Origin of the sequence: Massilia sp. DJPM01 (genome assembly GCF_030348125.1) — a bacterium.
Lineage (GTDB): Bacteria > Pseudomonadota > Gammaproteobacteria > Burkholderiales > Burkholderiaceae_D > Telluria_A > Telluria_A frigida.
This window is the reverse complement of record NZ_JAQOZV010000025.1, coordinates 55,773-96,729: the sequence shown is the minus strand read 5'-3', so window position 1 is coordinate 96,729 and position 40,957 is coordinate 55,773. Positions and strand designations below refer to the sequence as shown.

Here is a 40,957-nt window from a genome sequence, read left to right as displayed (position 1 = left end):
ATGAATTGATCACCACCAGATTGAACGTGCGCCCAGGTTCCAGCAGCAAACTGATGCGCAGCAGCACGGCACCGCCGGCGACAATCGCCGGGTCCTTGCTGAAAAAGCCCAGCAGCCACGGCGCCAGCAGCACCACTACGCAGGTCGTCACGACCGTCACCCCCAAACCCACGCGCAGGCTGCGCAGCAACTGGCGGTAGGCTTCATCGAATTCGCCCGCGCCAACCATGTGCCCGATCATGATCTCGGTGCTGATGCCGATCGAAATGCCCAGCATCATCATGATCATCGATAGCTGGATCGCATACGAGAACGTGGCCAGCTGGACCACGCCCATCTGCCCGACAAAATACGTAATCACCATGAAGCTCGCTTGCCAGCACAAGTTCTCGCCGGCTGCCGGCAAGCCGATCTTGAGGATGCGCGCCAGCGTCTCGCGCGACAGGTTCAGCAGCCACGACAGGCGCACGCCCAGCTTGAGCTGGCGCCGCACCAGCCACGCCAGGGCCACGCAGGCCACCGCGCGGCTGATGACGGTCGACAGCGCCGCGCCGATCACGCCCATCCTGGGCGCGCCCAGCAGGCCGAAAATCAGCACCACATTCAGGATCAGATTGAGCACGTTCATGCCGATCGCGACGAACATGGCTTCGCGCGTGTGCCCATGCGCGCGCAGCACCGAGCCGAACGCGATATTGATCGATTCGAGGAACAGCGTGCCGCCCATCAGCGCGAGGAAGGGCTGGGCATAGGGCATCAGTTGCGGCGGCAAGTGCAGCAGGCGCAGCATGTCGGCCGAGAACGCCCAGATCGCCAGGCTGACCACCATCCCGAGCCAGAAGTTGATCCCCACCGCGGTGGCCGCCACGCGCTGCGCACCCGCATGGTCGCCCGCGCCAAGGTAGTGGGTGAGCACGACCGCGCTGCCGATGCCGACAAACGAAAACAGGATCACGCAAAAGCCGACGATCTGGTTGGCCACCGCCAGCCCCGCCACGGCCGAGTCGCCCAGGTGGCTGACCATGAAGGTATCGACGATCCCCGGCAGGATATGCGAGAGTTGCTCGACGAAGATAGGCCACGTCATGGCGAATAAACTCGCCTGGCGGACTTTGTTAATGTGATTGGAAGACATGCGGAGGTATTTCTCTAAAGGACTGAAAACGTTTCCAAATTATACGCCGCCTGAATCCGTTTCAAAAAACGCCCTATGTGGTCAGAAAATCCAGTAAAATACCGGGTTGAAGTTGTAGCCCCTAACAAAGGCAGTGCAGGGCGGCCGGTTTCACTGTCGGGCGCCCTTTGTTTTTTCAGATGGAAAGGTGCATTCTCTCGCCGATGATGGCGGTCAATGCGATCCCGCGAGGATGGCGAAATTGGTAGACGCACCAGGTTTAGGTCCTGACGCCAGCAATGGTGTGGGGGTTCGAGTCCCCCTCCTCGCACCACGAGTTTAATACTATTTTTTGGACGATTTTTACAATGGCAACTGCAGTCGAAACCCTGGGTAAACTCGAACGTCGCTTGACGATCTCTTTTCCGCTGACTGACGTCCGTACGGAAGTGGAAAAGCGCCTGAAACAGCAGGCCAAAACGGCCAAGGCACCTGGCTTCCGTCCAGGCAAAGTTCCACTGAAAATGGTCGCGCAGCAATATGGCTACCAGATCGAATCGGACGTGCTGAACGATAAAGTCGGCCGCGCCTTCAATGACGCCGCCAACGAGAACCAGCTGCGCGTTGCCGGTTTCCCAAAAATCGAACCAAAGGAAGAGTCCGCTGAAGGCGTGCTGTCGTTCGACGCCACCTTCGAGGTCTATCCTGAAGTCGTCGTCGGCGACCTGTCGGGCGTCGAGATCGACACCGTGAAAGCCGACGTGTCGGACGCGGAAATCGAAAAAACCATCGACATCCTGCGCAAGCAGCGCGTGCATTACCACACCAAGGGTGAAGCCGGCGAACACGGCGACGGCGGCGAGCCGATCGCAGCCAATGGCGACCGCGTGACGGTCGACTTCGTCGGCGTGATCGATGGCGTTGAATTCCCAGGCGGCAAAGCTGAAGACTATGCATTCGTGCTCGGCGAAGGCCGCATGCTGCCGGAATTCGAAGCCGCCACCGTTGGCCTCAAGGTCGGCGAAGCAAAAACCTTCCCCTTGGCTTTCCCGGCCGACTACCACGGTGCTGACGTGGCCGGCAAAACCGCCGACTTCACCATCACCCTGAAAAAGCTGGAATGGGCGCACCTGCCGGCAGTCGATGCCGAGTTCGCCAAATCGCTGGGCATGGAAGATGGCGACCTGGAAAAAATGCGCGCTGACATCAAGGTCAACCTGGAACGCGAAGTCGCGGGCCGCGTCAAGGCACGCAACAAGGAAGCCGTGATGGATGCCCTGGTCAAGGTCACCGAGATGGAAGTCCCTAAAGTCATGATCGCCCAGGACGCCGAGCGCCTGGCCGAGATGACCCGCCAGGACATGGCGCAGCGTGGCATGGATGTCAAGGATATGCCATTCCCGCAAGAACTGTTCGCCACCAAGGCCGAGCGCCGCGTGCGCCTGGGTCTGATCCTGTCGCAACTGGTTGGCGACAACAAGCTGCAGGCCACGCCTGAGCAGGTCAAGGCGCAGATCGAAGATTTCGCCCAAAGCTACGAAGATCCGCGTGAAGTACTCAAGTACTACTACAGCGATCGTCGCCGTCTGTCGGAAGTCGAAGCTCTTGTATTGGAAGAAAACGTCGTTAACTATGTACTCGGTATCGCGAAAGTCACGGCCAAGGCTGTTGCATTCGACGAGTTGATGGGAAGCAACGCACAAGCTTAAAGCTTGCTTTAGGCTGCTTACAAAGGAAGAGACAGGTATGAATCATAATCCGGCATTGGATACACAAGCACTCGGCCTCATTCCGATGGTCGTGGAGCAAAGCGGCCGCGGCGAGCGCTCGTACGATATTTACTCGCGCCTGCTCAAGGAACGCGTAATTTTCATGGTCGGGCCGGTGCATGACCAGATGGCCAACCTGATCGTGGCCCAGCTGCTGTTCCTCGAGAGCGAGAATCCGGACAAGGATATTTCGCTCTACATCAACTCGCCTGGCGGATCGGTCTCGGCCGGCCTGGCGATCTTCGATACGATGAACTTCATCAAGCCGGACGTGTCGACCCTGTGCACCGGGATGGCCGCCTCGATGGGCGCTTTCCTGCTGGCCGCTGGCGCCAAGGGCAAGCGTTTCTCGCTGCCGAACTCGCGCATCATGATTCACCAGCCGTCGGGTGGCTCGCAAGGGCAGGCCTCGGACATCGAAATCCAGGCCAAGGAAATCCTCTACCTGCGTGAGCGTCTGAACCACATCCTGGCCGAACGTACGGGCAAGACGATGGAACAGATCCACAAGGATACCGACCGCGATCGTTTCATGTCCGGCGACGAAGCTGCGGAATATGGTCTGATCGACAAAGTCCTTGCGAAGCGCGAATAAAGTCATGGCGCGGGCCGCGCGACCAGCTGCACTGACGGCGCCAGGCGGGCCTTGAGAAAGCGTAGCGAGCGGTGCAAGTGTTGTTCGAGAAGCGCAGCCGTACACGTACGGCGAGCATCGCAGGACGACAATTGCGCCGCGTAGTAGCTTTATCAAGGTTCGCCTCAGGTGTTGCTCAAAAAACGCCCGTGCGCTACAACGTTCGGGCGTTTCGTTTTTATTTCGGGTAGCATGCTGTTAGCGCGCCTCCTTGTTGCGCGTCGGTTCGCGTTACATTTATAGCAATTCAATAGAAACCTGCCCCATGTCAGACAAAAAATCCTCCAGCGGCGAAAAACTCCTCTACTGCTCGTTCTGCGGCAAGAGCCAGCACGAGGTGAAGAAACTCATCGCAGGTCCATCCGTCTTCATTTGCGACGAGTGCATCGACCTGTGTAACGACATCATCCGCGACGAGACCTCGAACGTGGAAACGGTGGCCGGCGCCAAGTCCGACCTGCCGACTCCGAACGAGATCAAGGAATTGCTGGACCAGTACGTGATCGGCCAGCAAACCGCCAAGCGCATCCTGTCCGTTGCGGTGTACAACCACTACAAGCGCCTCAAGCACCTGGGCAAGAAGGATGAAGTCGAACTGGCAAAGAGCAACATCTTGCTGGTCGGTCCTACCGGTTCGGGCAAGACCCTGCTGGCCCAGACCCTGGCGCGCATGCTCAACGTGCCATTCGTGATCGCCGACGCCACCACCCTGACCGAAGCCGGTTATGTGGGCGAAGACGTCGAGAACATCATCCAGAAGCTGCTGCAGAGCTGCAACTACGAAGTCGACAAGGCCCAGCGCGGCATCGTCTACATCGATGAAATCGACAAGATTTCGCGCAAATCGGACAATCCGTCGATTACCCGCGATGTTTCCGGCGAGGGCGTGCAGCAAGCCTTGCTGAAACTGATCGAAGGCACCATGGCGTCGGTACCGCCACAAGGCGGGCGCAAGCATCCGAACCAGGATTTCGTCCAGATCGACACGACCAACATCATGTTCATCTGCGGCGGCGCCTTCGACGGCCTGGTCAAGATCATCCAGAACCGTTCCGAAAAGAGCGGGATCGGCTTCTCGGCCAGCGTCAAGAGCGAATCGCAGCGCGCCAGCGCCGACGTGCTGCTCGAAGCCGAACCGGAAGACTTGATCAAGTTCGGCCTGATTCCCGAGCTGGTGGGCCGCCTGCCGGTGGTTGCCGCCTTGTCGGAACTGACCGAGGAAGCGCTGATCCAGATCCTGATCGAGCCGAAGAATGCCTTGATCAAACAGTATTCCAAGCTGCTGGAAATGGAAGGCGCGGAACTGGAAATCCGTCCGGCCGCCTTGCATGCGATTGCCCGCAAGGCACTGGCACGCAAGACCGGTGCGCGCGGTTTGCGTTCCATTCTTGAACATGCACTGCTTGATGTGATGTACGAATTGCCAAATCAGCAGAATGTCATCAAGGTCGTGATCGATGAAAATTCGATCACGAACGGTGCCAAACCTTTACTGATTTACAGCGAAAGCGCGAAAGCGTCGGGCGAAAACTGAAATTCTGCGCTACGAACGCAACAAAAGCATTGATTCCTGAATTCTTGGCGGTACAATTTACCTCAATAAAAGAATCAGGCTTCACTCGAAAAGCCACTCGCAGCGCAAGCGCTGCGCGGTGGCTTTTTTATTTGACGCTGCGATAAAATTTTTTTAGATTATTCCGGTTGTATTTGAATCAAGTTGATGAATTGTTCAAATAACTTGTAGAAATATTTTATCCGCCGGTCTTGTGTTTTGGCAGTCAGTGCCAACATCGTAAACACGCTTTCTATAAGGTATGCCATGACAACTTCCAAATTAACCGAGCAAACGACGCTGCCCTTACTGCCGTTGCGCGACGTGGTCGTCTTCCCGCATATGGTGATCCCACTGTTCGTCGGCCGTCCGAAATCCATCAAGGCGCTGGAAGCAGCCATGGAGCAGGGCAAGAGCATCATGCTGGCGGCCCAGAAGGCTGCCGCCAAGGATGAGCCGTCCGCGTCCGACATCTACGAGATCGGTTGCGTGGCTAACATCCTGCAAATGCTCAAGCTGCCCGACGGCACCGTCAAGGTGCTGGTCGAAGGCGCCCAGCGTGCACGCATCAACCACATCAGCGATGCGCCGACCCATTTCATCGCCGACCTGACTCCGCTCAATTCGGAAATCGGCGACGATTCCGAAGTCGAGGCGATGCGCCGCGCGATCGTCCAGCAGTTCGACCAGTACGTCAAACTCAACAAAAAAATTCCACCTGAAATCCTCGCTTCGCTGGCAGGGATCGACGACGCCGGCCGCCTGGCCGATACGGTCGCCGCCCACCTGCCGCTCAAGCTTGAGCAAAAGCAGGTGATCCTGGAAATCTTCAACGTCGCCAAGCGTCTTGAGCACCTGCTCGGCCAGCTCGAAGGCGAGCTCGACATCCTGCAAGTGGAAAAGCGCATCCGCGGCCGCGTCAAGCGCCAGATGGAAAAATCGCAGCGCGAGTACTATCTGAACGAACAGGTCAAGGCGATCCAGAAGGAATTGGGCGAAGGCGAAGATGGCGCCGATATCGACGAACTCGAGAAAAAAGTCATCGCCGCCAAGATGCCGAAGGAAGCGCTGGACAAGGCGACCAACGAACTCAAAAAGCTCAAGCTGATGTCGCCGATGTCGGCCGAAGCGACCGTGGTGCGCAACTACATCGATACCCTGGTCAACCTGCCGTGGAAGAAAAAGTCCAAGGTCAATAACGATCTGTCGAACGCCGAAAAAGTCCTCGAAGGCGATCACTATGGCCTGGACAAGGTCAAAGAACGCATTCTGGAATACCTCGCGGTCCAGCAGCGCGTCGACAAGCTGAAAGCGCCGATCCTGTGCTTCGTCGGTCCTCCTGGCGTGGGCAAGACCTCGCTTGGCCAATCGATCGCCAAGGCCACCAACCGCAAGTTCGTGCGCATGGCGCTCGGCGGCGTGCGCGACGAAGCCGAGATCCGCGGCCACCGCCGCACGTATATCGGTTCGATGCCGGGCAAGGTGCTGCAATCGCTGGCCAAAGTCGGCGTGCGCAACCCGCTGTTCCTGCTCGATGAAATCGACAAGATGGGCGCCGACTTCCGTGGCGATCCATCCTCGGCCCTGCTCGAAGTGCTGGACCCGGAACAGAATCACACGTTCTCGGACCACTACATCGAAGTCGACTTCGATCTGTCGGACGTGATGTTCGTGGCGACCTCGAATTCCTTCAATATTCCGCCGGCGCTGCTCGACCGCATGGAAGTGATTCGCCTGTCCGGTTACACGGAAGATGAAAAGACCAGCATCGCCCAGCGTTACCTGCTGCCGAAGCAGGTCAAGGCGAATGGCTTGAAGGAAGAAGAAATCGCCGTGGCCGAAAGCGCGATCCGCGACATCATCCGTTACTACACGCGGGAAGCCGGCGTGCGTTCGCTCGAGCGCGAAATCTCGAAGATCTGCCGCAAGGTCGTCAAGATGCTGCTGTTGAAAAAGGCCGATAAAAAGGTCACGGTCAACGGCAAGAACATCGACAAGTTCCTGGGCGTGCGCCGTTACGATTTCGGCGTGGCCGAGAAAGAGAACCAGATCGGCCAGGTGGTCGGCCTTGCATGGACCGAAGTGGGCGGCGATCTGCTGACCATCGAGGCGGTGCAAATGCCGGGCAAGGGCGGCGTGATACGCACCGGTACTCTGGGCGACGTGATGAAGGAATCGATCGAAGCGGCGCGCACCGTGGTGCGTTCGCGTGCCAACCGCCTGGGCATCAAGAATGACGTGTTTGAAAAAGCCGACATTCACATTCACGTGCCGGAAGGCGCGACCCCGAAAGACGGGCCATCGGCCGGTATCGCGATGACCACCGCGCTGGTGTCGGTATTTACCGGCATTCCGGTACGGGCCGACGTGGCGATGACGGGCGAGATCACCCTGCGCGGCGAAGTGCTGCCGATCGGCGGCCTGAAAGAAAAGCTGCTGGCGGCGCATCGCGGCGGCATCAAGACGGTGCTCATTCCCGAGCAGAACGTCAAGGACCTGGCCGACATTCCGGACAACGTGAAGAACAAGCTCGAAATCGTTCCGGTACGCTGGATCGACAAGGTGCTTGAAATCGCGCTGGAACGCATGCCGACGCCGATCGTGGAAGTGCCGGCCGTGGCTGCCGTGGCGGCCACGCCTCCGGTCGATGGCGCGGCCCCGCAAACGGACGTCGTCAAGCACTAAACCGCTCGTATCGCGGTACCCAAGCAAGCGTCTTCGGACGCTTGTTTCTTTTTCGCCTGGCAGGCGGCTTGGTATTTGGCTTGACAGGCAGAGGGACGGCTTGTTTAATACGCGCTGCGGATTTCTTTTCGCCGCACATCTTATGTAACGGGGCACAAGTGAACAAAACAGAATTGATCGAAGAAATCGCGAAGTCGGCGGACATCACCAAGGCCTCGGCCACGCGCGCGCTCGACGCGATGATCGATGCGGTCACGGCCAGCCTGCAGAAGAACGATAGCGTGACCCTGGTCGGCTTCGGTACCTTCTCGGTGGGCGAGCGCGCCGCGCGTACCGGCCGCAATCCGCGCACCAAGGAAGCGATCAAGATCGCGGCGGCGAAGGTTCCTAAATTTAAAGCTGGTAAAGCGCTGAAAGATGCAGTAAACTAATGTCCTTCGGTGAGGTGACAATCACCGGAAAATGTCCAGAGGCACTTGGTGACACAAGTGTGCTGACGGGGGTTTAGCTCAGTTGGTAGAGCAGCGCCCTTACAAGGCGCGGGTCGGGAGTTCGAGCCTCTCAGCCCCCACCACAGCCTGGCATGCAGTACCAGTATTTTTTACGGAGTGGTAGTTCAGTTGGTTAGAATGCCGGCCTGTCACGTCGGAGGTCGCGGGTTCGAGTCCCGTCCGCTCCGCCAATAAAAAATACGCAATTGATTTGAGGAGTGGTAGTTCAGTTGGTTAGAATGCCGGCCTGTCACGTCGGAGGTCGCGGGTTCGAGTCCCGTCCGCTCCGCCAATGAAAAATGATGTATCGAGTTTAGGAGTGGTAGTTCAGTTGGTTAGAATACCGGCCTGTCACGTCGGGGGTCGCGGGTTCGAGTCCCGTCCGCTCCGCCAATGAAAAAGAAGCACCGAGTTTAGGAGTGGTAGTTCAGTTGGTTAGAATACCGGCCTGTCACGTCGGGGGTCGCGGGTTCGAGTCCCGTCCGCTCCGCCAGCATATAGCAGTACGATGGTGTGTTCCCTGAACGGGGAGCGCGCCGGGAATCAGGAGTCGCCCGCACGGGATTCCACGGCTGGTTCAACGCAGCCGGGTCCTGGCAGTCCTGTCAATAGAGAAGAGGCGAACGAGAGTTCGCCTTTTTTTTTGTGTGTGCGTCTCGATCGCATTAATCGCAGTTTTATTCATCCCGAATTGGCAAACCATGTTTGAATTTATTCGTAATCACAGGCGCTGGATCCAGATTGTGCTGGGCGTGCTGGTCGCCGCGTTCGTGGTCGGCAGTATCGTGAGCAGTACTTCTGGCGGCGGCGACACCTCGGTTGAAGTGGCCACGGTCGACGGCAAGAAAATCACGCAGCCCGAATGGGAAGACGCCCAGCGCAAGCAGGTTGAGCGCTATCGCGCCGCAATGGGTGCGCAGTTCGACCAGAAGCGCTTCGAGACGCCTGAATTCAAGCGCGAAATCCTCAACAACCTGGTCGCGCAGCGCGCCGTGGAAGCTGAAATCGCACGCAACCACCTGACCGTGGGCGACGATGTGCTGATCAACACGATCCAGCAGGACGAGACGTTCAAGACGAACGGTAAATTCGACGTGGAAGTGTACCGGGCCGCACTGGCCAACGCGCGCATGACCGCCGACCAGTACGAAGCCAGCCTGCGCAGCAATTTCGCGCTGCAGCAGCTGACCGGCACCGTGCAGGAAACTTCGTTCGTGCCGCGCGCTGTTGCCGCGCGCCTGTCCGATACCTTCGACCAGGAACGTGAAGTCCAGGAACTGCTGTTCTCGACCAAGGAGCAGCAAGCCCAGGTCAAGGTCACCGACGAGATGGTCAAGGCTTTCTACGACAAGAACGCGGCCCTGTTCCAGATCCCGGAAAAGGTCAAGATCGAATACGTCGTGTTCGACGCGGCCGCGGTCGAGGGCCTGGTCAGCGTGACCGACGCCGAAGTGGCAGATTTCTACAAGGGTAACCTGAAGCGCTACACCACGCCGGAAGAGCGTCGTTACAGCCACATCATGTTCACCGCCGCCAAAGCCGCGAGCGCCGCCGACAAGGCCGCCGCCAAAGCCAAGGCCGAGGCCGTGCTGGCCGAGCTGCGCAAGGCGCCGGACACCTTTGCGGCAGTCGCCAAAGCCAAGTCGCAGGACGTGGCAACGGCCGAGCAGGGCGGCGAGCTGGGCGAAGCGAAGAAGGGCGAGTTCCTCAGCGCCGCGCTGGAGCCGGCCGTGTACAAGCTCAAGCAGGGCGAAATCAGCGACGTGGTGGAATCGGAATTCGGTTACCACATCCTGACCGTGACCAAGCTGGTCCCTGAAACCGTCAAACCGTTCGACGAAGTCAAGGATGCGATCACTGCCGAAGTCAAGAAGCCGAAGATGTCGAAGAAGTATTCGGAACTGGCGCAAACCTTCAGCGAGACCGTGTACGACCAGTCCGATAGCCTGAAACCGGCTGCGGACAAGCTCAAGCTGAAGATTGAAACGCTCGACAACGTCACGCGCACGCCGAATCCGGCGCTGGGCAAGTCGCCTTTGAATAGCGTCAAGCTCCTGAACGCGGTGTTCTCGGACAGCGTTCTCAAGAACAAGCACAATACCGATGCCATCGAAGTCCTGCCAAGCACGCTGGTCGCTGCCCGGGTAGTGGACTTCAAGCCGGCGACCTTGCGCCCACTGGCCGAAGTCAGCGACGTCATCCGTGTGCGCGTGGCCGAGCAGGAAGCTGCCAGCCTGGCCAAGAAAGCCGGCGAAGCCAAGATTGCGGCCGCCAAGGCCAATGGCGACGCTACCGGTTTTGGCGACACCAAGGTGGTCAGCCGCGCCGCGCCGACGGGCATCAACCCGACCGCGCTGCCAGCCGTGCTCAAGGCCGATACGAGCAAGCTGCCAGCCTATGTGGGCGTGGACCTGCCGGGTATCGGCTATGGCGTCTATCGCATCGGCAAAGTCGCGCAAGCAGCCAAGCCGGACCTGGCACGCCGCGCGTCGGAACAGCAGGACATCGCCCAGCGCGTTGGACAGGCTGAGATGCACGGTTACATCGATGCACTCAAGGAAAAAGCCAAGGCCAAGGTGACGGCGAAAATCGACGTTGCCACAGCCGATACGAAAACTGCGCCTGCGGTGAAGTAATCGTAGTTCAGGCAGCTAAAAACCCGGTCGCTCGCGCTACCGGGTTTTTTTTCGCCGGTCGATAATTAGCCGCAGCCGCAGCCGCAGCCGCAGTGCCAGCGGACAGCGCGGATGCGCCCCGCGCGAAAAAAATCGCCCGTCCTGTGGAACCCGCTGGTATCGGACGGATCAAACCATCGGTAGCAAGACAACACCGTGGTTTTCCGTTTGACTGGAGGTGAGCATGGACAATATTCAGCAAGCGCCGATCTGCATCACCGCGCCGGCGGCGATTGTCGTCGTTCGTCCGGGACATTTTTTCGCGTACGGTACCGAGATTGCCAGCATCGGCGAGTTATTCAAGATGCTCAAGGCGCATCAGGCCCAGCACCTCGAAATGCAGGTCGCTCCTGATGTGGACGGAAACTACGAACGCGCCGGCATGCTGATCTTTGCCCTGTACGCTTATGGCTGGCGTCCGTGGTCGGCCGGCAGCATGCTGTGGACCTTCAATCCGGCCGCTCCGCCCCTGCCGCAGGAAGAGTGAGCCAGCAAGCAGCGTTACCGCATCGGCGCTTCAGCGCGTGTTTCCAGCGGTCGAATCGCGCGGCTTACCGTAGAGCCGGACGAGTGCGCATTCTGCTATGCCCAGCGGCAACAAAAGCGCGGCAAGTGAGAGGAACAGGCCGGCTTGCTGATAAAGTGGACCGGGAGCCTGGTCGAACTTGAGGTAGAGCATGGCGTTGCCGGTAAGCAGTGCGCATATCGACCAGAGGGTGCCGACGGCAATGCCGAGCGAAACGACGCGCCGTTTCGATGCGCGCGCACATGCCAGCGCAAACGCGTAACCGCTTGCGGCCGTCACGATAACCATCGGGAACATCAAAAAGATCGGCTCGAATATATTCACCGACTTCGCGAACCACACCTTGTTCGTATAAAGATGCTGGCCCTGCATGATGATCATGCCGAGTAAGGGCAGGGCAGCGAAAATGGCAACGCCGCACATGCGGATAGCGGACGGCGTCCGGCGTTCATCAAGAAAGAGCGTGGCAGGGGGGGTATAGGGAGAATTCAAGGCGTTTCCGGGAGCATGTATAAGCGATAATGTTCAGCATAACCGATTAAAGCGAAACTTGTGGAATTCCCAAGCAGGCGGGATTATTTATCTGGAGTGCCGTACATGTTATTTGAATGTGAAAAATTTGAAACATCCTTGCGAAAACCGGCCGGGTGGAGCGGTCATGTCTACCAGTATTGCGAATTTATCGGGATGGATACCGAAGGCGGCAGCATTGATTCCGTGTTTATCGGCTGCACCATCGAGCAATGCAGCTGGTACTGGGGACTGTTTAATTGCGCCCTGTTCGTCAACGTCAAATTCAGGAACTGTACATTTCGCGGCACCAGCTTTAGAGGATGCAAGTTCATCGAGTGCGAGTTCGTGGATTGCCATTTTGTGAAAGATAATCTGGACGGCTTGTGCTTCTTCAACGACATCGCCTGGTATGAATGCACGCAAACCCGTTGCCCGGGTCTTGAAGAAGAGTTTCACAGCAGGCCGCCGAGATCGGGGCGTCCTGTGGCAAAATACCCGAAAGGACGAGCCTAAGCAGCAGGCTGATGCGGTCCGATTCAAGGAAACAGATGCAGAAATTGATGTTGGAATTGACAAGGCTATACCTGCCCGAAGCTAGCTTGTCCCCAGAAACGCTGGCGCAGCGCCGGCTGGGACTATCCTCCCTGGCGGTCGATCTGGTGGACGGCAACGGCCAGACGCGCGCCATCGTCATCGCTTTCCGTAAAACCTCCGGTGCCGAACAAGCGCAGCATTGGACCCGCCTGTGCACGGTGGCCAATGCCTTGCAGGCCGAGCTTGGCTTTCCCGCGCCGGCAGTCAGTATTTCCGGTGCAAATGGTTACTACCTGTGGATGTCGCTGGACACGCCCACGCCAGTCGCGCGGGTGCAAAGGTTTCTGGAATTGATCCGCAAGGCTTACACACCGGACATGGAGGTGTTTCCGGACGCAGCCAGCGCCCCGGTGGAATTACCGCCTTGCCTCGACCCGCACAGCGGCAAGTGGGCCGCATTCATCGACCCGGGCCTGGGCGCCTCCTTCGCCGACGAGTCCGGGCTGGAAATGCCGCCGCCGCTGGCAGGCCAGGGCGCGCTGCTTGAACGTCTGGAGCGCATCAGCGCCAAACAGTTCCAGCACGCCTTCGACGTGCTCGAACAAGCCCATGGCGCGCCCGCCACGGCCAGCGTGCCCGCACGCGCTGCTGCTGCGAGTACCGATGGCTTGCTGTTGCGGGACGCCACCTTGGAAGATATCGTGCGTTTCCTGCATTCAAAAAACATCGAACCGACATTCCGGCATCTCATTTCTTGAATAAAAGAACAAGGCAAGCGTCGAGCCTTGGCTGATTCGGCACGAATGCTTCCATGGCGAACCTGCCCATGCCTGGGTCAGGCGACAGCTTGTCGACATCGTTGCATCGTTCAATACAGTCGGGTAAGTGCCGCCGACTTCATCCAAGGGCGTTTTGCGAGAACGCTTACGGGCGTCGCCAGGATGAGCAATCCCAGCGTTCAGCTCCAGCCAGCGTCGTCCAGGACCTCAAGCGACAATTGCTCGCACAGCAGTGCAAATTCATCCTTCGCATCGGCCCGCACCAGCAGCGCGTTCCAGTTGTCGTCCTCGTCATCGTTCAGGACGAACAACTGCTGTCCTTGCCCGACCGACCATGACTGCAACGCCGACAGGATCTTGCTGATGCGGGCCGGCCCTTCCGGCGGAGGCGGTGGCGGCGTGAACGCGGGCAGGCCGCGCGCGGCGCACATGGCCACCACATGGCCGGCCAAGGTCGCATCGTCCTTGAGGTCGGCCTGGGCGCCGTAAGCTAACCCCGCCAGCACTTCCATTGCGCTGCACAGGGACGGCATGCTCTTGCGCTTTTTCAGCCCTTTGTGCGCTTTGGCGACGATCTCCGGCTGTTCGTTGCATGCCAGTTCCAGCCAGCGCACGTACGCCTCGGCAGGCTTGAGCGCATAGATTTTTTTCGGCTGCCGATGCGGCGCCGGCGGAATCTCCGGCCCGGCGCCCACACCCGTGCCGCGCCACGCATCGCGCTTGCCGCGCACGTGTTCGCGGTAGTAGTCCACCAGTTCACGCGGATAGTAGGGCAGGTCGCGAAAGGCGCTGTCGTCGGCATCATAAGCGCACACGGCCAGCGCGATCTCGAACGGAAAATGTTCGAAGATATGCTTGCCCTCGACCGGCACCTCGCGGTAGCCGTACGGCTTCATCAGTTTCGGCCACTGGCGCATGCACGCTTCCAGTGCGCGCGTGCGTCCAGGTTCATCCAGCAGCAGCGCGTCAATGACCGCTTCTTCTTTCGCCTCCGACAACTTTGGATTGTATTTCTTGGCGTAGGCCGTCGATGGAACAAACGCCTTGAGCAGCATGTCAAATAATACCGGGCCATCCTCGCGCGTAAACCAGGTCTCGGCGCGTGCCAGTTCGGTGCCGTCATCGTCGAAGCAGACGAAGGCAAACAGCCACAGCAAGGCCCACGGTTCGCCGGAATCGAGCAGCACGTCGTGTTCCGGGAACAGGATCTTGCTGTCTTCCTGCGTTTTACGCAGGGTGGGCAGCATCTCGTCCAGGAACCAGGCACGGACGCTGCCCAGCGTGTCGCCCCGGGCAAAGCGGAACAGCAGGCATTTTTGCTGATGGCGCGGAATGGTCAGCAGCTTGTACTGGTTGTACGGGTCTTCCGGCTTTTCCACATAGCGGCGCAATGGTGACGCGACACGACTGTCGGCATTGTTGACGTGGTAATCCATCTCGGCAGGCGTGCCGCTCAGGTTGCGTGGTGTCGTCATTCGGTCAACATGTCAGGGTTTGCTCAGGCGGCATGCAGGCGGTGCGCCGCCGCCAGGAAATCGGTCTCGCCGATATCGTCCAGCTGCACCACCTCGGCCTTGCCGACCTGGATAAAATTGCGGTCGATCGAGCGCAGGTAAGCCGGATCGTAATGCGCGGCCAGCAATTCGTCCACCAGCACTGGCATCTGCCCGCCGCTGGCCAGCGCGTGCCAGCTGTCGATCTTGTCGCGCCCGTGCAGTTGCGTCAGGCAGTCGAGCTGGGTATTGAGCGTGTCCGGGCTCTCGGTGAAATGCTGGTAGTCTTCCATCAGCAGGCGCACCCGGTTTGGCCGCGACAACACCAGGGACACGCATGGCGACTGGCGCATCTTGTTCATTAGCGCATCCGGCACGCGTAACTGGCCGACCTTCTTGCTTTCCGATTCCACGAAGACGGGCCGCGCCGGATCGAAGCGCCGTAGCTTTTCCCAGATCAGGGTCTCGAACATTTTTTGCGACGGCTGCGCCTGGCTCGGCAGGTTGCCGAGCACCGAACCGCGGTGCGCGGCCAGCTGTTCCAGGTCCAGCACCTGCGCGCCGATCGAATCGAGCACCTGCAGCAGGCGGCTCTTGCCGCTGCCCGTGGTGCCGCAAATGACCTTCAATTCGGGCAGGGGCGTTTCCAGCAGCGCCGCGCTGATGTGCGCGCGGTACGCCTTGTAGCCGCCGTCGAGCTGCACCGCCGGCCAGCCGATTTTCGCCAGGATCAGCGCCATCGAGCCGCTGCGGTTGCCGCCGCGCCAGCAATACACCAGCGGACGCCATTCCTTCGGTTTGTCCAGCCACAGCGTTTCGATATGGCGCGCGATGTTCTTGGCCACCAGCGCCGCGCCGACCTTCTTGGCCTCGAAGGCGTTGATCTGCTTGTACATGGTGCCGACCCGCACGCGCTCCGGGTCGCTCAGCACCGGGCAGTTGATGGCGCCGGGAAGATGATCGAGCGCGAATTCGGACTCGCTGCGCGCGTCGATGATGCAGTCGAACTGGTCGAGCTGCGGCAGCAGGGAGGCGAAATTCTCAAGGGCGGGATATTTCATCGTGATTTCACCAGTGCGTGGAACTGCGGCCAGATATTCGCCAGGATGGCGGGATGGGCTTGCGCGTTCGGATGCAAGCGGTCGGCCTGGAACAGCGCCGGCTTGTCGGCCACGCCATCGAGCATGAACGGTACCAGCGGCGCCTTGTACTGCGTCGACAGGGATTTGTACATACCGAAGAAGCGTTCGGTGTAATCGCGCCCGTAGTTGGGCGGAATGCGCATGCCGACCAGCAGCACGCGCGCCTTGTTCTTTTGCGCCAGCTCGATCATGGTGCGCATATTCGCTTCGGCGGCCGGCACCGGCAGGCCGCGCAAGCCATCGTTGGCGCCCAGTTCGATGACCACGATGTCGGGCTTGTGCTGGGTGAGCAGGGCCGGCAGGCGCGCCCGCCCGCCGCTGGTGGTTTCGCCGCTGATGCTGGCGTTGACGATGGCGGCATCGATTTTTTCAGCCTTGAGTTTCTGTTCCATCAGCGCCACCCAGCCGGCGCCGCGGTTCAATCCATATTCGGCGGACAGGCTGTCGCCCAGCACAAGCACGGTTTTTGGTGCAGAATAGGCGCTCGCCGAGGCGGCCATCATCAGCAGCCCGCAAACAGACCATTTTTTGAGATAAACAAGCATGCGTGACATTCCTGACTCTTCCAATCGTTACGTAAGTGACCATGCAAAGACGGCGGCGGCGATCGACGTGATCGGCCTGTCGAAACGGGTGGCCGACGCCAGCGGCGAGCTCACCATTCTGCACAGTGTGGATTTTACAGTGCAACCGGCCGAGACGCTCGCGATCGTGGGCGCGTCCGGTTCGGGCAAGTCGACCTTGCTCGGGCTGCTCGCCGGTCTCGACACCCCATCGTCCGGCAAGGTGATCCTGGCCGGCGACGATATCTTCGCGCTCGATGAAGATGGCCGCGCCAGCCTGCGCAAGGCCAAGCTGGGCTTCGTGTTCCAGTCGTTCCAGCTGCTGGCGCACTTGAATGCGCTGGAAAACGTGATGCTGCCCATGGAATTGCGCGGTGAAAGCGATGCCAAGGAAAAGGCGGCGGCGATGCTGGGGCGGGTAGGGTTGTCGAGCCGCTTGAAGCATTATCCGAAATTCTTGTCGGGCGGCGAGCAGCAGCGCGTGGCACTGGCGCGCGCGTTCGTCACCGAGCCGCCGCTGCTGTTCGCCGACGAGCCGACCGGCAGCCTGGATGCGGCCACCGGCGAGGCGGTGATTCAACTGATGTTCGAATTGAACCGCGAGCGGGGTTCGACCCTGGTGCTGGTCACGCACGATCCGTCGATTGCGGCGCGCTGCGGACGCACGATTACGATTGCGGGTGGGCGCCTGGTTTGAGTGTGGTGCTCATTTCCTCGCCGCTGTCGCGCGCCGGCCTGCGTCGTTAGCTGTCGACGGCATTGACCTTGCCATTGAGGTACGAAAAAATGCCGCACCAGTCTGAACCCGTATGCGGCAGCTTGGACCATGCGACAAGGCCGGAACCCAGCGCATAGATGGTGGAACTTCGTTTTTCCACAATGAAGCCGATCATGCCGATCCAGCCCTCCGGAATGAACCACCAGGAATCGCCTTCGATCGCATTGCCAAGATCGCATTCGAGCGGTCGCTTCAGGTAGGCAGCCAACGCCGCAACGGCACGATCAAGCGAGGCCTGCGACTGCGGCCCTACAGCGCCGCGCACTTGATGAACAGCATACTGCTGCAGCTGACGCGTGTCGTTTTCATGAAACTGACGCTCCGCTTGAAGCGCGTGGGCCGCGCACGCCGCGTGATAGCCTCGTTTGCCGCAGATTTCGCAAATGCCCCCGCATTCGTCAACCTGGTTTTTGTATCGCGTGTCCATGTATAAGCCGCCTCGACGAATTGTAGAACAGGGGGCGAATGCTAACACCAGCTACTGCCATCGAACACTTCAAGCGACACCAGTTTGATTGGCGGCGCAAACTCCGCCCCTGCATCCACACGCCCCGTCGCTGCCTTGCAGCTGTCGTCCTGATCGTTGTTCGGCACGCGTAATTGCTGGCCCTGCCAATCACTCACGCCTACGGAGCGGACCGAATCTTGCGGATACGTGCCGGACCCACGCTGGAAAGACGGGACAGTGCGAGAGCAAGGGGCGGGGAGGTCATGCTACGGCTCCTGGCGCGCCAGCGCGTTGAGCACCGCGCGCGCCGCCACCGGCAACTCGCCCGCCGTCAATCCAATCGGCCCGCTCCCTTGCGCCACGAGCCGGTCGGCCGCTGCGCCATGCACCCAGACCGCGCCCAGCGCCGCCTCCCACGCCTGCCACCCCTGCGCCAGCAAGCTGCCGCAGATCCCCGCCAGCACATCGCCGCTGCCCGCCGTGGCCAGTCCCGCGTTCCCGGTCGGATTGATCACCACCGCCCCAATGGCATTCGCAATCACGCTGCCCGACCCTTTCAGCACCACCACCGCGTTCAGGCGCGACGCCAGCTCGCGCGCCGCTGCCAGCCGGTCGCCCTGGACCACGGCGCTGGTCACGCCCAGCAAGCGCGCCGCCTCCAGCGGATGCGGCGTCAGGATCGTCTCAGCCCCGCGCTGCGCCAGCCGTCCCTGCAAGTCCGGGCTGGCCGCGATCAGGTTGAGCGCATCGGCATCGAGCACCAGCGGTGCCGTGCCGTCGAGGGCCTTGGACAGCACCCGCATGGCGCTCGCCGAATCGCCCATGCCTGGGCCGATCACCAGCGTGGCGTCGCCGCCGTCGAAGTCCTGCGCATTGCGCATCATGATTTCCGGCTGCGCGAAATCGACCAGCGCCACCGGGTCGATGGCCGCCACGAACACGCGCCCGGCGCCGCAAAACAGCGCACCGCGCGCCGTCAGCAGGGGCGCGCCTGCCATGCCCTTTGCCCCGCCGATCACGGCCACGTCGCCAAAACTGCCTTTGTGGCTGTTATGCCGGCGTGGCGCGAGATGGCGCGCAAACAGCGCCGCCTCGTTCAGTTGCGCCCCGGCGTGCGGGCGCTGGCCGGGATCGATGCCGAGCGGCGCTACCTGTACCTGGCCCGCGTAGTCGCGTCCTTCACAGGTATGCAAGCCTGGCTTGTCGCCGATGAAGGTGATCGTGCGCGTGGCGTGGATGGCGACGCCGTCCGGGCCGATCACGGCGCCGGTATCGGCATCGAGCCCGCTCGGCACGTCGAGCGCCAGCACCGGCCGCCCGAGCGCGTTGATGGTCTCGACCAGCAAGCGCATCTCGCCCGCGAGCGCACGTTCGAGGCCGATGCCGAACAAGCCATCGACGATCAGGCCCCAGTCGCGCCCGAGCGGCAAGGTGTCGACAAAGTGCGCCTTGCTGGCGCGCGCGCGTGCCAGTGCCTGCGCCGTCTCCGCCGAGGGCGCCGTTGCGCCGGGCAGATACAGCACCGTGACATCGGCATCCAGGTCGGTGTCGGCACCCGCCAGGTTGGCGGCGACTTCGAGCGCGTCGCCGCCATTATTGCCCGGACCGGCCAGCAGCAGCACCTTGCGCCCGGCCAGCATGTCGCGCGCGGCGCTAGTGGCCGCTTCGCCGGCGCGCCGCATCAGCGTGCCGGCCGGCAGGGCCGCCGCCATGGTGTGTTCGATACTGCGGATTTCGGCCACGCTGTATAGTGATTTCATCATAACTCCGTTGCAAAGACACTAATATTGTGCCGATTTCAATACGCTCCGCCTAAAATTCCGGTAAGGGCACTACAATATGTCCCATCCCAAACACATTTAAGGACGGCACATGGATTGGCAATTCTGGATCGATCGCGGCGGCACATTTACAGACATCGTGGCGCGTCAGCCCGACGGCAGCCTGGTGACCCATAAATTGTTGTCCGAGAATCCGGAGCAGTACAGCGACGCGGCCGTCGCCGGCATCCGTCACTTGCTTGGCCTGCAGGCCGGCGCGCCGATCCCGGTCGAGGCCATCGAGGCGGTCAAGATGGGCACCACCGTCGCCACCAACGCGCTGCTCGAACGCAAAGGCGAGCGCACGGCGCTGGCCATCACGCGCGGCTTTCGCGACGCGCTGCGCATAGCGTATCAGAATCGCCCGAAATTGTTCGATCGTCATATCGTGCTGCCGGAACTGCTATACAGCCATGTGGTAGAAATCGATGAACGCATGGGCGCCCACGGCGACGTGCTCACGCCACTCGACGACGATGCCACCCGCGCCGCCCTGCAAACAGCCTATGACGATGGCGTGCGTTCGCTGGCGATTGTCTTCATGCACGGCTACCGCTACACCGCGCACGAAGCGGCGGCGGCGCGCATCGCCCGCGCCATCGGCTACACCCAGGTGTCGGTCTCGCACGAAGTGAGCCCGATGATGAAACTGGTCGCGCGCGGCGACACCACCGTCGTCGACGCCTACCTTTCGCCGATCCTGCGCCGCTACGTCGACCAGGTGGCCGCCGACATGCCCACCGTGAACCTGCAGTTCATGCAGTCGAACGGCGGCCTGACCGACGCGCGCGCCTTCCAGGGCAAGGACAGCATCCTGTCGGGTCCCGCCGGCGGCATCGTCGGCATGGCGCGCGCCAGCCAGTTGGCCGGCTTCGACAAGGTGATCGGCTTCGACATGGGCGGCACCTCGACCGACGTGTCGCACTTTTCGGGCGAATTCGAGCGCGTGTTCGAGACCCAGGTCGCCGGGGTGCGCATGCGCGCGCCGATGATGAGCATTCACACCGTGGCCGCTGGCGGCGGCTCGCTCCTGCATTTCGACGGCAGCCGCTATCGCGTCGGCCCGGACAGCGCCGGCGCCAACCCGGGGCCGGCCAGCTACCGGCGCGGCGGACCGCTCGCGGTCACCGACTGCAACGTCATGCTGGGCAAAATCCAGCCCGCCCATTTCCCGCGCCTGTTCGGCCCCGAGGCCAACCAGCCGCTCGACCCCGAACGCGTGCGCGCGCAGTTCCTCGCGCTGGCGCAGCAGATTGGCGCCGCCACCGGCGTGACGCCGGCGCCGGAGCAGGTGGCCGAAGGCTTCATCCAGATCGCGGTCGGGAACATGGCCAACGCGATCAAGCAGATCTCGGTGCAGCGCGGCCACGACGTGACCGAATACGCGCTCACCAGTTTCGGCGGCGCCGGCGGCCAGCACGCCTGCCTGGTGGCCGACGCCCTCGGCATGAAGACGGTGTTCGTGCACTCGCTGGCCGGCGTGCTGTCGGCCTACGGCATGGGCCTGGCCGACCAGCGCGCCATGCGCGAACGCGCGGTCGAACTGCGCCTGGCGGACACCACGCCCGATCTGCTGGCCGGTTATCTGCACGCCCTTGGCGACGGCCTGGCCAGCGAACTGACGCAGCAGGGCGTGGCCGCTTCTCGCATCCGCCTGGTGCGCCGCGTTCACCTGCGCTACGAAGGCACCGATTCGGCCATCATCGTCCCGTTCGATAATCCCGAGCGCATGAAGAACCAGTTCGAGGCCGCCTACAAGAAGCGCTTCTCGTTCCTGATGCCGTCCAAGGCGATGGTGGTCGAAGCGGTGTCGGTCGAAGCCATCGGCGCCTCCGACGCGCCGGCCGAGAACCTGGCGCTGCTGCCCACGCGCGAGGGGCCGCTCAAGGCGCGCGAAACGGTGCGCATGTTCGGCGCCGATTCGTGGCACAACACGGGCCTGTACAAGCGCGCCGACATGCGTCCGGGCGACGTGATCAAGGGGCCGGCCATCGTCGCCGAGGACAATGCCACCACCGTGGTGGAACTGGGCTGGCAGGCCAAGGTCACGCCGCACAACCACCTGGTGCTGACCCGGATCGAAGCGCTGCCCGCGCGGCGCGCCATCGGCACCACGGCCGATCCGGTGATGCTGGAGATCTTCAACAACCTGTTCATGTCGATCGCCGAGCAAATGGGGCTGCGCCTGCAGAACACCGCCTATTCGGTCAACATCAAGGAGCGGCTGGACTTCAGCTGCGCGATTTTCGATGCCGCCGGCAACCTGATCGCCAATGCGCCGCACATGCCGGTGCATCTGGGCTCGATGGGCGAATCGATCAAGACCGTCATGACCGAGAACGCCGGCAAAATGCGCCCGGGCGACGTTTTCATGCTCAACGACCCGTATCACGGCGGCACCCACCTGCCCGACGTGACGGTGATCACGCCGGTATTCGACGAGGCGGGCGCCGCGATCCTGTTTTACGTCGGCTCGCGCGGCCACCACGCCGACATCGGCGGGACCACGCCAGGGTCGATGCCGCCGGACTCGGTGTTCATCGAACAGGAAGGCGTGTTGATCGATAACTTCAAGCTGGTTGACGGCGTCGATGGCTTGCTGCGCGACGCGGAAGCCCGCGCTCTCTTGTGCGGCGCGCGCTACCCGGCGCGCAATCCCGACCAGAACATGGCCGACCTGCGGGCCCAGGTGGCGGCCAACCAGAAGGGCGTGGACGAACTGCGCAAGATGGTCGCGCACTTCGGGCTGGCCGTCGTGCAGGCTTACATGGGCCACGTGCAGGACAACGCCGAGGAAGCGGTGCGGCGCGTGATCACGGCGCTCAAGGACGGCGACTTCATCACCGACCTCGATAACGGCGCCCGCATCCAGGTCGCCATCCGCGTCGACCAGGCCACGCGCAGCGCGACGATCGACTTCACCGGCACCTCGCCGCAACTGGCGAACAACTTCAACGCGCCGTCGGCGGTGTGCATGGCGGCGGTGCTGTACGTGTTCCGCACCCTGGTGGACGATGAAATTCCGCTCAACGCGGGCTGCCTGAAACCGCTGAAGGTGATCATTCCGCCCGGCTCGATGCTCAATCCGCACTATCCGGCGTCGGTGGTGTCGGGGAACGTGGAAACATCGACCTGCATCACCAACACGCTGTATGGCGCGCTCGGAGTCATGGCCGCCTCGCAGGGCACGATGAACAACTTCACCTTCGGGAACGCCAAGTACCAGTATTACGAAACCATTTCGGGCGGTTCCGGTGCCGGCGAGGGCTACAACGGAACGGACGTGGTCCAGACCAATATGACCAATTCGCGCCTGACCGACCCGGAAATCCTGGAATTCCGCTTCCCGGTGCGGCTGGAAAGCTATGAAATCCGGCCTGGCTCGGGCGGGGAAGGGCGCTGGCACGGTGGTAACGGCGGGGTGCGCAAGGTGCGCTTCCTGGAGCCGATGACGGCGGCGATCCTGTCGAATAACCGCATCCATGCGCCATTCGGCATGGCTGGCGGCAGCCCTGGCGCGTGCGGCATCAACAGCGTGGTGCGGGCCGACGGCAGCGTCGAGCTGCTCGCGCATATCGGCAAAACCGAGATGGCGGCAGGCGACATGTTCGTGATCGAAACCCCGGGCGGAGGGGGATTTGGCGATTTGTGCTCCAAAAGTTTGTGATATTGGCTACACTTATGGATTAGTACACAATTTAGTGTCAGATCAATAAGGGTTGGATTTTGGAATCACATGAGCAAAGCGGACCTCGGCGGGTAGAACCGAGTCTGTCGCCGGAAAACGAGCCGGCACCGGGCGCGCCGCCGGTATTTCCCGAGACGGCGCAGCCTTCACCGCCACCGGTGGCGCCTGACGGCACGCCCGTGGAATTTCCCTCATCGGCGTCGCTGGAACCTGACGGTCCGCCGGTGTTGTCGGGTATCGCGCCGCAGGAAAAAGCTGGCGCGGGCGACTGGATCGGCACGGCGGTGGCCTGGGGCGGCAGTGTCGCTGCCCTGGCGGCGCTGATTGGGGCCGGGTTCTGGTTTTATTCGGAGCGCAAGGTCGACGATGCCATGCATGCCGTGGCGATGAGCGCAAAGACTGACGCGGCGGCGCCGGCCAAGCCGGTGGTCAAGCCGACGCCGGCCGCTGCGCTTCCTCCGGCAGTTTCCGAACCGGTGCCGGACAACACGTCGCCGCCGCCGGGGCGCATCACGCCTGCGCCGGAACCGGTGCCACCGCTGGTGGTCTTGCCGCCCGAGCCGGAAAAGCCGGTCGTTAAAAAGCCGGCCGAGATCGCGCCTGCGCCGAAACCGGTGCATCCGCTTGCCGCGACCGTGGCGAAAAAAACGCCTGCGGCCAAGCCTGTGCTCAAGCCTGTGGCGAAGGCCAAGGCGCCTGTGCTGGCGTTGAAAAAGCCCCTGCCCAAGGCAAAAGCGCCGGTCGCGCCGGTCAAGCCCGGGGCGAAGAAGGCCGTGCCACCGGTGGCGGCGAAAGCGGACCCGAAGAAAAAGCCGCCCGCCGCGCCGGTCAAACCTGGCGTCAAACCCAAAGTGGCGCCCAAACCGGCCGCGAAAGGCAAGCCGGCCCCTGCCAAACCGGTAGCCCGGCATGAACCGGCGTTCAAGCTGCACACACCCGCCAACGCCAAGCCGTGCAAGAGCGGGGCGCTGGCACGCGAGTGCTGAAGCGCGATTGTATGAATCGCGTTTCGACGCTGGCGTCGCAGCTTGCGGCGTCACTACTTGCCATTGCCGCCGCAGCGATCCTGTTATCGTCATCCTGGTAAGTTGCTGCGGGTAGAATGGCCGTTCGATGATCAACGCACATACCAGATGACCATGCCGGCCCAGCCCATCCTGATCCGCAATTACCTGCAAGCCGATAGCGAGGCGGAAGAACTGCTGCTGATCCACGCGGGCAGGGTACACACCATGTCGCCCCCGCTCGCCAATGTACGCGGGCCGTTCAGCGACGATGGCGGGGGCGGTCTGATTGCCGCTGCCGAAGCTGTCAACGGCCGCTTTGGCTATATCAACGCCGATGGTGCGTGGCTGGTGGCGCCCGGCCTCGACGATGCCCGTCCATTCAGCCGGGACGGGCTGGCACGCTATCAGGTTGACGGGTTATGGGGATATATGAACCTTGGCGCGCAGGTGGCCATCGCGCCGGCCTACGCGGACGCGCAAGGGTTCTTCCAGGGGCTGGCCGCAGTGAAGAGTGCCGATGGCTTGTGGCGCTACATCGATCCGGCTGGCCAGCTCGCGTTCGACGGCGCCTTCGTTGTGGCTGGCCCGTTCTCGGCAAACGGCCTCGCGGCATGCCGCCCCGGCGAAAAAGACAGGATGGGCTACATCGACCGTCGCGGCCAGTGGGCCATCGCGCCGCAATTCATCCATGCACGCCAGTTTGGCGAGCAGGGTGTGGCGCCGGCGGCCAGCAATCCGAAACAGTACGGGCTGATCGACGCCAGCGGCAATTGGGTCGTCAAACCCCGCTATGAGGACATCCACGAATTCAACGCCGACGGCCTGGCCTACTGCGTCCAGAGCAGCGGCAATCACTATGCCAACCGGGGCTACATCACGCCGTCCGGGCGGCAGGTCATTGAGGACCGGTCCTGGAAGTTGTCCGACTCGATGGTGTGCGGTGTCGTCCAGGAAGGGGAGAACGATTTTGTCAGCGCGACCGGCGCCGATCTGGATACGCCCAACGTTTGGTGGAGTACGGGCTTCAACCAGCATGGCTTTGCGATCGCGCGTGGCAAGCGCGGCACGGTTCCCTCAGTGCCAGGCGTCGCCCCGCCTTTAACTTGGGGCATGATGCTGGCCGATGGGACTTTTCTACCCGCGCCAGCCAGCGTCATCGAGCCGCTGACAAGGCAGGACGGATCGTTTCGCTGGCCGGAGCCGAATACGCCGCTGGCGCCCTTTTTTGGCGGGGACGGCGCCATCGCCTTGCTCGACCGCGATGCGCGGGTGGCATTCCACCTGCGCCGCGAACGGTCCGATGCGGGCGACCATGCGGCGCTGTACGATCATGAGCAGCGCTTGCTGTGGCAGGGGCCGGCCAGCGATACGCTGCCGGTTCACGCGGCCTTTTTTGCCGTCCCGGCCGACGCCTTTCTCGACCAGCTCGCGTCGCGCGACAAACTGATCGACCTGGCCAGCGACATGCTGGCGGAGACCGCACTCAAGCTGCGGCAACTCGCCAGCGGCGCTGAAATCGCCTCCATGGACGTGCAAGAAGACGGCGATGACGACGATGATGATGATGATGATGATGATGATGATGATGATGATTCCGTTGATCCCGTCTGCACCGTGCGGCGTGTGTTCCGTGCCTACCTCGACGAATACACCTTCGGCAAGCACACGTTCCTCGAAACTTTACGCGGCGACGCGCAGAGTGCGATGCACGCCGACCTGCTGGCGCAACTGGTCAATCAGTTCGGTCCCAGCGATCCATCGCCCGACCACATCGGCCTGCGCAGCGATCACGGTGAAGATGGCTGGGCATTTGCCTTGCCGGGCAGCGAAGGCGGCGCGTCCGACGCGAACCGTTTATGGCTGGTCCTGCGCACCTTTTCCGACTGCGGCGACGGCGATGCGTGGTATGAAATATGGCTGACCTGCGCACCGTCGCCGGCCACCCTGGCCGCCGCGCTCACCGCGCGCGCGCAGCTGGCGCGGTAGCGAGGGCGCGGGTACGGCAACGCTGCGAGGGGGCAGGCTGCGATCAGCTGGAAATACCGTACTTGCGCTGGGCGCCGTGGTAATCCTCGGTTAGCCCAGGCAGCAGCGGATTGGCCGGGTCGAGCTTGCGGATGGCGTCGAGCTGGGTGTTGCAAATCTCGGCCAGCGGATGGTCCCAGCCCAGGTCTTCGAGCTGGCGCAGGATCGCCTTGGCCAGCGCCAGCATGACCTGCACATTCTTCGGCGCCATGTGCTGGGCTTCGAGCAGGGTCTGCACCGCGCCCTTCACGTCGCCCATATTGCCTTTCTCGGCGGCCAGGTCGAGCAGTTCCCGCACCTGGGTCATCAGGCGCGAATTCATGCCTTCCGCCAGATCGGGCCGTCCAGCCTTGACGAACACGCTCATCGCGTCCTGCATCGACACATTGCTGTCGACGTCGTTCATGACCGTCAGCATGACTTCCGCCGCCGCATTGTCGAGCCGGTTCGACAGGCAGGTGCGCGCCAAACCGATTTTCAACTCGCTCGACAAGCCCTTGGACAGCCGCACGGCCGCCACCGCCGCATTGAGTTCCGTCACCGCGCCCGTGGTATTGCCGGCCGATTCATGCAGCAGCGCCACCGAAATGGCCTTGCAGGCATCGATGGCGGCAGTGCCGCGCAGGGATTTTTCCATGTCGCGGATCACGCTGCCGGCCTGGCTGGTGTCGCCCTTCTTGAGCAGGGTCTTGACCAGCTTCACATGGTCTTCCGGATTGCGGAATTCGGAGTATTTGGAGCGTGACACCACCTGCTTGAACGATTTTTCCGCCACCACCACGTCGCCCGCTTCGAGCGCGACTTCGCCCAGGCGGCGCAGGCGGCGCACCGTGTGCGGCGAGATCGCCACCGCTTCTTCCAGGATCTTCTGGGCGCGGTAGGCGGCGCCGTTCATTTCGTGGCACTTGGCCAGCAGATCGTAGGCGGCCATGAACTTGGGATTGTCTTCGATGAGTTTTGTGACAACGTTCTCGGCTTCTTCCACCTTGTCCTGCGCAAACAGCACGCGCGCCAGGCCCAGGCTGGCCCAGCCGATCGACTTGCTGGCCAGGATGCCGGTGTAGATATCCTCGGCCTGCGCCAGTTCGTCGAGCGCCACGTGCATGTCGGCACGCAGCCTTGCAAAATCGGCCACTTGGCGCGGATGATTCGCTTCGCCGCTCGCGGCCGACCTGATCGCCTCGCGCAGATTGCCCTGGCTGATCAGGTTATAGGTCGGAAGGAACACGGCGCGGCGCTCGATGGCGCGGTTGATGCGGACGCTGAGCATGTCCACCGTGAATGGCTTGAGGATATAGTCGGTCGGGGTCAGTTCGGCGGCGCTGACCACCTTGCTGTAGACGCCTTCCGAGGTGATCATGATGAAGATGGTCGACAGGCCGATCAGCTTGTGATGGCGCATGTCTTCCAGCAGTTGCTGGCCATCCTGGCCGCTGTCGGTGCCGTTGCCGCCGTCGAGATCGTATTCGCACAGGATCAGGTCGTAGCTGCGCTTGCCGACCTGCTTGATGGCCGTGCTGGCGTTGACGGCAAATTCGATTTTCGTGATGCTGGACTGCACCAGCATGTTTTGCAGGCTGCCGCGCATGCCCGGGTTCGGGTCGATCACCAATACGGACAAGTTGCTGTTATCTTGCATCTTTTCACTCTCGTGCCCCCATGAACGGGGTTTCAGCACTGTTAACGGTTCGTACGGGAAACTCTTGAAACCCTACGATACGCTAATGTTTGCGCTGGCGGCAACAGGTACACGAGGCGGTGAGGCGAATACGCCGCGCTGACGGGGTGGCAACACGGTATAATGTCGGCCTAAAGGATTCCAGCCTTACCCAGATTCGTGCCTTCATTACCTTTAACCCCGCAGCCTCGCTGCATCAACCACCTTCCAACCATGTTGATACTACCGGGTTCCAATGCCCTGTCCGTATTTCGCAGCCAACGCCTCCTGAGCCAATTGCAAGCTGTCGCCCCGGCGATTACGGCGGTCCAGGCGCGTTTTTATCACTTTATCGATACCAGCGCGGCGCTGTCGGCGGACGACACGTCGCGCCTGTCCGCGATGCTGACCTACGGCGAACCCGCCGCGGCAAGCCCGCGCGAGGGCGTGACCGAAGAATTCTTCGTCATCCCGCGCCTGGGCACCATCTCGCCCTGGGCATCGAAAGCGACTGACATCGCACACAACTGCGGCATGGCGCATGTGCACCGGATCGAGCGGGGAATCGCATTTTCGGTCAGCCTGAAAACGGGTCTGCTGGGCAGCAGCATTGGCGCGGCCAAGAAGCTCTCCGACGCGGAAACCGAAGCGGTAGCTGGCCTGCTGCACGACCGCATGACCGAAAGCGTGCTGCGCAACGCCGACCAGGCATCAAGCCTGTTCCGCGAACTCGAAGCGCGTCCGCTGGAATCGGTCGATGTGGTCAACGCCGGCAAGCACGCTCTGGAAAAAGCCAACACCGAACTTGGCCTGGCCCTGTCGGACGATGAAATCGACTACCTGTTCGACGCATTCACGAAGGCCGGGCGCAACCCGACCGACGTTGAACTGATGATGTTCGCGCAGGCGAACAGTGAGCATTGCCGCCACAAGATCTTCAACGCCGACTGGATCGTCGACGGCGTGGCGCAGGACAAGTCGCTGTTCCAGATGATCAAGAACACGCACCAGTTGCAGCCGAAAGGCACGATCGTCGCCTACAGCGACAACTCGTCGATCATGGAAGGCGCGACCGTGATGCGCTTCTACCCGCGCGGCGCCGGGCATGAGTACGCCCCGTCGACGGAACTGACGCACACCCTGATGAAGGTCGAGACGCACAATCACCCGACCGCGATTTCGCCATTTCCCGGCGCCTCCACCGGCGCCGGCGGCGAGATCCGCGACGAAGGCGCAACCGGGCGTGGCGCCAAGCCGAAGGCTGGCCTGACTGGTTTTACGGTCTCCAACCTGATGATCCCGGACGCCGTGCGTCCATGGGAAAACGCGGCCAATGTCAACCAGCCGGCCGGCCAGCGCGCTGTCGCCGCGGTCTACGGCAAGCCTGACCGCATCGCCTCGCCGCTGCAGATCATGATCGAAGGCCCGCTCGGCGGCGCCGCGTTCAGCAACGAGTTTGGTCGTCCGGTCCTGGGCGGCTACTTCCGCACCTACGAACAGAATGTCGGCGCCCTGAGCGCGGGCATGCCCGACGCGGTGTTCGGCTATCACAAGCCGATCATGATCGCCGGCGGGATCGGCAATATCTCGGGCCAGCACACGCACAAGAACGACATCCCGGTTGGCAGCCTGCTGATCCAGCTGGGTGGTCCGGGCATGCGCATCGGGATGGGCGGCAGCGCCGCGTCATCGATGGCGACCGGCACCAACACGGCCGACCTGGACTTCGATTCGGTCCAGCGCGGCAATCCGGAAATGGAACGGCGCGCGCAGGAAGTCATCAACGCGTGCTGGCAGATGGGCGCGGACAATCCGATCATCTCGATCCACGACGTGGGAGCAGGCGGCCTGTCGAACGCTTTCCCCGAGATCACCAACGATGCCAAGCGCGGCGCGATTTTCGATTTGCGCAAGGTGCCGCTTGAAGAAAGCGGCATGGCGCCGAAAGAGATCTGGTCCAACGAATCGCAGGAACGCTACGTGCTGGCGATTGCTCCTGAGAGCCTGGCGCTGTTCGCCGCCATGTGCGAGCGTGAGCGCTGCCTGTTCGCCGCCGTCGGCGTGGCCACCGAAGAACGCCAGCTCAAGCTGATCGATCCGGAACTGGGCAACTCGCCGGTCGACATGCCGATGGATGTCTTGCTCGGTAAACCCCCGAAGATGCTGCGCGATGTCGCGCACGTGCACAATGAATTCCCCGCAATCGACCTGACGGGCCTCGACCTGCTTGACGTGGCCAAGCGCGTGCTGCTGCTGCCCGCGGTGGCCGACAAATCGTTCCTGATCACGATTGGCGACCGCACGGTTGGCGGCACCACGGTGCGTGACCAGATGGTCGGCCCGTGGCAGGTGCCGGTGGCCGATTGCGCCGTTACCGCAATGAGCTTCGAAGGCTATCTGGGCGAAGCGATGGCGATGGGCGAGCGTACCCCGCTGGCGGTGATTAACGCCGCCGCGTCGGGCCGCATGGCGGTCGGCGAGGCGGTGACCAACATCGCTTGCGCGCCGATCCGCGATATCTCCGACATCAAGCTGTCGGCCAACTGGATGGCGGCTTGCGGCCAGCCGGGGCAGGATGCCGCGCTGTTCGATACCGTCAAGGCGGTCGGCATGGAACTGTGCCCGGCGCTGGGAATCAGTATCCCGGTCGGCAAGGATTCGCTGTCGATGCGTACCACCTGGCGCGATGAAGATGCGGCCAAATCGGTCACGTCCCCGGTATCGCTGATCGTGTCCTCGTTTGCGCCGGTGTACGACGTGCGCCGCTCGCTGACGCCGCAGATCAAGCTGGACGCCGGCGAGACCGCGCTGATCCTGATCGATCTGGGACGCGGCAAGAACCGCCTTGGCGCTTCGGCGCTGTCGCTGGTGACCCAGCAGCTCGGCAACGAGACGCCGGACGTCGACAGCGCGGACGACCTGAAAGCCTTCTTCGCGGCGATCCAGCAGTTGAACGCCGACGACAAGCTGCTCGCTTACCACGACCGTTCCGATGGCGGCCTGTTTGCCACCTTGTGCGAGATGGCGTTCGCGGGCCGTAGCGGCCTGTCGGTCAATCTCGACATCCTCACGCTCGAAGCCGGCCATGGCGCCGACTGGGGCGATGCCAAGAACTGGGCGGGCCAGGTGGGCGAGCGCCGCAACGACCAGACGCTGCGTGCCTTGTTCAACGAAGAACTGGGCGCCGTGATCCAGGTGCGTGCGGACGAAAAATCGCTCGTGATGAACGTGCTGCGCGAGCATAGCCTGGGTGCGTGCAGCCATATCATCGGCAAGCCGAACGAGCGTGGCGTGATCGAATTCACGCGCGACGCCAAGGTGATCTACACCGAAGCGCGCAGCGCGCTGCACCGCGTGTGGAGCGACACGAGCTGGCGCATCGCGCGCCTGCGCGACAATCCCGCGTGCGCCGATGCCGAATACGAGCGTCTGCTGGACGAGACCGATCCGGGCATCACGCCGAAGCTGACCTTCGACCCGAGCGAGAACATCGCCGCGCCGTTCGTGGCGACGGGCGTGCGTCCGCGCGTGGCGATCCTGCGCGAGCAGGGCGTGAACTCGCACATCGAGACCGCGTGGGTGATGCACCAGGCCGGATTTGCGGCAGTGGACGTGCACATGAGCGACCTGATTGCCGGCCGCGCCAAGCTGGACGACTTCCAGGGCATCATCGCCGTCGGCGGCTTCTCGTACGGCGACGTGCTGGGCGCGGGCGAAGGCTGGGCCAAGACGATTCTGTTCAACGCCCAGTTGGCGGACCAGTTCGCGCGCTTCTTCAGCCGTGGCGACACGTTCGGACTGGGCGTGTGCAATGGTTGCCAGATGATGAGCAACCTGAAATCGATCATTCCGGGCGCGCATGCGTGGCCTAAGTTCACGCGCAATAAATCGGAGCAGTTCGAGGCGCGTTTTGCGATGGTCGAGGTGCTCGATTCGCCGTCGATCTTCTTCAGCGGCATGGCGGGCACGCAGGCGGCGATTGCGATCGCGCACGGCGAAGGCTTTGCCGACTTCTCGCAGACGGGCGATATCGAGGCGGTGGTCAAGGCCATGCGCTTTGTCGACAATCGCGGCGCGGCGACCGAGGCGTATCCGTTCAATCCGAACGGCTCGCCCGAGGGGCTGACGTCGGTGACGACGGCGGACGGGCGTTTTAGCGTGCTGATGCCGCATGCCGAGCGCGTGTTCCGTTCGGTGCAGCAGTCGTGGCACCCGGAATCGTGGGGCGAGGATTCGCCTTGGATGCGCATGTTCCGCAATGCGCGCAAGTGGGTCGGTTAAGGTAAGCTGAGCTAAACCGCAAAACGCAAGTCACAACCCTCGAAACCGTCGTTTCTGGCACTGCCAGAAACGACGGTTTTCTGGTTTTGGGGTTTGCGGAGTGCAAGGAACAATGACTGACGGTTTTGCGGTTAACCCATCACGAAGGCAAATAATCCGCCGATCAGGTACAGGCTGACGGCGACCAGATACACCCACGCCGCCGATTTGCGCGTACTGGCACATCTGGCCGCGAGTGCCGGATCAGTCGGACATGGCAGCGAGCGCGCCCGCCATTGCATCGCACCGGACAGCAACAGCATCACGGTGGCAAATCCGAACACCACGTCCTTGTGCTCCGAGAACCACACCAGTTGCGGCACCGCCGCGATCACCGACGACAGCGCCGCTCCGGCGCCCAGCGCCACCAGCAAAGCCGGTAGCGCGCAGCAGATCAGCGTGCTTGCGCTGGTAAGCAGCGACAGCACCGATGCCGTCCGCGTCTGCTTCAAGCCTTCGCCAGCATCCACATCGCTCATTTGGCCGCCGCGGCTTTGAGCTGGCTGGCCGTCTGGCTCACCGTTTCGATCCCGATCACGTCATATCCGGCATCCTTGACCACGGTTTTGACCGTCTCGGGCGCCAGCGTTTCGCCATCCTTGATTTCCACGGCGACAATGCGATCCTTGAGATTCACGTATACGTCCTTGGTCTGCGGAAGCTGGCGCAAGTGCTTTTCGATGCCTTGGGCGCAGAACGCGCACACCATGCCGTTGACCTCGGCCTTGAGCGTCGGCGCAGCGTGGGAGGACGATGCTGCCACCAGCAGCGCCGTTGCAATGAGTTTTCTCATGATGATTCCTTAAAAAATGTACATAAAATTGAAGCGGGCCTGATGCATATTGTTCATCCCCGCTTCGATAAAGTAGCGTTTATTGATCAGTCGTAGCATGGGCGTCAGTTCGGTCCGGCCGCTCAAGTCGTGCATGCGGCGCGCTTCGAGCACCAGCCAGGGCTGGGTCTGGTCGTAGTCGGTTTCGTAGAACGAGAACCCCGCGCGCGCGGAGCTGACATCGTGGTTGATGCCGCTGGCACGGTACAGCCGATGCGTCGCGCCGAGGTAGACCCGTGTTGTTTCATAGTCGAGCTGCACGCCCGGCGTGGCCATCAGCCGGGTCGGGCCGTCGCCGCGCAAGGCGCCGATGCCGCCCACGAACCAGACGTTCGCTTGCGCGTGCTTCATGTTCCAGCGCTTTACCAGCCGCGTGTAGGTCACTTCGTCGATTTCGCGGGTGATGCCGTGGTCGTCCGCCCGCATCCAGGTGGCGCTGGCGCCGATGGCGTCGCGCGCAGTGTAGGCGTAATTGACGTACAGCTCGCGCCAGTTGGGACCGGCATCGCCCATGGCCATCCATGAGTCCTTGAACCCCATCGGGGCCGCCTGGACGGGCAGGGCGGCCGCCAGCAGCGCGCCGAGGGCGCAGGTGCGGAGTGTTGATGTGTGCATTGCGTATCCTGTTGATGAAAGGGCTGGCGTGGCCAGGCTTCGTCGGGATCAGGAGAGCGGGCGGGGAGGGCGGTGCGGCCCGTCGGGTATGAAGGAGTCGTGAAAATGCACCGGCACGACGGCGACCGCGCCAGCCTGCGACTGCACAAGCGGCGCGGGCACACCGGGTAGCAGGGCGTGCGCCGCGGCGGACAGGCAGCCGAAGGCGCTGCCGCAGTGAAGGTCGGACGAGGACTGGTCGCCGTGATCGCAGCAATCCATCATGCGCATCATCTGTTCGGAACATGCGCGGCCGGCGGCGTCGCACGCGGCGACGCCGGCGGCCATTGCCTGGAACGGCAACAGCACGAGTAACAGACAAGCGAGCAGGCGACGGAAAGCGGAGGGCATGAGCGCGATCATACCAGTATCCGGAAACGACGGTTCGCTCCGCGCCGAACCTTCCGCCGGACCGGCGCCGGTATAGTCACGTTTCCACCTGAGAAAGGACCACCATGGCCATCGCCTGTTTTATCCGTTACGAAATCGATCCCTTCCAGCGCGACGCGTTTCGCGAGTATGCCGACAACTGGGGCCGCATCATCCCGCGCTGCGGCGGCAAGCTGATCGGCTACTTCCTGCCGCTCGAAGGCACCAATTACGAAGCCTGGGGCCTGGTCGGCTTCGACAGCCTGGCCGCCTACGAGGCCTACCGCGCGCGCCTGCGCCTTGACCCCGAAAGCCGCGCCAACTTCGCCATGGCGCAGGAAAAGCGCTTCATCCTGCGCGAGGAGCGCACCTTCACCGAGGTGGTCGATAGCGCATTCCAGCGGGCCGCCCAATGATCGCCGTGATCTTCGAGGTAATCCCGCATGAAACCCAGCGCCAGGCCTACCTGGATGCGGCCGCGAGCCTGCGGCCTGAGCTGGAACAGATGGATGGCTTCCTGTCGATCGAGCGCTTCCAGAGCCTGTCGGACGCCGGCAAGATCCTGTCGCTATCGTTCTGGCGCGATGAAGAGGCCGTGCGCGCCTGGCGCAACCACGGCTTGCACCGCGAGACGCAGGAGCAGGGACGCGCATTCATCTTCGCCGACTACCGCTTGCGCGTGGCAGCCGTGATGCGCGACTATGGCATGCATGAGCGGGCGGAAGCGCCGGCCGATTCGCGCATCCGGCACGACCAGCCGCCGCCGGCCTGAAGCGCCTGTGGCGCATTGCGCGCACGGGATGAGTTCGCCTCCCCCCGCCAGCAGCGCTGTCAGCTGACCTTGATGACCACCTTGCCCTTGGCCCTGCCGGCCTCAACGTAATCGAGGGCCGCATTCGTTTCGTCGAACGGAAAAATGCGGTCGATCACGGCGCCGATCTGGCCGCTGTCGATCAGGCTGGCGATCTCGCCCAGCTGCTTGCCTTCGGCCCGCATGAAGAGGAAAGCGTAGCTGGCACCGCGTTGTCTGGCTTTCCTGCGCACGCCCGCACTGAGCAAGGTCACCACCAGCCTCACAAACCACGGCAGCCCCAGTTGCGTGGCAAGATCCGGGTCCGGCGATCCGGAGATGGAAATGAGCTTTCCGCCCGGTTTGAGCACGCGCAGCGACTTTTCCAGCGTGGCCGCATCCTGGCTGTTGAGCACAACGTCATAGTCGCGCAAGATGTCCTCGAAATCGTCCTTCTTGTCGTCGATGACGATGTCGGCCCCGAGCCGCTTGACCATCTCGATATGCGCGCCGCTGGCGGTGGTGGCCACCGTGGCCCCAGATGCTTGGCCAGCTGGATCGCAAACGAGCCGACGCCGCCGGAACCGGCCTGGATGAACACTTTCTGCCCTTTTTTCAGGTCGGCCTTCTCGACCAGCGCCTGTCAGGCCGTCAGCCCGACCAGCGGGATCGAGGCCGCTTCTTCCATCGACAGCGTGGCGGGCTTGAGCGCGACGTCGCTTTCGTTCATCGCAATATACTCGGCGAAGCTGCCGATGCGGTCCTTGTCGGGCCGCGCGTAGACTTCGTCGCCCACCTTGAAGCGGCCCACCCGCGCACCGGCCTTGACCACCACCCCGGCGACATCGTTGCCCATGATCAGCGGCAGGCGATAGGGCAGGACCAGCTTGAATTCACCGGTCTTGATCTTGGCGTCCAGCACGTTGACGGCAGTTGCGTGGATCTGCACCAGCACATCGTGGTCGTGCACGACCGGCTCGGCCACCTCGGCCTTGCGCAGCGCGCCCTTCTTTGCATAAGCTTCCAGGATGAATGCTTGCGTGTCGCGTCCTATTGGTCTTGTTATCAGGCGGCTGCGAGGCGCAGGTCTTTGCGGATGCCGGCGTCGACCATGCTGGCGGGAGCGAATCTGCGCAGCAAGCGCAAGCGGCCGGCAAGGGTGCCTGCAGCGTAGCGCAGTGTCGGATGCGCCGCGGTGGCCGCCTGCAAGACGGTCTCCGCAACAACCTCCGGCCCCTGTGCCGTGAGCAGCACTTCTTTCACCCGGGCATTCACGGCGGCGCGCAGCGTGTCGTACATGGCAAGCGGCAGATCGGGCTCAAGCGAGTTGGTGTCGAACGAGGTCTTGATATAGCCCGGCTCGATGACCGACACGCGGATGCCCAGCGTGCGCAGCTCATGGTCGAGCGATTCCGAATAGCCGGCGACCGCGTGCTTGGTGGCGGCATACAGGGCCATGTAGGGCATCGGCAGGAAACCGAGCACCGAGCCGATATTCAGGATGCGGCCGTTGCCTTGCTTGCGCATGTGGGGCAGCACGGCGCGCGTCATGCGCACCAGGCCGAAGAAGTTGGTGTCGAAGATGGCGCCCGCCTGCGCCATCGCGCTTTCCTCGGCGGCGGCCGGGGCTACGCCGAAGCCGGCGTTGTTGACCAGCAGGTCGATGCGGCCATGGCGGCGCAGTACCTCGGCAATCGCGGCCTCGACCGAGTCGTCGCTGGTCACGTCCAGGGTCAGCATCTCGACCGACTCCTTGCGCCGTGGCGCGGCGCCGCGGGTGGTGCCGTAGACGGTGTAGCCGGCTTGCGCCAGGCGCGCGGCGCTGGCTTCGCCGATGCCGGAGGAAGCCCCCGTTACCAATGCAATTTTGCTGTTCATACTGTTATTCCGATCTTCATGGCATTACTCAGTTGTGGGGGTACGGCATTCAGCTTTAATATGATAACCATCATATTAAAGGTGCAAAAAAAAGGCGCGAGAACACGCGGTGCTCACTCGCCGTCGGGTGCCAGTGTTTGTTTGCCGATCTGCAAGAAACTCGCGGCCAGCAGGGGATCGTCGACCGCGCGCGCCAGGGTCAGGCTGCCGATCATGGTGGCAAGCGCCATCAGGGCTTGCTCGTGCCCGCCAGGCTGGCCCCAGGCGGGCGACTGGCGCGCGATGACATCGATCATCTCCTTGATATGCCGGGTGGCGGCGCGGCGCACTTCCGGTGCCTGGCGCGGCATTTCCGAGCACAGGGCGGCGACCGGGCAACCTTGCTCGATGGCCGCCAGGTGTTGTGGCGACAGATAGGCCTCGACCAGCGCCCGGATGCCCTGGCCGGGGGGCGCGGCGGCGGCGATGCGGGCCGACAGGGCGACCGCGTCCGCGCCGGCACGGTCCGCCGCTTCGGCCAGCAGCGCATCGCGCGAGCCGAAGTGGGCATAGAAGCCGCCATGGGTCAGGCCGGCCTCTTTCATGATGTCGGCCACGCCGGTGCCAGCATAACCGCTGCGTCGGATTGCCCGGGAGGCAACTTCGACGATGCGTTCATGGGTCGCTTCCTTGCGGCTGGAAGCGCGGCGTGGTGGTGTTGGTGTTTGCATGACGATCATCATATACCAATTTCTGGCGGGGTGCTTGCCTATCGCGCAGATCGGGAAATGGAGCGCGGCAGGGCGCGCGTGGGGCGGCAGGGCGCGCGTGGGGCGGCAATCATTGCACGCGCTTCATCCCGCGCTGCCCGCAGGCGTAAAAAAAGCGCATCGGACGATGCGCTTTTTCAGGAGGACGGACCAGGCTTACTTGATCGTCGCTTTTTTCATCAGGTCTTCACGGAATTGCTGCAGCTTGCGCTGTTGCAGCGATTCGGCGACTTGCTGCTTGATTTCTTCCAGTGGCAGGACTTTGGTCGCACGGGAATCTTCCAGCTTGATGACGTGGTAGCCGTACTGCGACTTGACCGGGGTATCGGTGATCGCGCCTTTTTGCAGGGCGACCATGGCCTTCGAGAACTCAGGCACATAGTTGTTCGGGCTCGCCCAGTCCAGATCGCCGCCGTTGGCTGCCGAGCCGTCTTTCGACGAAGCCTTGGCCAGCTCTTCGAATTTGCTGCCGGTTTTCAGCTTGGCGATGAGGGCCTTGGCTTCTTCCTCGGTAGGCACCAGGATGTGCTTGGCGTGGTATTCCTTGTCGCCGACCGTCGATTTGTACTTGTCGTACTCGGCCTTGATCTCGGCATCCTTGACCGGGTTCTTCTTGACGTAGTCGGCCAGCATTGCATTGATGATGATGCTCTGGCGCGCGTTTTCCAGCGCGGACTTGACTTCAGGGCGCATGCCGAAGCCTTGCTTGTCAGCTTCCTGGATCATGACTTCACGGCCGATCAGGTCTTTCTTGATCGCTTCGCGCAGTTGCGGGGAATCGGTTTGCTTGCCTTGAGCAACGACTTGCTTGACGATCTGATCCACTCTGGCGGCAGGAATGGCCTTGCCGTTGACGGTCGCAATGGGAGCACTACTCGGAGCACTATTTTTCTGCGCGAACGCAGGCGCGGCGGCCAGCGCAAGGATGGCTAACAACAGGCGGGCAGGCTTCAACATCATTATTTTAGATCCTATAAATTACAAAAGTATGCGGCTGGAGCGGATCATACCGCCAATCGGCCCAGCAAGCGCCGGCGCACGCGTGCGCCGGCCATGCGATCTTACTTGATCGCCGCTTTCTTGATCATTTCTTCCTGATAGGCTTGCAGTTTCTTTTGCTGCAGCGAATCGGCAATCTGTGGCTTCACTTCGTCGAAGGTCGGCAGCTTGGCTGCGCGCGTGTCGTCGAGCTTGACGACGTGGAAGCCGGCCGGTGTTTGCACCGGATTTTCGCCGACCTGGCCTTTTTGCAGGCTGACGAAAGCGTCGCTGAACGGTTTCGGGAACGACGAAGGCAGTGCCCACTCAAGGTCGCCGCCGCTGTTGGCGGTGCCGGTATCCTTGGAAGTCTTGGCCAGCTCTTCGAACTTGGCGCCGCCCTTCAGCTTGGCGATAATGGCCTTGGCGTCGGCTTCGTTCTCGGCCAGGATATGGCGCACATGGTATTCCTTGTCGCCGGCCTGCGCCTTGTAGCGCTCGTATTCGGCCTTGATGTCGGCATCGCTGACGGCGTTCTTGGCGACATAGTCACGCACCAGCGCGTTGATGACGATGGTCTGGCGCGCGCTGTCGAGCTGCTGCTTGACGGTGGCATCTTTCTCGAAACCCTTTTTCAGGGCTTCCTGCATCATGACTTCGCGGGCGATCAAGTCTTTCTTGACCATTTCGCGCAGTTCCGGGGAATCAGGCTGCTGGCCTTGGGCAACAACTTGCTTGACGACTGCATCGACACGGGCCAGGGGAATCGGTTTGCCGTTAACAACAGCGGCATTCTGCGCAAAGGCAGGCATGGCGGCAACGGCAATCAGTGCTAACAGCAAGCGGGCTGGCTTAAAGGTCATTATTCAATCCTGTTTGAAAAAGTTACGGACAAAGGTTAGATTAGTTTTTTTACTTTACGTTCAATTGTCGGACAGATTTCTTAAGGCGCTCTGAAACCGCGCTATTCACAGCTCGGACGGCGCCAGGGCGGTGATGGCGAGCGCGTGGATTTCATTGTGCATCATATCGTGCACGGAATCATACACGAGTCGATGTCGCATGACGAGTCTGAGCCCCTCGAAACGCGCCGAGACGATCTTGAGGCGGAAGTGGCTGCCTCCGGAAGCGGCCCCGGCGTGGCCTGCATGCAGGGCCGATTCGTCGCTCAGTTCGAGCACGCTCGGATCGAGCGCGGCGGCGAGGAGGGCGCGGATGCGCTCGGGACGGGTAGCCTGGCTCATGCCTGTTCCTCCGCTTCGATATGCTTGGACAGCATCAGGGTTTGCACGATCACGAAGGCGAACAGAATGCCGTTGATGCCGAAGGCCTTGAAGCTGACCCAGGCGCTGGTATTGTCCTTGAAAATGACGAACGCGGCCAGCAGGTTGACGATGCCGAGCACGAAGAAAAACACCATCCACGCCAGGCCCACGTTTTTCCAGACCGGCTCGGGCAGCTTGATTTGGGTTTCCATCGCCTGGCGCATCAGGTTCTTGCCGAAGCCAAACTGCGCCACGCACATGGCGACCGCGAACACCCAGTAAATGATGGTCGGTTTCCACTTGATGAAGGTGTCGTCGTGGAAGTAGATGGTCAGGCTGCCGAACACGGTGATGATGAGAAACGATACCCACAGCATGGCGTCGATCTTGCGGCCGCGCAGCTTGAGGTAGACCAGCTGCAAGGTGGTGGCGACGATCGCGACCACCGTGGCGATCATGATCGGGGCCTGGTCCGGCTTGAGGCTCCCGCCGGCAACGAGTCCGCCCAGGTAGGTGGTGGCGATGCCGAACGATGCCTGCTGGTACACCTCGGCGAGCTTGAAGACGCCGAAGAACAGCAGGATGGGGAAAAAGTCGAACAGAAGTTTCATGTTGTTATTGGTGGTTCAAGTTGGGTCGAAACGCAGCGAAGCGGAATTAATGCAATAGCGCAATCCGGTTGGCGGCGGGCCGTCCGGAAACACGTGGCCGAGATGCGCGTCGCAGACCGCGCAAATGATCTCGGTGCGCAGCATACCATGGGCGCGATCGGTTTTTTCGATCACATTGGCCGGGTCGAGCGCCTTGAAGTAGCTCGGCCAGCCGCAGCCGGAATCGAATTTGGCGTCGGACGCGAACAGCGGCGTGTTGCAGCACACGCAGGTGTAGATGCCGTGCTCGTGGTGGTCCCAGAACTTGCCGGTGAAGGCGCGTTCGGTGGCGGCGTGGCGCGTGACCTCGTATTCCATCGGGTCGAGCATGGTGCGCCATTCGGCGTCGGTTTTCGTGACTTTATCGGACATGGCAGCTTCTTTCAGGAGGAACAGCTGACTTCGAGGTGGCTCGCCCAGTCGGGCGGCAACGCTGCGTAGTGCTCGTTGTGGGGTTGTTCGTCGAATGGATGCTCCAGCACGGCCAGCAGCCGCGCCACTTCGGAGAAATCCTTGTGTTGCGCTTTTTCGATGGCGACCTGGGCCAGGTAATTGCGCAATACATACTTTGGGTTGACA

Annotated in this window: 36 protein-coding genes, 6 tRNA genes and 1 pseudogene (1 of these 43 running past the window's edge); 22 read left to right on the top strand and 21 right to left on the bottom strand. The window is 62.0% G+C overall.

Annotated features, from left to right (window positions below):
* A partial coding sequence (locus tag PO883_RS17430; RefSeq protein ID WP_289310893.1) for an MATE family efflux transporter occupies positions 1-1,087 on the bottom strand: 1,087 nt, incomplete at its 3' end.
* Positions 1,088-1,361: 274 nt separating this feature from the next.
* Between PO883_RS17430 and PO883_RS17425 the strand changes: the two genes are divergently transcribed.
* From PO883_RS17425 to PO883_RS17365, 13 genes are all read left to right on the top strand, one after another.
* A tRNA-Leu gene (locus PO883_RS17425) sits at positions 1,362-1,448 on the top strand.
* 34 nt (positions 1,449-1,482) lie between these two features.
* On the top strand, positions 1,483-2,823 hold the full coding sequence (gene tig, locus PO883_RS17420) for a trigger factor (RefSeq protein ID WP_289310892.1): 1,341 nt from the start codon (positions 1,483-1,485) through the stop codon (positions 2,821-2,823).
* Positions 2,824-2,860: 37 nt separating this feature from the next.
* Complete coding sequence (gene clpP / locus PO883_RS17415) at positions 2,861-3,478, top strand: ATP-dependent Clp endopeptidase proteolytic subunit ClpP (protein WP_054262583.1); 618 nt, start codon at positions 2,861-2,863, stop codon at positions 3,476-3,478.
* Between the two features lie 304 nt (positions 3,479-3,782).
* On the top strand, positions 3,783-5,051 hold the full coding sequence (clpX, locus tag PO883_RS17410; protein WP_099879298.1) for an ATP-dependent Clp protease ATP-binding subunit ClpX: 1,269 nt from the start codon (positions 3,783-3,785) through the stop codon (positions 5,049-5,051).
* A 285-nt stretch (positions 5,052-5,336) separates the two neighbouring features.
* A complete protein-coding gene (lon, locus tag PO883_RS17405; RefSeq protein WP_289310891.1) occupies positions 5,337-7,754 on the top strand; it encodes an endopeptidase La in 2,418 nt (805 codons plus the stop codon).
* Positions 7,755-7,912: 158 nt separating this feature from the next.
* Positions 7,913-8,185 (top strand): HU family DNA-binding protein, encoded by a 273-nt coding sequence (locus PO883_RS17400; protein ID WP_054262580.1) that lies wholly within the window; start codon positions 7,913-7,915, stop codon positions 8,183-8,185.
* Between the two features lie 67 nt (positions 8,186-8,252).
* Positions 8,253-8,328: transfer RNA gene (locus PO883_RS17395), tRNA-Val, on the top strand.
* Positions 8,329-8,359: 31 nt separating this feature from the next.
* A tRNA-Asp gene (locus PO883_RS17390) sits at positions 8,360-8,436 on the top strand.
* Between the two features lie 24 nt (positions 8,437-8,460).
* Positions 8,461-8,537: transfer RNA gene (locus tag PO883_RS17385), tRNA-Asp, on the top strand.
* 24 nt (positions 8,538-8,561) lie between these two features.
* A tRNA-Asp gene (locus PO883_RS17380) sits at positions 8,562-8,638 on the top strand.
* Positions 8,639-8,661: 23 nt separating this feature from the next.
* Positions 8,662-8,738: transfer RNA gene (locus PO883_RS17375), tRNA-Asp, on the top strand.
* A 208-nt stretch (positions 8,739-8,946) separates the two neighbouring features.
* Positions 8,947-10,881: a SurA N-terminal domain-containing protein gene (locus PO883_RS17370; RefSeq protein ID WP_289310890.1), complete on the top strand. Its 1,935-nt coding sequence runs from the start codon at positions 8,947-8,949 to the stop codon at positions 10,879-10,881.
* Positions 10,882-11,104: 223 nt separating this feature from the next.
* The gene (locus PO883_RS17365; RefSeq protein ID WP_289310889.1) at positions 11,105-11,407 is read left to right on the top strand and encodes a hypothetical protein; all 303 of its coding nucleotides are present in this window, start codon (positions 11,105-11,107) and stop codon (positions 11,405-11,407) included.
* 30 nt (positions 11,408-11,437) lie between these two features.
* Here PO883_RS17365 and PO883_RS17360 read toward each other — a convergent pair whose 3' ends face one another.
* Entirely contained in the window at positions 11,438-11,938 is a 501-nt protein-coding gene (locus PO883_RS17360) for a hypothetical protein (RefSeq protein ID WP_289310888.1), read from the bottom strand.
* Positions 11,939-12,043: 105 nt separating this feature from the next.
* On the opposite strand from PO883_RS17360, the gene PO883_RS35130 reads away from it, so the two are divergent.
* Together PO883_RS35130 and PO883_RS17350 are read left to right on the top strand one after the other, a co-directional pair.
* Positions 12,044-12,472 (top strand): pentapeptide repeat-containing protein, encoded by a 429-nt coding sequence (locus PO883_RS35130; RefSeq protein ID WP_373890078.1) that lies wholly within the window; start codon positions 12,044-12,046, stop codon positions 12,470-12,472.
* A gap of 86 nt (positions 12,473-12,558) precedes the next feature.
* On the top strand, positions 12,559-13,251 hold the full coding sequence (locus PO883_RS17350; RefSeq protein ID WP_289310886.1) for a hypothetical protein: 693 nt from the start codon (positions 12,559-12,561) through the stop codon (positions 13,249-13,251).
* 200 nt (positions 13,252-13,451) lie between these two features.
* On the opposite strand, the gene PO883_RS17345 is transcribed toward PO883_RS17350, so the two are convergent.
* Genes PO883_RS17345 through PO883_RS17335 form a run of 3 tightly spaced genes read right to left on the bottom strand, consistent with a single transcriptional unit; the run spans position 13,452 to position 16,452 of the window.
* A complete protein-coding gene (locus tag PO883_RS17345; protein ID WP_289310885.1) occupies positions 13,452-14,747 on the bottom strand; it encodes a PoNe immunity protein domain-containing protein in 1,296 nt (431 codons plus the stop codon).
* Between the two features lie 23 nt (positions 14,748-14,770).
* Positions 14,771-15,826 (bottom strand): tRNA 2-selenouridine(34) synthase MnmH, encoded by a 1,056-nt coding sequence (gene mnmH, locus PO883_RS17340; RefSeq protein ID WP_289310884.1) that lies wholly within the window; start codon positions 15,824-15,826, stop codon positions 14,771-14,773.
* Positions 15,823-16,452, bottom strand: coding sequence for an arylesterase (locus PO883_RS17335; RefSeq protein ID WP_373890077.1), 630 nt, complete (start codon positions 16,450-16,452; stop codon positions 15,823-15,825). The genes mnmH and PO883_RS17335 overlap by 4 nt, the downstream gene beginning before the upstream one ends.
* Between PO883_RS17335 and PO883_RS17330 the strand changes: the two genes are divergently transcribed.
* A complete protein-coding gene (locus PO883_RS17330) occupies positions 16,451-17,167 on the top strand; it encodes an ABC transporter ATP-binding protein (protein ID WP_289310882.1) in 717 nt (238 codons plus the stop codon). The genes PO883_RS17335 and PO883_RS17330 overlap by 2 nt on opposite strands.
* Positions 17,168-17,213: 46 nt before the next feature.
* Here PO883_RS17330 and PO883_RS17325 read toward each other — a convergent pair whose 3' ends face one another.
* Together PO883_RS17325 and PO883_RS17320 are read right to left on the bottom strand one after the other, a co-directional pair.
* The gene (locus PO883_RS17325) at positions 17,214-17,675 is read right to left on the bottom strand and encodes a hypothetical protein (RefSeq protein ID WP_289310881.1); all 462 of its coding nucleotides are present in this window, start codon (positions 17,673-17,675) and stop codon (positions 17,214-17,216) included.
* A 287-nt stretch (positions 17,676-17,962) separates the two neighbouring features.
* The gene (locus PO883_RS17320) at positions 17,963-19,456 is read right to left on the bottom strand and encodes an NAD(P)H-hydrate dehydratase (RefSeq protein WP_289310894.1); all 1,494 of its coding nucleotides are present in this window, start codon (positions 19,454-19,456) and stop codon (positions 17,963-17,965) included.
* Positions 19,457-19,568: 112 nt separating this feature from the next.
* Here PO883_RS17320 and PO883_RS17315 point away from each other — a divergent pair, with 112 nt between their 5' ends.
* The 3 genes from PO883_RS17315 to PO883_RS17305 all read left to right on the top strand — a co-directional run bounded on the left by PO883_RS17315 (position 19,569) and on the right by PO883_RS17305 (position 26,197).
* Positions 19,569-23,183, top strand: coding sequence for a hydantoinase B/oxoprolinase family protein (locus tag PO883_RS17315; RefSeq protein WP_289310880.1), 3,615 nt, complete (start codon positions 19,569-19,571; stop codon positions 23,181-23,183).
* Between the two features lie 200 nt (positions 23,184-23,383).
* Entirely contained in the window at positions 23,384-24,190 is an 807-nt protein-coding gene (locus tag PO883_RS17310; RefSeq protein WP_289310879.1) for a hypothetical protein, read from the top strand.
* Positions 24,191-24,247: 57 nt separating this feature from the next.
* Positions 24,248-26,197 carry a WG repeat-containing protein gene (locus tag PO883_RS17305; RefSeq protein ID WP_289310878.1) on the top strand — a complete coding sequence of 650 codons (1,950 nt, stop codon included), beginning with the start codon at positions 24,248-24,250 and terminating at the stop codon, positions 26,195-26,197.
* Between the two features lie 43 nt (positions 26,198-26,240).
* Here PO883_RS17305 and PO883_RS17300 read toward each other — a convergent pair whose 3' ends face one another.
* Positions 26,241-27,875 (bottom strand): tetratricopeptide repeat-containing response regulator, encoded by a 1,635-nt coding sequence (locus tag PO883_RS17300; RefSeq protein ID WP_289310877.1) that lies wholly within the window; start codon positions 27,873-27,875, stop codon positions 26,241-26,243.
* 252 nt (positions 27,876-28,127) lie between these two features.
* Between PO883_RS17300 and purL the strand changes: the two genes are divergently transcribed.
* On the top strand, positions 28,128-32,174 hold the full coding sequence (gene purL / locus PO883_RS17295) for a phosphoribosylformylglycinamidine synthase (RefSeq protein WP_289310876.1): 4,047 nt from the start codon (positions 28,128-28,130) through the stop codon (positions 32,172-32,174).
* A 131-nt stretch (positions 32,175-32,305) separates the two neighbouring features.
* Here the strand turns inward: purL and PO883_RS17290 are convergent, their stop codons facing one another.
* Genes PO883_RS17290 through PO883_RS17275 form a run of 4 tightly spaced genes read right to left on the bottom strand, consistent with a single transcriptional unit; the run spans position 32,306 to position 34,062 of the window.
* A complete protein-coding gene (locus PO883_RS17290) occupies positions 32,306-32,692 on the bottom strand; it encodes a hypothetical protein (protein WP_289310875.1) in 387 nt (128 codons plus the stop codon).
* On the bottom strand, positions 32,689-33,006 hold the full coding sequence (locus PO883_RS17285; protein WP_289310874.1) for a heavy-metal-associated domain-containing protein: 318 nt from the start codon (positions 33,004-33,006) through the stop codon (positions 32,689-32,691). The genes PO883_RS17290 and PO883_RS17285 overlap by 4 nt, the downstream gene beginning before the upstream one ends.
* Positions 33,007-33,015: 9 nt before the next feature.
* Positions 33,016-33,660 carry a hypothetical protein gene (locus PO883_RS17280; RefSeq protein WP_289310873.1) on the bottom strand — a complete coding sequence of 215 codons (645 nt, stop codon included), beginning with the start codon at positions 33,658-33,660 and terminating at the stop codon, positions 33,016-33,018.
* 48 nt (positions 33,661-33,708) lie between these two features.
* A complete protein-coding gene (locus PO883_RS17275) occupies positions 33,709-34,062 on the bottom strand; it encodes a hypothetical protein (RefSeq protein WP_289310872.1) in 354 nt (117 codons plus the stop codon).
* A gap of 92 nt (positions 34,063-34,154) precedes the next feature.
* Here PO883_RS17275 and PO883_RS17270 point away from each other — a divergent pair, with 92 nt between their 5' ends.
* Together PO883_RS17270 and PO883_RS17265 are read left to right on the top strand one after the other, a co-directional pair.
* Positions 34,155-34,484 (top strand): NIPSNAP family protein, encoded by a 330-nt coding sequence (locus PO883_RS17270; RefSeq protein WP_167087141.1) that lies wholly within the window; start codon positions 34,155-34,157, stop codon positions 34,482-34,484.
* On the top strand, positions 34,481-34,840 hold the full coding sequence (locus tag PO883_RS17265; protein ID WP_289310871.1) for an antibiotic biosynthesis monooxygenase: 360 nt from the start codon (positions 34,481-34,483) through the stop codon (positions 34,838-34,840). Before PO883_RS17270 ends, PO883_RS17265 begins: the two co-directional genes overlap by 4 nt.
* 59 nt (positions 34,841-34,899) lie before the next feature.
* On the opposite strand, the pseudogene PO883_RS17260 reads toward PO883_RS17265, so the two are convergent.
* The 9 genes and pseudogenes from PO883_RS17260 to PO883_RS17220 all read right to left on the bottom strand — a co-directional run.
* Positions 34,900-35,858 (bottom strand): annotated as a pseudogene (locus tag PO883_RS17260) (NADP-dependent oxidoreductase).
* Between the two features lie 65 nt (positions 35,859-35,923).
* Positions 35,924-36,736: an oxidoreductase gene (locus PO883_RS17255; RefSeq protein WP_289310870.1), complete on the bottom strand. Its 813-nt coding sequence runs from the start codon at positions 36,734-36,736 to the stop codon at positions 35,924-35,926.
* Positions 36,737-36,849: 113 nt separating this feature from the next.
* A complete protein-coding gene (locus PO883_RS17250) occupies positions 36,850-37,458 on the bottom strand; it encodes a TetR/AcrR family transcriptional regulator (RefSeq protein ID WP_289310869.1) in 609 nt (202 codons plus the stop codon).
* Positions 37,459-37,641: 183 nt separating this feature from the next.
* A complete protein-coding gene (locus tag PO883_RS17245; protein ID WP_289310868.1) occupies positions 37,642-38,445 on the bottom strand; it encodes a peptidylprolyl isomerase in 804 nt (267 codons plus the stop codon).
* A gap of 101 nt (positions 38,446-38,546) precedes the next feature.
* The gene (locus tag PO883_RS17240) at positions 38,547-39,326 is read right to left on the bottom strand and encodes a peptidyl-prolyl cis-trans isomerase (protein WP_289310867.1); all 780 of its coding nucleotides are present in this window, start codon (positions 39,324-39,326) and stop codon (positions 38,547-38,549) included.
* 105 nt (positions 39,327-39,431) lie between these two features.
* The gene (locus PO883_RS17235) at positions 39,432-39,707 is read right to left on the bottom strand and encodes a BolA family transcriptional regulator (RefSeq protein WP_289310866.1); all 276 of its coding nucleotides are present in this window, start codon (positions 39,705-39,707) and stop codon (positions 39,432-39,434) included.
* Positions 39,704-40,339, bottom strand: a complete 636-nt coding sequence (locus PO883_RS17230) for a septation protein A (RefSeq protein WP_167087129.1) — start codon at positions 40,337-40,339, stop codon at positions 39,704-39,706. Before PO883_RS17230 ends, PO883_RS17235 begins: the two co-directional genes overlap by 4 nt.
* Before the next feature lie 15 nt (positions 40,340-40,354).
* Positions 40,355-40,750 (bottom strand): peptide-methionine (R)-S-oxide reductase MsrB, encoded by a 396-nt coding sequence (gene msrB, locus PO883_RS17225; protein WP_289310865.1) that lies wholly within the window; start codon positions 40,748-40,750, stop codon positions 40,355-40,357.
* A gap of 11 nt (positions 40,751-40,761) precedes the next feature.
* Positions 40,762-40,957, bottom strand: partial view of a YdiU family protein gene (locus tag PO883_RS17220; RefSeq protein ID WP_289310864.1) — the final stretch only. It continues 1,328 nt past the right edge of the window; only the last 196 of its 1,524 coding nucleotides appear in the window; its start codon lies beyond the right edge, outside the window — the gene reads right to left on this strand; it ends in the stop codon at positions 40,762-40,764.

What these genes read in the sequence shown, in the direction of transcription:
- lon (WP_289310891.1), top strand. Translation starts at nt 5,337, where the DNA reads ATGACAACTTCCAAATTAACCGAGCAAACGACGCTGCCCTTACTGCCG.
- PO883_RS17275 (WP_289310872.1), bottom strand. Translation starts at nt 34,062, where the DNA reads ATGATCGCGCTCATGCCCTCCGCTTTCCGTCGCCTGCTCGCTTGTCTG.
- PO883_RS17245 (WP_289310868.1), bottom strand. Translation starts at nt 38,445, where the DNA reads ATGATGTTGAAGCCTGCCCGCCTGTTGTTAGCCATCCTTGCGCTGGCC.
- clpP (WP_054262583.1), top strand. Translation starts at nt 2,861, where the DNA reads ATGAATCATAATCCGGCATTGGATACACAAGCACTCGGCCTCATTCCG.
- PO883_RS17285 (WP_289310874.1), bottom strand. Translation starts at nt 33,006, where the DNA reads ATGAGAAAACTCATTGCAACGGCGCTGCTGGTGGCAGCATCGTCCTCC.
- PO883_RS35130 (WP_373890078.1), top strand. Translation starts at nt 12,044, where the DNA reads ATGTTATTTGAATGTGAAAAATTTGAAACATCCTTGCGAAAACCGGCC.
- PO883_RS17240 (WP_289310867.1), bottom strand. Translation starts at nt 39,326, where the DNA reads ATGACCTTTAAGCCAGCCCGCTTGCTGTTAGCACTGATTGCCGTTGCC.
- PO883_RS17365 (WP_289310889.1), top strand. Translation starts at nt 11,105, where the DNA reads ATGGACAATATTCAGCAAGCGCCGATCTGCATCACCGCGCCGGCGGCG.
- PO883_RS17230 (WP_167087129.1), bottom strand. Translation starts at nt 40,339, where the DNA reads ATGAAACTTCTGTTCGACTTTTTCCCCATCCTGCTGTTCTTCGGCGTC.
- PO883_RS17270 (WP_167087141.1), top strand. Translation starts at nt 34,155, where the DNA reads ATGGCCATCGCCTGTTTTATCCGTTACGAAATCGATCCCTTCCAGCGC.
- PO883_RS17345 (WP_289310885.1), bottom strand. Translation starts at nt 14,747, where the DNA reads ATGACGACACCACGCAACCTGAGCGGCACGCCTGCCGAGATGGATTAC.
- PO883_RS17235 (WP_289310866.1), bottom strand. Translation starts at nt 39,707, where the DNA reads ATGAGCCAGGCTACCCGTCCCGAGCGCATCCGCGCCCTCCTCGCCGCC.
- PO883_RS17250 (WP_289310869.1), bottom strand. Translation starts at nt 37,458, where the DNA reads ATGATGATCGTCATGCAAACACCAACACCACCACGCCGCGCTTCCAGC.
- clpX (WP_099879298.1), top strand. Translation starts at nt 3,783, where the DNA reads ATGTCAGACAAAAAATCCTCCAGCGGCGAAAAACTCCTCTACTGCTCG.
- PO883_RS17320 (WP_289310894.1), bottom strand. Translation starts at nt 19,456, where the DNA reads ATGAAATCACTATACAGCGTGGCCGAAATCCGCAGTATCGAACACACC.
- PO883_RS17280 (WP_289310873.1), bottom strand. Translation starts at nt 33,660, where the DNA reads ATGCACACATCAACACTCCGCACCTGCGCCCTCGGCGCGCTGCTGGCG.
- PO883_RS17330 (WP_289310882.1), top strand. Translation starts at nt 16,451, where the DNA reads ATGCGTGACATTCCTGACTCTTCCAATCGTTACGTAAGTGACCATGCA.
- mnmH (WP_289310884.1), bottom strand. Translation starts at nt 15,826, where the DNA reads ATGAAATATCCCGCCCTTGAGAATTTCGCCTCCCTGCTGCCGCAGCTC.
- PO883_RS17265 (WP_289310871.1), top strand. Translation starts at nt 34,481, where the DNA reads ATGATCGCCGTGATCTTCGAGGTAATCCCGCATGAAACCCAGCGCCAG.
- PO883_RS17315 (WP_289310880.1), top strand. Translation starts at nt 19,569, where the DNA reads ATGGATTGGCAATTCTGGATCGATCGCGGCGGCACATTTACAGACATC.
- PO883_RS17300 (WP_289310877.1), bottom strand. Translation starts at nt 27,875, where the DNA reads ATGCAAGATAACAGCAACTTGTCCGTATTGGTGATCGACCCGAACCCG.
- tig (WP_289310892.1), top strand. Translation starts at nt 1,483, where the DNA reads ATGGCAACTGCAGTCGAAACCCTGGGTAAACTCGAACGTCGCTTGACG.
- PO883_RS17255 (WP_289310870.1), bottom strand. Translation starts at nt 36,736, where the DNA reads ATGAACAGCAAAATTGCATTGGTAACGGGGGCTTCCTCCGGCATCGGC.
- PO883_RS17370 (WP_289310890.1), top strand. Translation starts at nt 8,947, where the DNA reads ATGTTTGAATTTATTCGTAATCACAGGCGCTGGATCCAGATTGTGCTG.
- purL (WP_289310876.1), top strand. Translation starts at nt 28,128, where the DNA reads ATGTTGATACTACCGGGTTCCAATGCCCTGTCCGTATTTCGCAGCCAA.
- PO883_RS17290 (WP_289310875.1), bottom strand. Translation starts at nt 32,692, where the DNA reads ATGAGCGATGTGGATGCTGGCGAAGGCTTGAAGCAGACGCGGACGGCA.
- PO883_RS17325 (WP_289310881.1), bottom strand. Translation starts at nt 17,675, where the DNA reads ATGGACACGCGATACAAAAACCAGGTTGACGAATGCGGGGGCATTTGC.
- msrB (WP_289310865.1), bottom strand. Translation starts at nt 40,750, where the DNA reads ATGTCCGATAAAGTCACGAAAACCGACGCCGAATGGCGCACCATGCTC.
- PO883_RS17335 (WP_373890077.1), bottom strand. Translation starts at nt 16,452, where the DNA reads ATGCTTGTTTATCTCAAAAAATGGTCTGTTTGCGGGCTGCTGATGATG.